Source organism: Phyllobacterium sp. 628 (assembly GCF_014189505.1).
In the GTDB taxonomy this organism is placed as follows: Bacteria; Pseudomonadota; Alphaproteobacteria; order Rhizobiales; family Rhizobiaceae; genus Phyllobacterium.
In genome coordinates this window covers 1,782,860-1,840,530 of sequence record NZ_CP050301.1, presented here as the reverse complement: position 1 = coordinate 1,840,530, position 57,671 = coordinate 1,782,860, and the positions used below count along the sequence as shown (strand labels likewise).

The 57,671-nt window shown below is 57.2% G+C and carries 50 protein-coding genes, 1 tRNA gene, 1 pseudogene and 1 riboswitch (2 of these 53 running past the window's edge); of the genes and pseudogenes, 19 read left to right on the top strand and 33 right to left on the bottom strand.

Annotated elements, in window-relative coordinates; all coding sequences use genetic code 11:
* From HB779_RS10570 to HB779_RS10560, 3 genes are all read left to right on the top strand, one after another.
* Window positions 1-282: the end of a TetR/AcrR family transcriptional regulator gene (locus HB779_RS10570; protein WP_188345652.1), read on the top strand. 318 nt of this gene lie to the left of the window's left edge; 282 of the gene's 600 nt are visible here — the last part of the coding sequence; its start codon lies off the left edge, out of view; it ends in the stop codon at window positions 280-282.
* Window positions 283-423: 141 nt separating this feature from the next.
* On the top strand, window positions 424-1,068 hold the full coding sequence (locus HB779_RS10565) for an FMN-binding negative transcriptional regulator (RefSeq protein WP_188345651.1): 645 nt from the start codon (window positions 424-426) through the stop codon (window positions 1,066-1,068).
* A 60-nt stretch (window positions 1,069-1,128) separates the two neighbouring features.
* A complete protein-coding gene (locus HB779_RS10560; protein ID WP_188345650.1) occupies window positions 1,129-1,755 on the top strand; it encodes a hypothetical protein in 627 nt (208 codons plus the stop codon).
* Between the two features lie 62 nt (window positions 1,756-1,817).
* On the opposite strand, the gene HB779_RS10555 is transcribed toward HB779_RS10560, so the two are convergent.
* From HB779_RS10555 to HB779_RS10510, 10 genes are all read right to left on the bottom strand, one after another.
* The gene (locus tag HB779_RS10555) at window positions 1,818-2,921 is read right to left on the bottom strand and encodes a diguanylate cyclase (protein WP_188345649.1); all 1,104 of its coding nucleotides are present in this window, start codon (window positions 2,919-2,921) and stop codon (window positions 1,818-1,820) included.
* A gap of 471 nt (window positions 2,922-3,392) precedes the next feature.
* Entirely contained in the window at window positions 3,393-4,178 is a 786-nt protein-coding gene (locus HB779_RS10550) for an ABC transporter ATP-binding protein (RefSeq protein ID WP_244642523.1), read from the bottom strand.
* Window positions 4,175-4,981 (bottom strand): ABC transporter ATP-binding protein, encoded by an 807-nt coding sequence (locus tag HB779_RS10545; RefSeq protein ID WP_188345648.1) that lies wholly within the window; start codon window positions 4,979-4,981, stop codon window positions 4,175-4,177. Before HB779_RS10545 ends, HB779_RS10550 begins: the two co-directional genes overlap by 4 nt.
* Entirely contained in the window at window positions 4,978-5,793 is an 816-nt protein-coding gene (locus tag HB779_RS10540) for an ABC transporter permease (protein WP_188345647.1), read from the bottom strand. The genes HB779_RS10545 and HB779_RS10540 overlap by 4 nt, the downstream gene beginning before the upstream one ends.
* Window positions 5,790-6,746: an ABC transporter permease gene (locus tag HB779_RS10535; protein WP_244642522.1), complete on the bottom strand. Its 957-nt coding sequence runs from the start codon at window positions 6,744-6,746 to the stop codon at window positions 5,790-5,792. Before HB779_RS10535 ends, HB779_RS10540 begins: the two co-directional genes overlap by 4 nt.
* 395 nt (window positions 6,747-7,141) lie before the next feature.
* Window positions 7,142-8,758, bottom strand: coding sequence for an ABC transporter substrate-binding protein (locus HB779_RS10530; RefSeq protein ID WP_188345645.1), 1,617 nt, complete (start codon window positions 8,756-8,758; stop codon window positions 7,142-7,144).
* Window positions 8,759-8,772: 14 nt separating this feature from the next.
* Complete coding sequence (gene ppaT, locus HB779_RS10525) at window positions 8,773-9,894, bottom strand: pyridoxamine--pyruvate transaminase (RefSeq protein ID WP_244642521.1); 1,122 nt, start codon at window positions 9,892-9,894, stop codon at window positions 8,773-8,775.
* 333 nt (window positions 9,895-10,227) lie between these two features.
* Window positions 10,228-11,106 (bottom strand): transglutaminase family protein, encoded by an 879-nt coding sequence (locus HB779_RS10520; RefSeq protein ID WP_188345644.1) that lies wholly within the window; start codon window positions 11,104-11,106, stop codon window positions 10,228-10,230.
* Window positions 11,107-11,119: 13 nt separating this feature from the next.
* Entirely contained in the window at window positions 11,120-13,516 is a 2,397-nt protein-coding gene (locus tag HB779_RS10515) for a circularly permuted type 2 ATP-grasp protein (protein WP_188345643.1), read from the bottom strand.
* 197 nt (window positions 13,517-13,713) lie between these two features.
* On the bottom strand, window positions 13,714-17,046 hold the full coding sequence (locus HB779_RS10510) for a DUF2126 domain-containing protein (protein WP_188345642.1): 3,333 nt from the start codon (window positions 17,044-17,046) through the stop codon (window positions 13,714-13,716).
* A gap of 153 nt (window positions 17,047-17,199) precedes the next feature.
* Window positions 17,200-17,413: riboswitch (cobalamin riboswitch) on the top strand.
* Between the two features lie 105 nt (window positions 17,414-17,518).
* On the opposite strand from HB779_RS10510, the gene HB779_RS10505 reads away from it, so the two are divergent.
* The 4 genes from HB779_RS10505 to HB779_RS10490 all read left to right on the top strand — a co-directional run bounded on the left by HB779_RS10505 (window position 17,519) and on the right by HB779_RS10490 (window position 20,788).
* Complete coding sequence (locus tag HB779_RS10505; protein ID WP_188345641.1) at window positions 17,519-17,884, top strand: DUF1636 domain-containing protein; 366 nt, start codon at window positions 17,519-17,521, stop codon at window positions 17,882-17,884.
* A 127-nt stretch (window positions 17,885-18,011) separates the two neighbouring features.
* Entirely contained in the window at window positions 18,012-18,821 is an 810-nt protein-coding gene (locus tag HB779_RS10500; RefSeq protein ID WP_188345640.1) for an ABC transporter ATP-binding protein, read from the top strand.
* Entirely contained in the window at window positions 18,821-19,768 is a 948-nt protein-coding gene (locus HB779_RS10495; protein ID WP_188345639.1) for an ABC transporter substrate-binding protein, read from the top strand. Before HB779_RS10500 ends, HB779_RS10495 begins: the two co-directional genes overlap by 1 nt.
* A complete protein-coding gene (locus HB779_RS10490; RefSeq protein ID WP_244642520.1) occupies window positions 19,769-20,788 on the top strand; it encodes an iron ABC transporter permease in 1,020 nt (339 codons plus the stop codon).
* 195 nt (window positions 20,789-20,983) lie between these two features.
* Here the strand turns inward: HB779_RS10490 and cysQ are convergent, their stop codons facing one another.
* The 3 genes from cysQ to cysD all read right to left on the bottom strand — a co-directional run bounded on the left by cysQ (window position 20,984) and on the right by cysD (window position 24,892).
* A complete protein-coding gene (cysQ, locus tag HB779_RS10485; protein WP_188345638.1) occupies window positions 20,984-21,805 on the bottom strand; it encodes a 3'(2'),5'-bisphosphate nucleotidase CysQ in 822 nt (273 codons plus the stop codon).
* Window positions 21,806-22,049: 244 nt separating this feature from the next.
* Window positions 22,050-23,987 carry a sulfate adenylyltransferase subunit CysN gene (gene cysN, locus HB779_RS10480; RefSeq protein WP_305848992.1) on the bottom strand — a complete coding sequence of 646 codons (1,938 nt, stop codon included), beginning with the start codon at window positions 23,985-23,987 and terminating at the stop codon, window positions 22,050-22,052.
* On the bottom strand, window positions 23,987-24,892 hold the full coding sequence (gene cysD / locus HB779_RS10475) for a sulfate adenylyltransferase subunit CysD (RefSeq protein WP_188345637.1): 906 nt from the start codon (window positions 24,890-24,892) through the stop codon (window positions 23,987-23,989). The genes cysN and cysD overlap by 1 nt, the downstream gene beginning before the upstream one ends.
* On the opposite strand from cysD, the gene HB779_RS10470 reads away from it, so the two are divergent.
* From HB779_RS10470 to HB779_RS10445, 6 genes are all read left to right on the top strand, one after another.
* Complete coding sequence (locus HB779_RS10470) at window positions 24,891-25,103, top strand: hypothetical protein (protein WP_188345636.1); 213 nt, start codon at window positions 24,891-24,893, stop codon at window positions 25,101-25,103. The two genes, cysD and HB779_RS10470, sit on opposite strands and share 2 nt — an antisense overlap.
* A gap of 231 nt (window positions 25,104-25,334) precedes the next feature.
* Entirely contained in the window at window positions 25,335-26,132 is a 798-nt protein-coding gene (locus HB779_RS10465) for a hypothetical protein (protein ID WP_188345635.1), read from the top strand.
* A gap of 576 nt (window positions 26,133-26,708) precedes the next feature.
* Window positions 26,709-27,644, top strand: coding sequence for a sugar ABC transporter substrate-binding protein (locus HB779_RS10460; protein WP_188345634.1), 936 nt, complete (start codon window positions 26,709-26,711; stop codon window positions 27,642-27,644).
* Between the two features lie 93 nt (window positions 27,645-27,737).
* Complete coding sequence (locus tag HB779_RS10455; protein WP_188345633.1) at window positions 27,738-29,264, top strand: sugar ABC transporter ATP-binding protein; 1,527 nt, start codon at window positions 27,738-27,740, stop codon at window positions 29,262-29,264.
* Window positions 29,251-30,252 (top strand): ABC transporter permease, encoded by a 1,002-nt coding sequence (locus HB779_RS10450; protein ID WP_188345632.1) that lies wholly within the window; start codon window positions 29,251-29,253, stop codon window positions 30,250-30,252. The genes HB779_RS10455 and HB779_RS10450 overlap by 14 nt, the downstream gene beginning before the upstream one ends.
* 21 nt (window positions 30,253-30,273) lie before the next feature.
* Window positions 30,274-31,245: a LacI family DNA-binding transcriptional regulator gene (locus tag HB779_RS10445; RefSeq protein ID WP_188345631.1), complete on the top strand. Its 972-nt coding sequence runs from the start codon at window positions 30,274-30,276 to the stop codon at window positions 31,243-31,245.
* A 72-nt stretch (window positions 31,246-31,317) separates the two neighbouring features.
* Here the strand turns inward: HB779_RS10445 and HB779_RS10440 are convergent, their stop codons facing one another.
* The 10 genes from HB779_RS10440 to HB779_RS10395 all read right to left on the bottom strand — a co-directional run bounded on the left by HB779_RS10440 (window position 31,318) and on the right by HB779_RS10395 (window position 39,933).
* On the bottom strand, window positions 31,318-31,887 hold the full coding sequence (locus HB779_RS10440; protein ID WP_188345630.1) for a hypothetical protein: 570 nt from the start codon (window positions 31,885-31,887) through the stop codon (window positions 31,318-31,320).
* Window positions 31,888-31,981: 94 nt separating this feature from the next.
* A complete protein-coding gene (locus tag HB779_RS10435) occupies window positions 31,982-32,419 on the bottom strand; it encodes a VOC family protein (RefSeq protein ID WP_188345629.1) in 438 nt (145 codons plus the stop codon).
* A gap of 377 nt (window positions 32,420-32,796) precedes the next feature.
* Window positions 32,797-33,249 carry an RbsD/FucU family protein gene (locus tag HB779_RS10430; protein WP_188345628.1) on the bottom strand — a complete coding sequence of 151 codons (453 nt, stop codon included), beginning with the start codon at window positions 33,247-33,249 and terminating at the stop codon, window positions 32,797-32,799.
* 29 nt (window positions 33,250-33,278) lie between these two features.
* Window positions 33,279-34,208: a ribokinase gene (gene rbsK / locus HB779_RS10425; RefSeq protein WP_188345627.1), complete on the bottom strand. Its 930-nt coding sequence runs from the start codon at window positions 34,206-34,208 to the stop codon at window positions 33,279-33,281.
* A 73-nt stretch (window positions 34,209-34,281) separates the two neighbouring features.
* Complete coding sequence (locus HB779_RS10420) at window positions 34,282-35,277, bottom strand: ABC transporter permease (protein ID WP_188345626.1); 996 nt, start codon at window positions 35,275-35,277, stop codon at window positions 34,282-34,284.
* A 17-nt stretch (window positions 35,278-35,294) separates the two neighbouring features.
* Window positions 35,295-36,272 carry an ABC transporter permease gene (locus HB779_RS10415; RefSeq protein WP_188345625.1) on the bottom strand — a complete coding sequence of 326 codons (978 nt, stop codon included), beginning with the start codon at window positions 36,270-36,272 and terminating at the stop codon, window positions 35,295-35,297.
* Window positions 36,269-37,768 (bottom strand): sugar ABC transporter ATP-binding protein, encoded by a 1,500-nt coding sequence (locus tag HB779_RS10410; RefSeq protein WP_188345624.1) that lies wholly within the window; start codon window positions 37,766-37,768, stop codon window positions 36,269-36,271. The genes HB779_RS10415 and HB779_RS10410 overlap by 4 nt, the downstream gene beginning before the upstream one ends.
* Before the next feature lie 222 nt (window positions 37,769-37,990).
* The gene (locus HB779_RS10405) at window positions 37,991-39,034 is read right to left on the bottom strand and encodes an autoinducer 2 ABC transporter substrate-binding protein (protein WP_188345623.1); all 1,044 of its coding nucleotides are present in this window, start codon (window positions 39,032-39,034) and stop codon (window positions 37,991-37,993) included.
* Window positions 39,035-39,498: 464 nt separating this feature from the next.
* On the bottom strand, window positions 39,499-39,675 hold the full coding sequence (locus HB779_RS10400) for a YegP family protein (RefSeq protein ID WP_188345622.1): 177 nt from the start codon (window positions 39,673-39,675) through the stop codon (window positions 39,499-39,501).
* A gap of 183 nt (window positions 39,676-39,858) precedes the next feature.
* Window positions 39,859-39,933, bottom strand: a tRNA-Gln gene (locus HB779_RS10395).
* A gap of 163 nt (window positions 39,934-40,096) precedes the next feature.
* Here HB779_RS10395 and HB779_RS10390 point away from each other — a divergent pair.
* The gene (locus HB779_RS10390) at window positions 40,097-41,098 is read left to right on the top strand and encodes a glycoside hydrolase (RefSeq protein ID WP_244642519.1); all 1,002 of its coding nucleotides are present in this window, start codon (window positions 40,097-40,099) and stop codon (window positions 41,096-41,098) included.
* Here HB779_RS10390 and HB779_RS10385 read toward each other — a convergent pair.
* Window positions 41,095-42,018: a glycosyltransferase gene (locus HB779_RS10385; protein ID WP_188345621.1), complete on the bottom strand. Its 924-nt coding sequence runs from the start codon at window positions 42,016-42,018 to the stop codon at window positions 41,095-41,097. The two genes, HB779_RS10390 and HB779_RS10385, sit on opposite strands and share 4 nt — an antisense overlap.
* Window positions 42,019-42,114: 96 nt before the next feature.
* A complete protein-coding gene (locus tag HB779_RS10380) occupies window positions 42,115-43,983 on the bottom strand; it encodes a nucleoside-diphosphate sugar epimerase/dehydratase (RefSeq protein WP_188345620.1) in 1,869 nt (622 codons plus the stop codon).
* A 244-nt stretch (window positions 43,984-44,227) separates the two neighbouring features.
* On the opposite strand from HB779_RS10380, the gene HB779_RS10375 reads away from it, so the two are divergent.
* On the top strand, window positions 44,228-45,400 hold the full coding sequence (locus tag HB779_RS10375; protein ID WP_188345619.1) for a DUF2793 domain-containing protein: 1,173 nt from the start codon (window positions 44,228-44,230) through the stop codon (window positions 45,398-45,400).
* A 28-nt stretch (window positions 45,401-45,428) separates the two neighbouring features.
* Here HB779_RS10375 and HB779_RS10370 read toward each other — a convergent pair whose 3' ends face one another.
* Window positions 45,429-45,860 (bottom strand): helix-turn-helix domain-containing protein, encoded by a 432-nt coding sequence (locus HB779_RS10370; protein ID WP_188345618.1) that lies wholly within the window; start codon window positions 45,858-45,860, stop codon window positions 45,429-45,431.
* Between the two features lie 89 nt (window positions 45,861-45,949).
* Between HB779_RS10370 and HB779_RS10365 the strand changes: the two genes are divergently transcribed.
* From HB779_RS10365 to HB779_RS10355, 3 genes are all read left to right on the top strand, one after another.
* The gene (locus tag HB779_RS10365; RefSeq protein ID WP_188345617.1) at window positions 45,950-46,765 is read left to right on the top strand and encodes an oxidoreductase; all 816 of its coding nucleotides are present in this window, start codon (window positions 45,950-45,952) and stop codon (window positions 46,763-46,765) included.
* Between the two features lie 59 nt (window positions 46,766-46,824).
* Window positions 46,825-47,826 (top strand): NADP-dependent oxidoreductase, encoded by a 1,002-nt coding sequence (locus HB779_RS10360; RefSeq protein WP_188345616.1) that lies wholly within the window; start codon window positions 46,825-46,827, stop codon window positions 47,824-47,826.
* A 107-nt stretch (window positions 47,827-47,933) separates the two neighbouring features.
* Window positions 47,934-48,137, top strand: a complete 204-nt coding sequence (locus HB779_RS10355) for a hypothetical protein (RefSeq protein ID WP_188345615.1) — start codon at window positions 47,934-47,936, stop codon at window positions 48,135-48,137.
* Between the two features lie 13 nt (window positions 48,138-48,150).
* On the opposite strand, the gene HB779_RS10350 is transcribed toward HB779_RS10355, so the two are convergent.
* The gene (locus tag HB779_RS10350; RefSeq protein WP_244642518.1) at window positions 48,151-49,371 is read right to left on the bottom strand and encodes a cytochrome-c peroxidase; all 1,221 of its coding nucleotides are present in this window, start codon (window positions 49,369-49,371) and stop codon (window positions 48,151-48,153) included.
* 177 nt (window positions 49,372-49,548) lie between these two features.
* On the opposite strand from HB779_RS10350, the pseudogene HB779_RS10345 reads away from it, so the two are divergent.
* Window positions 49,549-51,092 (top strand): annotated as a pseudogene (locus HB779_RS10345) (acid phosphatase).
* A gap of 209 nt (window positions 51,093-51,301) precedes the next feature.
* Here HB779_RS10345 and uraH read toward each other — a convergent pair.
* From uraH to puuE, 6 genes are all read right to left on the bottom strand, one after another.
* Entirely contained in the window at window positions 51,302-51,658 is a 357-nt protein-coding gene (gene uraH, locus HB779_RS10340; RefSeq protein ID WP_188345613.1) for a hydroxyisourate hydrolase, read from the bottom strand.
* A 10-nt stretch (window positions 51,659-51,668) separates the two neighbouring features.
* Entirely contained in the window at window positions 51,669-52,172 is a 504-nt protein-coding gene (uraD, locus tag HB779_RS10335) for a 2-oxo-4-hydroxy-4-carboxy-5-ureidoimidazoline decarboxylase (protein WP_188345612.1), read from the bottom strand.
* Window positions 52,159-54,504, bottom strand: coding sequence for a xanthine dehydrogenase molybdopterin binding subunit (gene xdhB / locus HB779_RS10330; RefSeq protein ID WP_188345611.1), 2,346 nt, complete (start codon window positions 54,502-54,504; stop codon window positions 52,159-52,161). Before xdhB ends, uraD begins: the two co-directional genes overlap by 14 nt.
* A 185-nt stretch (window positions 54,505-54,689) precedes the next feature.
* Complete coding sequence (xdhA, locus tag HB779_RS10325) at window positions 54,690-56,105, bottom strand: xanthine dehydrogenase small subunit (protein ID WP_188345610.1); 1,416 nt, start codon at window positions 56,103-56,105, stop codon at window positions 54,690-54,692.
* A 387-nt stretch (window positions 56,106-56,492) separates the two neighbouring features.
* The gene (locus HB779_RS10320) at window positions 56,493-56,993 is read right to left on the bottom strand and encodes an ureidoglycolate lyase (protein ID WP_188345609.1); all 501 of its coding nucleotides are present in this window, start codon (window positions 56,991-56,993) and stop codon (window positions 56,493-56,495) included.
* Window positions 56,990-57,671, bottom strand: the 3' portion of a protein-coding gene (gene puuE / locus HB779_RS10315) for an allantoinase PuuE (protein WP_188345608.1). 236 nt of this gene lie beyond the right edge of the window; only the last 682 of its 918 coding nucleotides appear in the window; its start codon lies off the right edge, out of view; its stop codon occupies window positions 56,990-56,992. Before puuE ends, HB779_RS10320 begins: the two co-directional genes overlap by 4 nt.

Here is a 57,671-nt window from a genome sequence, read left to right as displayed (position 1 = left end):
GGTTGTGCCGTACCACCGCTGATTGCCGAGATCGGACGGCACTCCCTCGAAACGCGTGCGCGTTTAACGGAGATCATTGAAGGCATCACCGGATTGATCGCCGCCGAACTTCCCGGCAACCTGTCAGAAAATACTGCCCGAGACCGCGCCTATGCGATATTCGGGGGCATGATCGGCACCCTGCAATTGGCGCGCATGGTGCCGGATCAGGAAACATCCAATCGCATTCTTGAATCCGGCCGCCAGGCTGCACTCGCCCTGGCCAACCAGCCAGCGGTGTGAACACGTGGATCCGGCCGCCGGATAGACGTTCGTAAGCCTGCAACTTGGTGTTGCGAAGGTGCACCGATCCATTATCATCCGGCAATGATCACGAGCAGCACGAAATTCGCCGCTCAAGCAAAGCTACAGTCGGAGAAACCCATGTACAGACCGCCAGCATTTCGGGAAGACCGTCTCGACGTCATGCATGATCTGATCCGCAAGCACCCGCTCGCTATGCTGGTAACGAATGGTGAACAGGGTCTGATGGCGAACCTTATTCCGTTCGAGATCGATGCCGAAGCCTCCACTCATGGCACTTTGCGCGCGCATTTGGCCAAAGCCAATGAGCAGGTTGCCGCTTTGCAGGCCGGCGCCGAAGCTCTCATTATTTTTCAGGGTCCAAACACCTATGTGACGCCATCGTGGTACGCGACCAAACGCGAACACGGCAAGGTCGTGCCGACCTGGAATTATGTGGTCGTTCAGGCGTGGGGAGTACCGCAAATTCACGATGACCCGGAATGGTTGCGCCGCCAGATCGACAGCCTCACCCGCAAGCAGGAAAGCAACCGTGACCAGCCGTGGGCGGTGGAAGATGCGCCGGAGCCATTCATTGCCGGGCAGGTGAAGGGAATTATCGGCGTTGAAATCCCGATCACCCGCATTGAAGGCAAATGGAAGGTCAGTCAGAACAGGTCAGAAGCGGACAGATCGGGCGTTGCCGGAGGGCTTCGCAGCGAAGGTCCGGAAGCGGAAGCCATGGCGCAGATTGTCGATGAACGCGGAAACGCAGCGGGCCGGTGATCCGCCCCTCGCCTTATGCAGAAGCCTGACATCTCGCATAAGCCCAAACAGGAGATGACTATGCGCGCAACCTTACTGGTTCAATGCGTCTGCTTTTCTGCCCTGCTGATCCAGCCAACATGGGCGGAGAACAGCAAGGGCTATCAATTGACCATCGATGGAAAACAGGTTGGCATTGATGTTGGCGATACCTTGACCGTCACCACCAGCGACGGCAAGGACATCAAGGTAACACTCGATCGCTCGAAGTTTGTCACTGCATCCAGTGAGTTTGTGTCGTTCGATCACGCTGGCAATCTCAGCGTTGTCAAATCCGATCTTGGTGGAGGCATCAGCCAGTATTTGCTGAACACCGCGTTAGGCACCATGGTCATTGTGCAGGAATACAAGGGAATGGATCCAAGTTCCTTGTCGCATCTGATGATACAACAACTGACAAAAGAATCGAAACAGGCCGGAGCAAAAGTCGAGGAGATTCCAACCGAACGGCAGATCGATTCCGGCAAAAAGCTGAAAGGTTTGAAAGCCACCGTCAACAGCAAGTACGACACGATCAATATCGAGGCTGTTACCTATGGCAATCCGGATCAGGGTATCATCGTCGTGACCCAAATCGATCAGGAGAATGAAACGACCGACGGTCCGATGATCGATACATTCTGGAAAAGTTTAAACATCAATTTCTGACGCCGGTCTTCACGCGCGCCATCCCGACGCGTCGACGCCCGGGGTCAGAACTGCAACCGCGCTTAAGCCGCCATTGTCGCCAGTTCAATACGGTTCCGGCCAAGCCGCTTGGCGCGGTAAAGCGCAACATCCGCCTCCTCGATCAATTCTGTGATCGACTGATGGTGCGGACCGAAGGTAGCGACACCCGCGCTGACCGTTACGTGGGTTTGTCCCCGCCCCAGATCGAAGAACGTTTCATTGACACGCCGGCGGATTGCTTCAGCCATTGCCATGGCTTCGCCGGAGGGAGCCGCTGGCATCAGAATAGTGATCTCCTCACCGCCATAACGCGCCACCAGATCGGATTTCCGCACCAGCGAGCGGATAATTGTTGAAATCTCGATGAGCACGAGGTCGCCGTTCGAATGCCCCCAATGATCATTGATGCTCTTGAATGAATCGATATCGATCATGACAAGCGAAAACAGCTCGCCGCCCGTGGAGGCAGCCTTGCGAAATGTCCGGCGCGCAACGCGGTCAAACAGGCGGCGGTTGGCCAGATTGGTCAGCGGATCGGTATGGGCGTCCACCTCCAGCACTTTGACCTGATCAAACCGCATGAGTTCGCGCTGCAAAAACAGTGATATCAGCACAATACCCGTGACGCTCAAGGTCAGCATCGGCAGAGCAATGCGCTGGAAAATCGGCAAGGCCTGTTCGAATGGCAGGATGAAGATGCTGAGTCCGTAAAGGGGAACAGTCAGGCCAAGAATGAGAAAGTGTTTCCAAGTGTAGGTTTTGGGCTGGTAGGCAAACCGGAAAATGAAACTGATCAGGCAAATGATCATGATACCCGCTACACCGGCATAGACACCGTTACCGCCAATAATTATCCGCGCAATGATCGTTAAGGTTGTAGCCACCGCCAAAGCGATAAACCCGCCGAAGGGCGCGCTGAGGGCAAGCAGGATGGAACGCGCATCAATAATAATGCCTGCATCGACCAAAACCGGATCAAGCATCGAGAGAATTGTCGAGCAGCCAAACAGCAGCCCCACCATGCAACCACGCGTCAATGGTTGGCTGAAGCCGCGAATAATAGAGCCGTAGCCCATACTGATCAGTGCGACCAGCCCGAGGCGGTGGACGAGATCCGAGACGATGGGGAAATATTCAGCGTACAATTATCAACCTCAACTCCGGTCCGTATGACCCTAACCTGATCGGGCTAATTTCATACGAAGGACATTTCTAAAAATTGAATAAATGGCATGCGATTGCGCGGCTTCTACCACAGGTTGCATTGTCTGGCGACCTCCCAATCGTCTTTTTAAGAATTGAATTTCGCCTGAAGCCTATTCGGGACCTGTGCTGGAATAAACTACGGCAAGTTTGGTATGCCACTTCAAATCCGGTCACTTTTTAAAACGAACGTCCTGTCAGATGGATTGGACCGCGCCTGGCATGATTCCAATTCTGGAAAAGGATCAGGACATGCTGGCACATTCGGCAGATATCATTGACCTGCGCGCATACCGGAATACGAAGCGATGACGACCAACGGCAACGTTTCCTCCGTGCTCACAAACACCGCGTTCACGAAAGCAGAAATTGCCCATTTTTACGATATTTCAGCCACCCTCAGGTGGATACGTTCAGGCCCAGACCTTCAATTTAGGAACGGCTTCAATCAGAATTTTCGTGGCTTCCGCCTGCGGCGCGGCAAGAACGGTTTCGGTGAGCCCCCTTTCGACGATATGCCCCTCGTCCAGCACGATCATATGATCTGCGATGGCACGAACCACCGCCAGATCATGCGATATGAAGAGATAGGCAACGCCGGTTTCTTCCTGCAAATCCAGCAACAAGTTGAGGATTTGCGCCCGTATCGAAACATCCAGCGCCGAAACCGGCTCATCCAGGACGATCAGATCAGGCTTCGTAGCGATTGCGCGGGCAATGGCGACACGCTGACGCTGACCGCCGGAAAGTTCCAGCGGATATCGCTGCATCAGTTCAGCATTCAGGCCAACCCGTTCGAGCATGGCGGCGATAGCGGCATCATACTCTTCTTTCGGCACCAAGCCATGCAACCGCAGCGGGTCTTCCAGTATGCGCCTTACATTGGCACGCGGGTTGAACGCCGCCAGCGGATCCTGAAACACCATCTGGAATTTGGGCCGCAAGAGCCGCAACGCCTCGCCGCGCGACGCTGTCAGATCATGACCGGACAGCCGAATTGATCCGCGATCCGGCGTACTCAGCCGCATGACCAGCCGGGCCAATGTGGTTTTTCCTGATCCCGACGCGCCGACCAGCGCCAGCGTTTCACCGCGCGCCAACGTGAGATTGATATCCCGCAAACCACCGGTTGACCGGTCGCCAAAGCGTTTGGCAACATCCCTGATCTCAAGAACCGGTGGCATGACTGTTTCGCTCATGGCAGGTTCAAACTGTCGGGGTTGATTTCGGCAAGCCGTTTTCTGCGCGGCGTATCCAGCGACAGATGGGTTCCGATCAGCGCCTTGGTATAGGGATGCTGCGGCTTACCCAGAACCTCCGCCGCGGGGCCTGCCTCGACAAACTCGCCCCGGTAGAGAACAGCAATCTGGTCGGCGCGCTCGGATGCCAGCGCAATGTCATGGGTGACAAACAGAAGGCTCAGTCCATCTTCACGCACCAGTTCATCCAGCAGGTTGACGATATGCCTCTGCACCACCGTATCGAGCGCACTGGTCAGTTCATCGGCGATGATCAGTGATGGATTGCCGGCCAGCGCCAATGCCAGCGCGATGCGCTGACGCTGACCGCCGGAAAACTCGTGCGGATAGCTGTTGAGCCGCGACAGCGCTTTGGGAATGTGCACCCGGTCGAGCAGATTGGCCGCCCGTACGCGTGCTGCGATCCAGCTCGTATCCTCATGGGCACGGATGACTTCGGCAATCTGATCACCAATCTTCATGACCGGATCAAGGCTGCCACCCGGATCCTGAAACACCACGCCGATATCCTTGCCAAGTCGCAACCCCGACGGTGCCGACGGGAAGGCAATCGTTCCGCTCTGCCGCGCCTGCCGGGGTAACAGCCCGGCAATTGCCATAGCAAGCGTCGACTTGCCCGAGCCGCTTTCACCAATCAGTGCGAGCCGCTCGCCACGCACAAGCTCCAGTGAGACGTTTTTCAGCGCAAGTGTCCCACCATAGGAAACACTTAGACCATCGACACGCAAGAAGGGCTGGCTCATGGGCGCAACCTCCCGTTGCGGGAGAGTCCGCGCCCGACCAGATGCACGCTGAGCACCGTGATAACAAGCGCGAGTCCCGGTACAATGGACAGATAGGGCGCGGCGCGCAGGACCGTACGTCCCTCCGCAATCATGCTGCCCCAAGTCACCCGATTAGGGTCACCGAAGCCGAGAAACGACAGCGCCGCCTCGATGAGGATTGCCGCCGCCACCGAAATCGCTGCCAGCGACGCCGCCGGGCCAAAAGCATTGGGCAGGATTTCCCGGAAGGCAATTTCCAGCGGACGCATACCGAGTGTGCGTGCCGCAGCCACAAAATCGCGCTCACGCAGCGATAGCACCTCGGCGCGGGTTACGCGTGCCGCCTGTGTCCAGTTGCCAAGGCTGATGGCAAAGATCAGCGTGGGAACACTTGGACCCGTCACACTGATGGCAGCCAGAGCCAGCAGAAAACCGGGTACTGTCTGGAACGCTTCGGTGATCCGCATCAGCACCGCATCGGCAAAACCGCCCAGAAACCCCGCCAGCGTGCCAACGATACTGCCGACAACCAGCGCTGCTGCAGCCGAAAAGAATGCGACCAGCAGTGTGATGCGCGTCCCGTACAACAATTCCGACAGGACATCACGGCCAAGCCGATCCGTGCCAAGTATATGCAATTCAGTGGTGAAAGGCGGCGTCAGCGGTTCGCCAACGATTGCCAGCGGATCGCCCGGCACAATCCACGGCGCCAGCAACGCCATCAGGATAAGCACGGCCAGCAGCACAAGACCAATGCGCCCCTCCCAGCCAAGCTGGCGCCACGCCGTCATCGGATGGTCCTCACGCGCGGATCGAGCTTGCCATAGGCAAGATCAACCAGAAGATTGGCAATAATCACCGTGATGGCACTGCACAGGATGACGCCAAGCAATAGCGGCGTGTCACGGCGCGAGACAGCTTCTGCCGCCAGACGGCCAAATCCGGGAATGGCAAAGACGCTTTCGACCACGACGCTGCCGCCGAGCATGACAGCCGCTTGCAGCCCGAGCATGGTCACCACGGGTAGTACCGCATTGCGCGCCACATGCCGCCAAACAATACGGCCATGACTGAGGCCGCGCGCCTTCAGCCCCAACACGAAAGGATCGCGCCAGATTTCACTCATGCGATCGCGCATCAACCGCAGATAAAGCGCGAGATAGACCACGGCGAGCGAGGCCACAGGCAGGACGAGATGCGTGGCAATGTCTCCCAACCGTGCCAATCCGGTTTTGCCCGACGCAATGGTTTCAATGCCGCCCACCGGAAGCCAGCGCAGATTGACGGCGAAGACCACGATCAGCACCAGCCCCAGCCAGAAGCCCGGCACGGCATACAATGCCAGCGAACCGATCGACAGGAAGCGGTCGCGCAATGAACCGGGTCTGGCCCCGGCGATTACGCCAAGCAGAGAACCAAGAAAGAAAGCGAGCGCCGTGGCAATGCCCATCAACAGCAGGGTGACAGGCAGACGCTCCCAAATCACCGACAGAACCGGCCGCTGAAAGGCCGTGGACCAGCCGAAATCGCCATGCGCCAATGCGGATATATAGGCGACGAAGCGCTGAAGCGGCCCCTGATCCAGCCCCCAAGCCTGCCGCAACTGCGCAAGCTGGTCCGCATCCATCCCGCCCGTCCGCGCCACATAGGAATCGACCGCATCGCCGGACGCGGCTTCCAACAGCAAAAAGCTGCCAACCAGCACGACGCCAAGAACCGGAATCGCCCCCAGCAGGCGTTTCACGAAAAAAGATGCGAGAGGCGGCAAGAAAAGTGCTCCGAGAGGTCATGCAAATGAAAGGGGAGACTAGAGCGATTGGGCGGGGAAAACAAACGGGTTTGTTGTCATCGATGGGGAGACTGCAGAACCATTGTGCGTGGTTCGACGGGCTCACCATGAGGAAGTTGGTTTGGCAGCACCGCTAAATCGCAGCCTTTGCAGAATATGGTCCCCGCAATCCTCGCTCTCCCTCATGGTGAGCCCGTCGAACCACGCACACTGCCGCTGCACCTTTGCCTCGCACCTCTCTCTCCTTCATCCTCGGGCTGACCCGAGATAGAGGGCGGCGGTATGCGTGGCTCCCCACAAGGTGGAGGGTAAGCGGTGGTGCCACTTGCGATTTGCGAAATAAAACACCCCTACCCCTTCAGCCAGACATTGGCCCAGTTGGACACAGCCCAGCGCGGATTATCGGAAACATTCTGTACGGTATCGCGCGCCACCGTTATGAACGAGAACTCCGCCACGTTGATCAGCGGCAAATCCTCTGACGCGGTCTTCTGCAGCTGCTTATAGAGGCCCGCACGCTTGTCGCTATCAACGGTTGAAGCGGCCTCCTTGATCAGCTTGTCGACATCCGCATTGGCATAGCCATACTGGTTGGAGAACGGCACCCCAGCCGGCAGGCCGCTTTCAAACAGGATGGTCGTTGAAATCGCCGGATCGGAACGATAGACCGGTGTTGCCACGGTGATATCGAAATCATGTTCCGTATAGACGGCTTTCAGATGCGCCGGTGTGTCATTGCTGACGATCTGCGCATCGATCCCGACCTTGGCCAAAGCCTGGCGCAAATAGTCGCCAAACTGCTTGGTTTCATTGAAGAATGGCGCGGGCAAGAGTTTCAGCTTGAAGCGGTTGCCATCGGCACCGCGCTTGTAACCCGCTTCATCCAGCAGCGCCTCCGCCTTGGCCGGATCAAAAGCATAGGTGGTGACGTCGGGCTCATAAAACGTCTTGTCATAGGCAGGGACAGGCCCGGTCGATGGCTTGGCATAGCCGAGGAAAATCGTCTTGACGACAAAATCCCGATCGATGGCATGGGCTAGCGCCTGCCGCACTTTCACATCGGCAAGCTCCTTGCGCCGATGGTTGATCTCGACGATGAGCTGGTAGGTCAGGCCCTCATAACCATTGGCATAGACCTTAAGGCCCGACGATTTGGAGATGCGGGCAAGATCGGCCAGCGGCACCGCAGAAAAAGCGGCAAGCTGTATCTGCTCCGCTTCCAGCGCATTGCCCGCCGCTGCGCGGTCCGGCAATATCTGATAGACGATTTCGTCCAGCGTCGGCTGATCCTTTTCCCAATAGGCGTCATTGCGCTTCAACAGATAATATTCGCCCGGCTTGTGTTCGCCGAATTTGAAAGGCCCGGTGCCGACCAGTTTCTCATTGGCGGGATTTTTGGCGATATCCGTGCCTTCATAAAGATGTTTCGGCACCACCGATGTGACCACCGGCAACGCATTGAGGATCAACTGGAACGGCGTCGGCTGCGAGAATTTGAAAATCGCGGTGTGATCATCCGGCGTTTCGACGCTCTCCAAATTCTTGAAAACCACGCGCCCGAGATTTTGCAGCTTCTTCCACACTTCCAGCGCAGAAAACGCCACGTCCGCCGAGGTAAACGGTTTGCCGTCATGCCACGTCACGCCCTCGCGCAGCTTGAACGTCGCGGTCAGGCCGTCGGCCGAGCCTTCCCACGCGGTCGCAAGGCGCGGCGACAGCCCATCCTTGCCGTCATAGGACTGTTCGGCCAGCGGCTCGACGATTTTGCTGGCGACGAAGAACACGCCGTTCGAGGCGACAATGGCCGGGTTCAGATTGGCCGGTTCGCTGTCCCCGGCAACGGTCAGGCGTCCGCCTTTGACAGGTGTTGCACCCTGCGCCCAGCCCAAAACAGGCATGGCCGTCAGCGCAGCGGCGCTGGCGGTCAGGTTGAGAAAGGTGCGGCGATTCAACAGGATACGGGACATGTGGGGCGATCCTCTTAATTGTTGTTGGGGCCGAGCGGCCGGGACAGAATCTGACTTAAAGCTGTTATGGTGGCGCGAGCGAAGTCGGGATTTGCCGAAACGCCCATATGACCGACCCGCAGCAGCTTTCCCGCCGTATCGGCGCGGCCAAGTGACAGCAGAATACCATGCTCATTGCGCAGGCGGTCGCGCAGTTGCGTATCGCTGAAACCCTCGGGTATCTTGAACGCTGTGGCAGTCGGGGCACAATATTCGGGCTTTTTCGGCCAGAGCTTCAGACCAAGCTCAAGCAAACCGTTGCGCGCGATGGCTGCCGTTTGCGCATGGCGCGTCCAGACATGTTCCGGCCCCTCTGCGGCATACCGGTCCAAGGCTGCATCCAGCGCATAAATCTCGGCAATGGACGGCGTCACCGGAAACGGCGCGCCCGGTTCAGACGCACCCTTCCAGCCCAGCAGGCTGAGAAACGAGCCGCACGGTGCATCCGGATTGGCTTCGATTTTTACCCAAGCGCGCTCACTCACACTGATCAGGCTGAGACCCGGCGTACTGCCAAGGCATTTTGATGGAGAGGTGATGAAAATATCGACATGCGCATCCTGCGGATGAACATCCATACCGCCAAAGGACGAGACCGCGTCCACGATGAGATAGGCACCGTGCTCGGCTACAATCCTGCCGATCTCGTGCAAGGGATTAAGCGTGCCCGACGGTGTATCATGGTGGCACAGCGAAACGATTGTGATATCCGGGCGCTGACGTAGCGTATCGCGCACCGCCTGTGGATCAATGATGTCATTATAGGGCACGGCGAGTTCAATGACTTGCCTGCCGTAACGCGCCGCCCAGCCGGCAAAGCCTTTGCCATAGACGCCGGATACAAGATTGAGCACGACGTCATTCTTGCCGATCAGCGCCGCAGCCGCCGCCTCAATGCCCAGAATAGCCTCTCCCTGCATGATGACAGGCGCATTGTCCTGCCGTAGCGCCAGCCGGAGCTTTTCTATCACACCCGCATAGAAATTCTGGAACGCGGGTTCGTAGTCGTAGAGCACCGGTTTTCCCAGGGCTTCGAGCACTTCGGGATAGACGGGAACCGGGCCGGTCGTCAGCATCATCGGGGGAATGGGAAGCATGGATCGCACTTTGAAAATTCATCCCACTCACGGACGCAAATGGCTGACAAAACAGAGCATATTCTCGAGATCGGGAGAAACCAAGAAAAACTGTTTCAATAATCGTGCAAACATCGCCGCTTTATCTCCCCCCTTGTGGGGAGAAAGCGATTTCGGCATCTTAGCTCTTGCTAAGTGCCAGAAATCGCAAGAGAGGGGATAATTGGTTTTTGGCAAATCCCCTCTCTGGGATTTTCTAAGGATTTAGCAAAGAGGCTAAATCCAAGAAAATCCTTTCTCTCCCACAAGGGGAGAGATAACCGGCACCGAGGTGTCTACTTGATATTCCGCCCCTCACTCCAGCGGGATCACATCCACCAATTGCTTCGCCTTCTGGGAGCCGCTGGTCTTCAATACCCCGACAATGGGCGAGACATCGGCATAGTCCCGGCCGTAGCCCACGGTGATGTGGTCATTTCCAGCTATCATGGCATTGGTCGGGTCGAATTCCTGCCAGCCCGCCTCGCGGCCGCACCACGCCCGCACCCATGCATGCATGGCGTCCGCGCCCTCCAGTCGCTCCTTGCCGGGCGGAGGAATGGTGCGCAGGAAGCCGCTGACATAACCGGCGGGAATGCCGATGCCGCGCAAACCGGCGATCATGATGTGGCTGAAATCCTGACAGACACCGGCGCGCAGCTCAAAGGCTTCACGCGCCGTGGTGCGCACATTGGTGGCGTCGGCATCGTAAGCAAAATCGGCGTTGATCCGGTTGCAGAGTTCATTCACAGCCTCCATCACCGTGCGGGTACCGCCAAGGCTTTTTGCGGCATAAGCAGTGATGTCAGGATCGATGGAGGCATGGGCGCTCGAGGTCATGAAATGATGCGGCGTATCGGACGCAACAGACCAGACACTGCGGATTTCCTTGGTCAGTCCAGCCAGATCAGGCGAAACATCCAGCATATTTTGCGGTCGCGATACGTTGATGCGTGCCGTCATCGCCACATCTAGCGTTTCATGCGGATTGCGATAGACGATTGAGGTGACTGTATTGGCGAAAAAGTCCGTGAAATCAGACCGTTCGGCCGCTGTTGGGTCAAATGACAAGCTGGAAGCCACAACGCGCTGGATGCCTGGCAGGGTTTGCGGCATGACCCGGATATGATGGCGCCCACCCGCAGCGGAGCGCTCATAATCATAGTGGAGGTGCAGACGGATGTTATAGAGCATGTCCTATCCCCGCTCAGGCAAAATAGGTGTCGGAGATAATATCGGACAAGCCGCCGATTTCATTGGCGATTTCGTGCAGTTTATCCGGCGTCAATTCCTCCGCTTCCATAATGGCAAGCTGTGTGTGCAGGCGCAGCACATCTTTGGAAAAGGCTGGCATGTGGGCGCCCGCTTCCCGCAGCGGCAGCAGGTTGAACTCCGTTTTGAGCGCATCCAGCTGGAAAATGATCGAGCGCGGATTGAGAGGATCCAGCGCCAAAAGATCAAGCACGCTCAACCGGCCGGAATAGACGCTGTACTGACGCCGGTGCGTCATGACGCTGTCGCCGATTTCCAGCAACATTTCCAGTGCACCCTCGGCCGCCTCATGCCGCGACAGGGTGGCGAGAATGCGCGCCATCTGGATACCGCGCTCAACCCGGCGGCCAATTTCAAGGAAACGCCAGCCGGTGAAGCGATACATGTTTTCGTGCACCAGACCGGAAAAACCCGCCAGTTTGCGCAGGATGATCGTCATGGCGCGGGTGGCATCATCGCCCTGTGCCACCACATCCTGAAAACGATGAATGGTTTTTGAAAGATCGCGCAGCGCCAGCCAGCCATCCGGCGAAAACCGGTCACGGATACGGCCAGCGCTCAGCATCGCGCCATCGATGGACCGCTGCAACCCCTTGGGAATGGCAGTGTCGAGATCGATGCCAAGCGGCTTCAGGTAATCGCGCATCTCGGTCAGAAGCGGAAGTTCGGTATTCGCCGCTTCCGCATAACGCGCATGGCAGGCGCGCAGGATACGCGCTGTGGCTTCAGCCCGCTCGATATAACGCCCCATCCACATCAGATTTTCTGCCGAGCGGCTCGGCAACGTGCCGGGCACATTGCGCCTGAAGGCATCGTCTTCGCGCGGCAGCAGCGTATCCTTGCGCACCGGGCTTGAACTGGTAATCCACACATCCGCCGCCTGCCCGCCGCGCTGCATGGCAATAGCCGCCGTATCGAGCGTAAAACCGACGCGGGCAAAGCCGCCGGGCATAAAGCTCCAGCCGTCCTTGTGCCGTGCTGCAAAAACCCGCAACACGAAGGGGCGCGGCTCGAGCTTCCCTCCGACATAAACAGGCGTGGTGGAAAGCTTCACGGCTTCCTGCCCCACCAGGCCACGACCATCAGTCTGCAGCCGCTTCAGCAGCACCTGACGTGCCTCTTCATCCAATGCCGATCCAAGCACCGTCGTCTGGACATCCTCGAACGGCAGCCGCGTCGACAGCGCCGGGCCGACCATCATCTGGTCGAGCCGTTTGATAACCTGCTGCCGTTCCTTCTCCTGTCCGCACCACCATGTGGCAATGCTTGGCAGGGCGAGATCGCGGTTGTGCAGCGCCTTGGAAATCGCCGGCAGAAATGCCAGCAGCGCCCGGGTTTCGAGAATGCCGGAACCGAGCGCATTGACGAGGGACACCGAGCGCTGGCGCAAGGCGCTGACCATACCCGGCGTGCCGATCCATGAATCCGATTTGAGTTCCAGCGGGTCCATATAGGCCGCATCCATGCGCCGCCACAAAACGTCGATCGGCTTGAGACCGGAAACCGTGCGCACCATCAGCCTGCCCTTGCTGACGGTCAGATCATCACCTTCCAGCAGCATAATACCGAGATACCGGGCAATATAGGCGTGTTCGAAATAGGTTTCGTTGTTTGGCCCCGGCGTCAGGATAGCGGCGCGTCCAGCGGGATCATTGATCAGGCTTTGCAAGGAATCGCGGAAATCCTTGAAGAACCCGGCAAGGCGGTGAACATTCATTGCACCGGATATATCCGACAGGGCGCGGGTGGTGGCAACGCGGTTTTCCAGGGCAAAACCGGCACCCGATGGTGCCTGCGTGCGGTCGCCCAGCACCCACCATTGACCATTGGGAGCGCGGCCAAGTTCAAAAGCACAGAAATGCAGAAAATGCCCGCTGGCTGGTTTGATTCCGGTGACAGGGTGCAGAAATTCCGGATTGGAGGCGATCAGATCAGGCGGCAACAAGCCCTCGCGCACCAGCCTGTTATCACCATAGATGTCGGCGACAATATCTTCGAGAAGATCGGCGCGCTGGGTCAGACCGGCGGTGATCGCCCGCCAGTCGTCCTCATTGATCAGGATCGGAATATGAGCCAGCGGCCATTCCCGTTCCTGCGTGCCGGTGTCGTCATAGACGCGATAGAATACGCCCGCGTCGTGCAGATACTGGTTGGCGCGGGTAAAACGCGTGGCAAGCTTCTCCGGCCCGAGCGCATCGAGTGAATGCAACAGCTTTTCCCAGCCGGGGCGAACAGCGCCGGTGGGATCGATCATCTCATCCGCCACCCCTTGCAGCGGTTTATAGCTGGCAAGCAGACTGGAGAGCGGGTTCGATTTCACGCTCTGTGACATTGATTGCGATACCCCCCTCTGGGCTGTCGCCCATCTCCCCCACAAGGGGAGAGATCACATCGGCATCGAAAATTTTGCGCAACGCCCACCATCGCAAGGTGTGCAAAATGTCCATGAAGGCCGATCTCCCCCCTTGTGGGGGAGATGCCCGACAGGGCAGAGGGGGTGAAACCTCCAGTTCCATTAGTCCAACAATCTCAATGTCTTGGCCTTCTCAAATCCAGTGTCATCGGGAATTCACCTGATGGCTGCTCCTTGCGCAATTCATATCCCCCGGCCGTATGGCCGCGCGGCTCGAACCGTGTGAGCCGGCGCGCTTCCGCCTCGTTGGAATTGACCGGGAACGTATCATAGCTGCGCCCGCCGGGGTGTGCGACATGATAGACGCAACCGCCAATCGCGCGTCCTGACCACTGATCATAGATGTCGAACACCAGCGGCGTGTTGACCGGGATCATCGGATGCAGGCCGGAACGCGGCTGCCAGGCCTTGTAGCGCACGCCCGCAACGGCGGTGCCCTGCGTTTGCGTCATTCTCAGCGGCACCTCGCGGCCATTGCATGCCACACTGTAGCGGGCGGGATTGAAGCCCTCCACCTTGACCTGCAGCCGTTCAACCGAGGAATCGACGAACCGCACAGTGCCGCCAATGGCACCCTGCTCGCCCATGACATGCCAAGGTTCAAGTGCCTGGCGGATTTCCAGTTTGACGCCTTCGTTCTCGATCTCGCCGCAGAAGGGAAAGCGGAACTCCAGCTGTGCCTCGAACCATTCGGGGCGGAAATCAAAGCCGTTTTCGCGCAGGTCGGCCAGCACATCGAGGAAATCCTGCCAGACAAAGGCAGGCAGCATGAAGCGGTCATGCAGGGACGTGCCCCAGCGCACGAAACTGCCCTGTATCGGGTTGTTCCAGAAGCGTGCAATCAGCGCGCGGATCAGCAATTGCTGGGCAAGGCTCATGCGCGCATTCGGCGGCATCTCAAAGCCACGGAATTCGACGAGACCGAGCCGCCCTGTGGGACCATCGGGTGAAAACAGCTTGTCGATGCAGATTTCCGAACGATGGGTGTTGCCGGTGACATCCACCAGCAGGTTGCGGAACAGGCGGTCCACCAGCCACGGCAAAGGCGGTGTACCCTCACCCGGCCTCGGCACCTGCGCCAAGGCAATTTCCAGCTCGTACATGCTGTCATGTCGCGCCTCGTCGATGCGCGGCGCCTGACTGGTCGGGCCGATGAACAGGCCGGAGAACATATAGGATAGCGACGGATGGCGCTGCCAATGCAGCACCAAGCTCTTCAGCAGATCAGGACGCCGCAGGAATGGACTGTTGTTCGGCGTCTCGCCGCCAACCACCACGTGATTGCCACCACCAGTGCCGGTGTGGCGACCGTCGATCATGAACTTGTCAGCGCCGAGACGCGTCTGCCGCGCTTCCTCATAGATCGCCGTCGTTGTCTCCACGCATTCGCGCCAATTGGCGGCGGGATGAATATTCACCTCAATGACACCGGGATCGGGCGCAACGCGGATAACATTGATACGGTGATCCTGAGGCGGGCCGTATCCTTCAATATGGACCGGTAGACCAAGCTTATGCGCTGCGGCTTCCGCCGCCGCTACCAGTTCCAGATAGTCTTCCAGTGCTTCCACCGGCGGCATGAACACGCTGAGGCGGCCGTCACGCGGCTCTACGGAAATTGCGGTACGCACTGCGCCGCCAATTTCGCCGAGTTCCTGCTCCACCCGCTCCTGCTGGTTGCCTTCAGCAGCGGTGAAGGATGCCACGGCCAGGGTGTTTTCGTGCGGATGCGGTGCTGCACGCGGCGCCGGGTCTGGCAGGCTACCGCGATCCACCGATGGATCAACCGGAACGATATAGGGATATTCGGAAGGCGGAACATGCGGCAGTGCGCCGAGCGGCAGACGGTAACCGACCGGCGAATCGCCTGGCACGAGAAACAGCTTGCCGCGCCGCGTCTTCCATTTTTCGCTGCGCCAGCGCGGACCGGAGGCCTGGCTGTTCCAGCGTTGTACCGGCAGCACAAAACCGCTCGGCGCGTTCAGTCCGCGTTCGAAAACCCGGGCAATGCGACTGCGCTCTTCCGGGTCTTTCAGCTTGGAATTGGAAGGGTCGACATTGTCGGGCAGATTGCCTTCCTTGACGATCCACTCGGCCGGGTCCTCATAGGCCGGAGCGACCATATCCGCTTCAACGCCGAGTTCACCCGCCAAAGCAACGAGCAGTTTCCCGGCATCATCAGGTTTGATCTCGGCCTTGCTGTTTTCTGCTGCGATCAGATCGGGATTCACCCAGATCGGTTTGCCATCCTTGCGCCAGTAGAGCGAAAACGTCCATCGCGGCAGACTTTCGCCCGGATACCATTTGCCCTGCCCGTAATGCAGGAAACCGCCCGGTGCAAACCGGTCGCGCAGGCGACGAATGAGCTTGTCAGCCTTTTCGCGCTTCGTCGGGCCAACAGCGTCCGTATTCCATTCGCCGGATTCAAAATCATCGATCGACACGAAAGTTGGCTCGCCGCCCATGGTCAGCCGAACATCGCGCTCCTTTAGGATAGCATCGACCTGCTCGCCCAAAGCGTCCAGCGCAGTCCATGACTCGTCCGAGAATGGCTTGGTAATACGCGGATGCTCGGAAACGCGGGTTACCCGCATGTCGAAACCGAATTCGACATTGGCTGGCTCGGCCATGCCGGAAATCGGCGCGGCATTGCGGTAATGCGGCGTTGCCGCCAGCGGCACATGACTTTCGCCGGTCAGAAGGCCCGAGGTCGGATCAAGCCCGATCCAGCCTGCACCCGGCAGATAGACTTCGCACCACGCATGCAGATCGGTGAAATCATTATCCGTGCCCGCTGGTCCGTCGATGGCCACAAGGTCGGGTTTCAGCTGGATCAGGTAGCCGGAGACAAAGCGCGCAGCGAGGCCGAGATTGCGCAGCACCTGCACCAGCAGCCAGCTGGAATCGCGGCAGGAACCGGTACGCAAGTTCAGTGTGTCTTCGGCTTCCTGCACGCCGGTTTCCATGCGGATGACATAACCGATCTCGCGTTGGATACGCGCATTCAGATCAACAACGAAATTCACCGTGTTGGTAGGGCTGCGGTCGATAGTCGACAGGAAGTTCGATACCAGCGGCCCCATAGGCTCCGGCTTCATATAGATCGACAGGTCGTCGCGAATGTCTTCCGGATAATCGAAAGGCCAGGTTTCGCCGATGGGCTCAACGAAGAAGTCAAAGGGATTATAGACCGTCATGTCAGCGACGAGATCAACCTCGATCTTCAATTCCGTCACCGGTTCGGGGAAAACGAAACGGGCAAGGAAATTGCCGTAAGGATCCTGCTGCAGATTGACGAAATGGTTGGCTGGACTAACCTTCAGGGAATGGCTGAGAACTTTGGTTCTGGAATGGGGCGCTGGCTGGAGCCGGATGATTTGCGGCCCGAGCATGATGGGCCGGTCGTACTTATAATGCGTCAGGTGATAGACTGCTGCGTGAATTGCCATGTCGCCTCAAAAGTCTGATTTAAAAACCACGATTCCACAAATGCTCCCGACACTCTATCGAGTTGTCAGCCAATTGAAATGTTTCATTTGCCAAAAAATTTGGCAGCGTCAAAAAATGCCGCATAAACGTGCTTGCAACGGCACGCCTGCCCGCATAGCATCCGCGCCGATGGTTTCTCCGGCAAGACAACGCCGGAGATGAAAAGGGAACACGGTGAGGCGTACCCAAAAGGGACCGAGACCGTGGCTGCCCCCGCAACTGTAAGCGGTGAGCGATGCCTGACGAGCCACTGGTCGAAAGACCGGGAAGGCAAGGCAAAGCTGAGACCCGCGAGCCAGGAGACCTGCCATCGCAATTGAAATTCGAACCGGACGGGGTGCGCCGGGAGCGATGCGATGTTTTCCCGCGCATGGTTCGCGTTGATGCATTGTCTGCGTTCCCTGACCTTTGTCCGAGAAGCAATGGACAGGCATGATTGCGGCCCACCACCAGATTATTGTATGCACGCTTTGCAAAAGTGCCGACGGCCAGTCGCGCCCCGGCGAGGCGTTGGTCGAGCATCTGCGATCGGAATTGGACACCCACACCGGCCACCTTTCCTATGAGGTACGTGGCATCGGCTGCATGGCCGGATGCGGACATCCCTGCACGGTGGCATTTCGCGCTCCAGACAAGGCGCAATATCTTTTCGGCGATATCTGCCCTGATAAGAACTTCGCTGACCTCATCGACTTTGCCCTGATGTATCACCAGTTGGACGATGGCTGGTCAAAGGCTTCGCAGCGCCCGAATGGACTTTACAACAAGACCCTCGCGCGCATTCCGGCTCATCTATGACATATTCAGCATTGACTAATGTTATAACGTTACTATACGAAAACGCTGCGCCTTGCCCGGCGTTGTCCATCTCCTTGTTCCGGGAATTGTCACCATGTGCCTAGATTGCAGCCACGGAAATCTGTCGATGCATCACATGATCATGCATGCCGATGAGGTGAGTTATCGCACGTCCGGCCAGACACTTGTCGATGACGTGTCGCTTAGCATCGAGCGCGGCGCCCGTCTTGCCATTATCGGACCGAACGGTGCGGGAAAATCCACCCTGCTGCGCATGCTGGCCGGCTTGCTCCGCCCGTCCTCCGGCGACATTCATCTCAATGGCAGTAAACTTGGCGGCCTGACGCCGAGGGAACGCGCACGGCAATTTGCCTTTGTCGGCCAGACCGATACGCCTGACCAGCAATTGCTGGTGGAAGATTATGTTTCGCTTGGCCGTATTCCGCATCTCGGCAGCTTCACCCGGGCACGTGACCGCGAGATTGTCGCCGAAGCCCTGTTCCGCGCCCGCATCGCCCAGTTTGCCCGCCGCCCCATCGGCTCGCTTTCCGGCGGCGAAAGGCAGCGCGTGCAACTCGCCCGCGCGATTGCTCAACAACCGGAAGTTCTCTTTCTAGATGAACCCACCAATCATCTTGACCCCAAGGCGCGCAGCGAACTACTGGCCCTTGTCACCGGCCTCAACGTAACGACGATAGCCGTGCTGCATGACCTGCCGCTGGTTGCGCCTTTCGCCACCCATGTTGCCGTCATGCATGCAGCGCAACTGGTGGCCGCAGGCACGCCCGATGAAACGTTGACGCCGCGCATCGTCAGCGATGTCTTCGACCTTGATGTTCTGCGTTTGCGGCATCCCTCCCAGGACCGTGACCTCATGGTGTTCGAAGCACCGGAACCAATAAAAACAGCACACTCTGCCCAGCTACGGAGAATTTGATGAAAAGAACCCTGCTCGCGCTCGCATTGTCGGCGCTGTCCGCACCCGCATGGGCGTTTCCCGTCACTGTGGACAGTTGCGGCAAGCCCCTGACCTTTGATGCAGCGCCCAAGCGCGCGGTTGTGCAGGACATCAACATGAGCGAAATGGCCTTCGCCCTGCATCTTCAACCCTCCATGGTTGGCGTTTCCGGCATTACCGGCTGGTACAAGCTGGATGACGCCTTCAAGCAGCAGCAGGGATCCATTCCGGAACTTGCCCCCAAATATCCGACGCTCGAAAACCTCATCGCGGCTGAACCCGACTTCTTCTTTGCCGGATGGAACTACGGCATGAAGCCGGGCGGCGAAGTCACACCCGACACACTCGCGCCGCATGGCATCAAGACGCTGGAACTGACCGAGAGCTGCATTCATCTCGACAAGAACCGTCCTGCCGCCTCCATGGATCTGCTCTATGGCGACATGGAAAAGCTCGGCAAGATTTTCGGCAAGGAAGCAGAGGCAGACAAGCTCGTCAGCGGCTGGAAATCAGAGCTTGCCGACCTGAAGACAAAAATAGGCGACAAGAGCGGCACCCGCGTATTCCTCTACGATTCCGGTGAGGATAAGCCGTTTACCGCTGGCAAGTTCGCCATTCCGACGGCAATGATCACCGAAGCTGGCGGCACTAATATCATGGCTGACCTTGACACCAGCTGGGGCACTACATCGTGGGAAACCGTGGCGACGCGCAATCCGGAATTCCTCGTCCTGCTGGATTATCAGGATGATGCGGGCTACCAGAAATTGCTCGACTTCCTCAAATCCCATCCCGCGATGAAAGAGACCGATGCGGTCAAGAACAACCGCTTCGTCGCCCTGCGCTATGCGGAATTGACACCCGGCCCGGCCAATATCGAAGCGATTGAAAAAATGGCCAAGGCCATGCATCCGGAAGCGTTCTGAGTGCATCGGCATATCCGTCAGCATCTGACACTGATCACGGGGGTGACGGCCATTCTGGCCCTCGCCCTCGTATCCATTGCCTATGGTGCAACGGTTATTCCACTGGGCGACGTATTGCGCGCCCTCACCCATGCCGCCGGGCTTTCCGATACCCCCGTCAGTGGACCTGTCGGCAAGATCATTGTCGATCTGCGTCTGCCACGGGTCATCCTTGCCATCTGTGTTGGTGCAGGGCTCGGCATTATCGGCGCGCTGCTGCAGACCGTCACCCGCAACGATCTGGCTGATCCGTTCCTGTTCGGCCTTTCCAATGGCGCGGCGGCAGGCGCCGTTTCGGTCATCACCGTCATCGGCGATCGGTTCGGCATCTGGACTCTGCCGATTGCCGCGTTTTGCGGCGGTATGCTGGCGGCCATTGTGGTGCTGCTTCTCGTACGGCGCGTGCAGGGACAAGGGCCGGAACGGCTGATCCTCGCAGGCCTCGCCGTCTCCTTCCTGTTTGCGGCGCTGACCAATTATATGGTTTTCGCCGGCGACCAGCGCGCCGCTCATTCCGTGATGTTCTGGACGCTTGGCGGTCTTGGCCTTGCCCGCTGGGAAAACCTGCCTCTCGCCCTCGCCGGCCTCGCGGCAATCCTGATTTACGCGCTGTACAACCATCGCAAACTTGATGCGCTGCTGGCGGGCGAAAACACCGCCGAAAGCCTTGGCATCCGCGTCACGCGCATCCGCAACACGGTGTTTATCGTCTGCGCTTTTTCCACGGCGATTTTCGTCTCGGTCGCCGGGGTGATCGGCTTTGTCGGGTTGATGATCCCGCATATTGCCCGCCGTTTTTCCGGTCAGCTGCATGCGGGGCTGATCGTCACCTGCGCCCTGCTCGGAGCCATGCTGATCCTTTTGAGCGATCTGGCCGCAAGATTGCTCTTGGCACCGCAGGAACTGCCGATTGGCATTGTAACAAGCTCGGTGGGCGCATTTTTCGTGGTGACGATTTTGCTGCGAAAGCGCCCGGGGTAGGTGATAGTCAGATTGCATCAGCATCGTGCGTGGTTCGACTAGCTCACCATGAGGGAGATGGAGGACTGCAGGCAGCTATATTGGGAATACGATTGGCGGATAAACGCGTTCTGCGACACATCCGGTTAGCTTTGCAGCCAACCCTTTCCCTCATGGTGAGCTAGTCGAACCACGCACAATGGTATTGCCAGCAAATTACAATCGTCCACGCGCCACAAAATGGGGATTGGCGAAATCGGCATCGTCAGCTTGGTTGCGGCGGCCATAGGTGAGCGGCTTGCCATCCAACGTCAGCGTCATGCCTCCGGCAGCGCGCAAGACTGCATCGCCAGCAGCCGTATCCCATTCCATCGTCCGGCCAAAACGCGGATATATGTCTGCCTCGCCCCGCGCCAGCAGGCCGAATTTCAATGACGATCCGACAGACACGCAGTCGGCAATATTGAAATCTTCGAGATAGGCGTCGGTTTCGGGGGTACGGTGCGAGCGGCTGGCAACAGCAATGAGTTCATTCGGCGGCGTACGGCACGCTATTGCCTTGCGCGCGGTGACAGACCCGTCTTCGGCTATGCTGACTTCTTCCGCGCCACCGGGTCCGCCGATGAACAGCACACCGCGTACCGGCGCGTAGACCACGCCCAGAACCGGAATACCGTGCTCGATCAGCGCAATATTGACCGTGAAATCGCCGTTTCGGCTGACGAACTCGCGCGTTCCATCAAGCGGATCGACCAGATAAAACCGCGCACCAAGATCGCCGGGCACATGTCCACCGGAGATTTCCTCCTCGGCAACCACGGGAATATCAGGCGTTGTCCTGTGCAATGCAGCCAGAATGATTGCTTCGGCAGCGTGATCGGCTTCTGTCACCGGCGACTTGTCGTCTTTCAACTCAAAGTCGCAGCCCTCGGTATAGATACGCAGGATTTCCTGACCGGCAGCAATGGCCGTTATTTCGAATGTGTGAAGCAAGATTGCGTGATTGATGGGAGGGAGGGTAATTGAGGTGAGGGTCATACACCCCCCTCTGCCCTGTCGCTTTCCGGGGCGAGCCACGGGTCTCGCCCGTCCTTCGGACCCCCCACAAGGGGGAGATCACATTGACATCGGGATGATCGCTAACTTTGCAATTGTTCAGAACTGATCGAAACGGTTCTGACGGCTGATCTCCGCCATTGCGGGGGGTCCGAAGGACGGGCGAGACCCGTGGCTCGCCCCGGGAACCGACAGGACGGAGGGGGGTGAACGATACTCCCATCACCTAAATCGACCAGGAGCTTTGATCGTAGTTGAAAATGATGCCGTGATCAGTCAGCAGCTTTTCCACTTCCGATGCGAGCTCTTCGGTTGTCCGGCCGACCGTGCGCAGATGCAATTCCGGACTTTCCGGCGGCTCGTAGGGCGAATCGACGCCGGTGAAATTCTTGATCTCGCCGCGCAGAGCCTTCGCATAGAGGCCCTTCGGATCGCGCCGGGCGCATTCCTCAAATGGCGTATCGACAAACACTTCAAGAAACTCGCCATCGGCCAAGAGTTCGCGCACCATACGGCGCTCCGAACGGAAGGGCGAGATGAACGAGACAAGTACGATCAACCCGGCGTCGGCCATCAGCTTGGCGACCTCTCCCACTCGGCGGATATTCTCCACCCGGTCCTCTTCGGTAAAGCCAAGATCGCGGTTGAGGCCATGACGGACATTGTCGCCGTCGAGGATGTAAGTGTGCTTGCCGAGCGATGACAGTCGCTTTTCGACCAGATTGGCAATCGTCGATTTGCCCGAACCCGACAGGCCGGTGAACCACAGCACCGCCGGCTTCTGGTTCTTCTGATTGGCACGCGATTCCTTGCTTACATCCAGTGCCTGCCAGTGCACATTGGATGCGCGGCGCAGGCCGAAATCAATCATCCCGGCACCGACCGTGGCATTGGTAATGCGGTCGATAAGAATGAACGAGCCGGTCGAGCGGTTGGATTTATAGGGATCGAACGCAATCGGTTCCTGCGCCGAAATGTTGACCACGCCAACTTCATTCAGATCAAGCGATTTGGCCGCTTCCTGCCCGAAGGTGTTGATATCGATTCGATATTTCAGGTCCGTGATCGTGGCTGTCGCCTGATCGGTTTCCGTGCGCAGGATATAGGAGCGTCCAGGGATCAGGGCGTGTTCGGAAAACCAGACGAGATGCGCGGCGAACTGATCAGCGACTTCAGGGCGGGCACCGGGCGCAACCAGCATATTGCCGCGCGAGACCTCCACCTCGTCCTCCAGAACCAGCGTGACCGCCTGCCCCTCAACCGCACGGTCGAGATCGCCATCGAGCGTGACAACGCGTTTGACACGCGATGCCTTGCCGGACTTTGCAACAACCACTTCATCGCCGGGTGCCACAGTGCCGGAAGCGATGGTGCCGGAAAAACCGCGGAAGTCGAGATTGGGCCGGTTGACATATTGCACCGGAAACCGGAACGGACGATCCTGGTCCGCATCCGCCAGCGGTACGGTCTCAAGATGTTCCAGCAGTGCCGGTCCCTTATACCACGGCATATTGACGGATGCCGAAATCACATTGTCGCCGAAGCGCGCCGACAGCGGAATAGGCTGGATCGAGAGAAAGCCGAGTGAGCTGGCAAATTCCTGATAATCGGCAACGATCTTGTCAAAGATCGCCTGCGAATAATCGACAAGATCGATCTTGTTGACCGCCAGCACGATGTTGCGGATGCCAAGCAGCGAGGCAATAAAACTGTGGCGGCGTGTCTGCCGCAAAATACCCTGCCGCGCATCAACGAGCACGATGGCGAGATCAGCCGTGGAAGCGCCGGTCGCCATGTTGCGGGTATATTGCTCATGGCCCGGTGTATCAGCCACGATGAATTTACGCTTCGGTGTCGAGAAGAAACGGTAGGCAACATCGATGGTGATGCCCTGCTCGCGCTCGGCTTCGAGCCCGTCTACCAACAGTGCAAAGTCGATATCCTCGCCATTGGTACCGTGCTTGCGGCTGTCATTTTGGAGCGCGGCCAGCTGGTCTTCGAAGATCAGCTTGGTATCATAGAGCAAACGGCCAATCAGCGTGGATTTGCCATCGTCAACGGAGCCGCAGGTCAGAAAGCGCAGCAGCGACTTCTTTTCCTGTTCGGCCATATAGGCGCGGATTTCTTCGGCGGCGGAAGCCTCGATCGGGGCAATCGTATTCATCAGAAATAGCCCTCGCGCTTCTTCTTCTCCATCGACCCGGCCTCGTCCTTGTCGATCATGCGTCCCTGCCGTTCCGAGGTGCGGGCGATCAGCATTTCGCTGACGATTTCCGGCAGCGTTACTGCATCGGATTCAATTGCGCCGGTCAGCGGATAGCAGCCCAGCGTGCGAAACCGCACCAGCTTTTCCTCCAGCACTTCGCCCGGCAGCAATTGCATGCGCTCGTCATCGCGCATGATCAGCATGCCATCGCGTTCCACCACCGGCCGTTTTGCCGCATAATAGAGTGGCACAATCGGAATGTTCTCCTGCAGAATATACTGCCAGACATCAAGTTCGGTCCAATTGGAAATCGGGAACACGCGGATGGATTCGCCCTTGGCGACACGCGTATTGTAGATTTTCCACATTTCCGGGCGCTGGTTCTTCGGGTCCCAGGAATGCTGGGCGTTGCGGAAGGAGAAAATGCGCTCCTTGGCGCGTGATTTTTCCTCGTCGCGCCGTGCGCCGCCAAAGGCAGCGTCGAAGCCGTATTTGTCGAGCGCCTGCCGCAGGGCGACGGTCTTCATGATGTGGGTGTGGGTGTTGGAGCCATGCACGAACGGGCTGATGCCCTGATCGATGCCTTCCTGATTGCTGTGGAGCAGCAGATCGAAACCAAGGCGTTTAGCCTCTGAATCACGAAATGCGATCATCTCCTTGAATTTCCACGTGGTATCCACGTGCAGAAAAGGAAACGGTGGTTTGGCCGGATAGAACGCCTTCATCGCCAGATGCAGCATGACGGACGAATCCTTGCCGATGGAATACAGCATCACCGGCTTGGAAAATGTCGCGGCAACCTCGCGGAAAATATGGATTGCTTCGGCTTCAAGACGCTGCAGATGCGTCAGGCTCTTGGTCATGAAAATCACTATCCACTGCGTTGCTGAAAACTTGGCCAATTCCGGCAGGATGCCTTCCCGAATTATGCCTGTCTACCGCAACAAATATCGATCCAATTTTTCGGCTTCTTACGATGTGCCGATATGCGCCGCAACCATAGTGGAACGCCTTGCGGGAAGAAAAGGATGGTTTCACAAGGCAGACCAAAATCACGCCAATTTATTGCTGTGAACGCCAGATTATAAGAACATCATTCCAGCGAAGTGGAAAGCGGGAGTCTGACTTTTTTAAAAAACCCGAACCGTGGAAAATTGATCCAGCCGGAACGCCCGATTCAAACAGGATGCGGCCATGGCGCTCCATGAGGCCTACGACTTTAGTCTAATATTCTCATTGACCATGCGGGGGAACGCGCCTACATGCGTGCCCAATTCAAAGATTTCATTTCTCGGAAAGAATTTCATGGACATTTGTACCTTCTGGTACGGCCCCCGCTTGAGGGAGGTTGACCGCGTCTGCCTTGCGTCAATGGTCATGACCGGACAGCGCGTCAAACTCTATGCCTTCGAGGAAATTGAAAATCTGCCGAAATCCATCGAGTTGCATGATGCCTCGACCATCTTGGGCAAAGAGTATTTCCAGCGCATCGATCCTGATTTCCCCGATATCAAGGGCAAAGGCCGGGTCATTGGTCAGTTCAGCGACCTGTTCCGCGTGACTTTGATGAAAAAGCAGCAGGGCCTCTGGCTCGACACCGACATGTACATGATGAAGCAATTTCATCCGGCCACTGACAAGCCTTACCTTGCACGGGAAAACTATTTCCGCCTTGGCGTGTCGGCCATGTACCTGCCGCCGGACAATCCGGTGATCAAGGAATTCGACGATTACATGCAAGGGACAGAAATCGTTCCGCCATGGCTCGGCTTCCGTCGCCGGGTGCTACGCCCGGCGTGGTTCCGCATGACCGGCCAGAAAGTCACCCCTGCCACCATTGGCATCACAACCTTTGCCAATGACGGAATTTCGCGGCTGGCGAAGAAGTACAGCTTCTTCAACGACGGGGCGCCAAAAGAGAATTTTTACTACTGGACCGCACGCGATGCGCTACGGATTTTCGATCCTGCCTATGGATTGGAACCGTTGAACCATCCGGATTTCATCGGCTTCCACATCCACAAGAAAGCGCCGACAAACCTGCCGCCCGTCGAGGGCAGTTTTTATCACTGGGCGGTCAATCGCGTCGCAGATTATTTGTAAGGTTCTATTTCTTTGGTGCATGAGCGTCGCCCGTGGTTCGACAAGCTCACCATGAGGGAGATAGGTGGTCTGCATAATGACCGCACTTCATGCTCAAACGGCACACCGCTTTACCCTCCCCCAATGTGGGGAGGGTCGGACCGCAGGTCCGGGGTGGGGGGATAAAAAAATAAGCACAAGAACGCTTACGTTTGACACATTCAATTGCTCGATCATTACCCCCACCCCGCTGCTATGCAGCGACCCTCCCCACAAGTGGGAGGGTGGGAGTCACATTCTGCAAAGCTGCAGCTTGGCACCTTGCAATCAAACCCTCTCCCTCATGGTGAGCTTGTCGAACCACGCACGATGGTGATGCCAATTAAATCCGGCAGCACACCCACACGGCTTCTTCTGAATCGTAATGATCTCATCACTCTCTCCCAATATGAAACGTTTCATGTTGACAATCCCCTCATCTTGAGGCTCCTATTAGCCAGAGACGCGATTGTTGTGCCTGCACAATGAAACGTTTCATCGCCGTGTTGGAGGACGTGGCGAACCAAGAACGTCCTTTGTTATTCTGGGAGGAATACAATGAAATTCGCTAAACTGATTGCCGCCAGCATTCTGGCCGGCACACTTGCCTTGCCTGCAGCCAGCTTTGCCGCTGACAAGCCCGTTGTCGGCCTCGTGATGAAATCGCTCGCCAACGAATTCTTCAAGAACATGCTCGAAGGCGCCAAGGCGCACGAAGCCAAGCGCGGCGATTACACGCTCAAGGCCGTCGGCATGCAATCCGAGACCGATGTCGAGACGCAAATCAACGCTATCGACAGCTTTATCACGCAGAAGGTCAGCGCCATCGTTGTGGCTCCGTCGGATTCCCGTGCTCTCGTGCCGCCGATCAAACGCGCCATCGATGCCGGTATCACTGTCGTCAATTTCGACGTGGCGCTGGATGATAAGGCCAAGCAGGAAGCAGGTCTGAAGCTGGCCTTCGTTGGCCCTGATAACCGCGAAGGCGCCAAGATGGCCGGTGATGCGCTGGCCAAGAAGCTCGGCGCAGGCGCCAAGGTCGTGATCATCGAAGGCAATCCGGGTGCTGACAATGCTACGCAGCGCAAGCTTGGCTTCGACGATGCGGTTGCTGCGGGCAAGCTCAAGCTCCTCGACTCCCGCACCGCTCATTGGGAAACCGAAGAAGCCAACACCGTCTTCACCAACATGCTGACCGCTCATCCGGACATTCAGGGTGTAATGGCCGCCAATGATTCCATGGTGCTCGGCGTGGTCAAGGCCATCGAAGCGGCGGGGAAGACCGGCAAGATCGAAGTCGTCGGCTTCGACAATATCCCGGCAGTCCAGCCACTGCTCAAGGAAAAGAAGCTGCTCGCTACCGTTGACCAGTTCGGCCAGCAGATGGCAGCCGATGCCATCGACAAGGCGCTGGGCGTCGTCGCTGGCGGCAAGCCGCTTGAAGGCTGGGTCAAGACTGACATCAAGCTCGTTACGTCAGACGACGTGAAGTAAACCAGACAGCGGCTGTGCCATAGGGTGCAGCCGCCAACCGGGTTGATGATCATGGAAAACCTTGAAATATCAGGCTCTCCGGTGGCACCTATTATGGACAGTACTGCCGTGCTTGAACTCTCCGGCGTCAAGAAACGCTTTGGCGGCGTTGTCGCGCTGAATGGTGTCAGCTTCTCGCTGCGTCCCGGCGAAGTGCATGCACTTGTCGGTGAAAACGGCGCAGGCAAATCCACGCTGATCAAGATTCTCTGCGGCATTATCCAGCGCGATGCGGGGTCCATATCGCTTGGCGGCTCGCCCTATGATCCGCACGTCCCGGGCGATGCCAAAAAGGCCGGTATTCAGGTGGTACATCAGGAATTCAACCTCCTGCCCTATCTCTCCGTTGCCGAAAACATTTGTTTTGAAGACATGCCGCGCAAGGGCTTTGGTCTTGTTGACTACAGCACGCTTTATGACAAGGCACGCAAGGCGCTCGACGCCATTGGCCTCAGGGATGTCGATGTGCGCCGTCCTGTGGAATCCCTCGGTGTAGCGCACCGTCAGCTCGTGGAAATCGCCCGCGCCCTGATGGGTGAAAGCCGCATCCTCATTCTGGATGAACCCACTGCCACGCTCACCGCGCGCGAAACCGAGCGGCTGTTCGAGATCATTGCCGGGTTGAAAGCCAAGGGCGTTGCAGTTGTGTTCGTCTCGCATCACCTCAATGAAGTCTTTGCCATCTGCGACCGGGTGACGGTGTTACGCAATGGCGAATCGGTCATGTCAGCCGATATTGCCGCGACGACGCCCGATCAGCTGGTGACCAACATGGTGGGCCGCCAGCTTGCGGCCGCCATGGCTGCTTCGCGTGATGTGGACAAGGCAGGCCGCACCGCCCTTTCCCTGCGCAATTTGCGCCATCCCGCCTCTCCCCATGCGGAGGGCGTTTCGTTCGATCTGCACTATGGCGAAATCCTTGGGATTGCCGGTCTGGTCGGTTCCGGGCGCACCGAGCTGCTGCGCTCGATCTTTGCCGCTGATCTGCCTGTCTCCGGCACACTCGAACGCGACGGCCAGCCGCGCCGCTATCAAACCCCGAAACAGGCCATTCGCGACGGCATCGGGTTTGTCACCGAAGACCGCAAGGAAGAAGGCCTGATCCTCGACATGCCGATTGCAGCCAATGTCACGCTGGCGAGCCTGCGAAAAGTCTCGCGTTTCGGCCTGCTCAACAAGCGCGAGGAAATAAGGCTGGCGCGCGCGCTCGGCGGCGAGATCCGGCTCAAATACGGCAATACAGGCGATGCAGTTTCCACCCTGTCAGGCGGCAATCAGCAAAAGGTCGTGCTGGCAAAATGGCTGGCGAACAATCCGAAAATCCTGCTCCTTGACGAACCGACACGTGGTGTTGATGTCGGCGCCAAAGCAGAAATCTATGCGCTGCTGCGCGGCCTGTCGGAAAAGGGTCTGGCCTTGCTTATCGTTTCGTCGGAACTGCCCGAACTCATCACCCTTTGCGACCGGATTCTCGTCATGTCGAAACACCGCATCGCCGGTGAAGTGGCGCGCGAGGATTTCTCGGAAGAGCGCATTTTGAACTTTGCCTACAAGGATGAACGCAACCATGGACACCCCTGAATTGACTGCGGCGCCCGCAGGCAGCACCGCCTTTGCCACGACCACCAAAACCGTGCTGCGTGAAGCCGGTATCGGCATTGCGCTTATCGTGCTTATCGCCGCATTTTCCTTCACGCCCTACTTCCTGACAGCCAGCAACATCACCAATATCCTGACGCAGGTCACCATAAATCTGGTGCTCTCCATCGGCATGACCTTTGTCATCCTCATCGGCGGCATTGATCTATCCGTGGGTTCTGTTCTTGCGTTCTGTGCCGTGGTCGCGGGCACCGTGATGAACCTGCCGGGCCTTGATCCGGCTGCAGCCGTTGCCCTTGCTACCATCAGCGCCATTCTCGCCGGTATGCTGTTTGGCGTGCTCAACGGCCTGATCAGCGCTTGGTGGGCCATTCCCTCGTTCATCGTTACGCTCGGTACGCTCAACATTGCGCGCGGAGCTGCTCTGCAGGTCACCAATGCCTCGACCATCTATTCGTTTCCACCTGCCTTCAACGCATTCGGCTCGCAGACGATCTACGGTGTGCCGGTATTGTTTCTGATTGCCCTCGTGCTGGTTGCCATTGGTTGGTTTGTCCTCACCAAGACCGTCTTCGGACGGGTGCTTTACGGCATCGGCAACAATGAAGAAGCCGCCCGTCTCGCCGGACACAATGTCTTCTTCTACAAGGTCGCCGCCTTCACCATTTGCGGCGTGCTCGTCGGCATCGGCGCGATCATCTATATGGCGCGTCTCAACATTGCCAGCCCGATCATCGGCATCGGTTTCGAGCTTAACGCCATCGCCGCCGTCATCATCGGCGGCACCAGCCTCAGCGGCGGACGCGGCAGCGTTGTCGGCACTTTGCTTGGCGCCTGCATCATCGGTGTGCTGGCCAATGGCCTCATCCTGCTCGGCCTTAGCGATTTCATGCGCCAGATGATCACAGGTTTTGTGATTATTCTTGCGGTTATCCTTGACAAATATCGTGAAAGGCTGACGAAAGCGTAAGGGAAAACGGGGCGTGTACCGATGGTCAATATCAAGGACGTAGCTGCACGGGCCAATGTTTCCGTGGGTACCGTCTCGCGGGTGCTGGCCAAGAATGAGACCGTCGGCAAGGAATTGCGCGAACTGGTGGAAGCCACGATCCGCGAGCTGAATTTCCGGCCAAACGGCGTAGCGCGTGGCTTGCGCCGCAGCCGTACCGACATGATCGGGCTGGTCATCCCCGATATCACCAATCCGTTCTTTGCCGAGCTTGCCAAACATGTCGAGGCCATTGCCTCACGCTCCGGCCTGTCGGTGCTGTTATCGATCACCAATGACGACCCCAAAATCGAGCTGGCCCAGATCGAAAGCCTGCTGAAAAGTTATCCTACCGGCCTCATTGTCGTGCCCACGCAGTTCGGCGCATCGAAAGGCTGGACCAGTGAAGTGGCGACCGTTGCCGTTGACCGGCGCTTTACCGGCTTTCCGCTGATCTCGGTTGATCATTACAAGGGCGCGGGTCTTGCTGCACAGCATCTGCTGGAGCTTGGTCACACGCGCATCGCTTATATTGCCGGGTCGGCGGATGCGCCTGTCTCCCGCGAGCGGCGCAGCGGTTTTCTCGATGCACTGATATCAGCGGGTGTCGAGGCGGAGATCGTTGAGGGGCACTTCGATTATGTCTCGGGCGAAACGCTAGGGCGGCTTTTGCTTGATCGTCCCGCACATCAGCGCCCGACAGCCATTGCCACGGCCAGCGACCAGCAGGCCATTGGTCTTCTGCGCGCCGCAAGCGATCTTGATCTCAAGGTCCCGGACGATGTGTCGATTATCGGCTTCGATGATATTCCGCTGGCCAACCTGGTGACACCGCGCCTCACCACCATCCGTCAGCCCATGGAGCAGATCGCTGCACGGGCGGTTGCGGCTGTGATTGGCACCGGTAACACGCCTTTGCAGGATGAGTATCTTGAGGCAACGCTGGTGGTGCGTGGTTCGACAAGCTCACCCTAAAATAATAGTGCGTTCTTTTGCGTGGAGCGCCAGGATCAAAGGCTTACAAAACCACCGGCTATCCAAGCGAAATCACTGCGTGCGGTAGCCTTCGACAAACATTCCGAAATCATTGCCGGTACCGACCACCTCAATCTTTTGGCCCGGGCGCAACACTGCATAATCTTCCGCCGTAACGGCGCAGAAGCTTTGATTGAATTCCTGAATTGAAAAAGGAAAATCGCAGGTCATCTTGCCATGCCGCTCTTTATTGCTCACCGTTGCAGGGTAGGTATGAGGATGGCGATCCGCCAAGGTCAGCATGATCGGCAGCGTAAAAAGCATGAAGCCCATCAGCAATCCTCCCACTGCCAGTCCAGTTCCGAAAGCAGCGGCTTTTGGCTGGCCGATCGACAGGTTCCAGCGTCTGACCAGATACAGAAAAACCAGTATAGCCACAATGCCGGCAACAGCGCTTCCAACAATAGCTGGAACGAGGTATTTCCCCATCCAGATGGGAGAGGCAACAAAGATATCACCGGAATATTTCAGATAGAGAAGCGGCCCGCCACCGAGCATCGCGATAATAAAAATCGGAAGAAATTTCAGCTGCTGTTTTATTGGCATGGCCCCCACCGCTTTACCGTCAACATCCTTCACCATTTATCAGATATGGCCTTTAGAACAAGCTGGATGCGTATCTCAAGGCACGCCGATGGTGCGTGGTTCGCCGGTGCAACGCGGTCACTTATTGAGCTCAACCGAGTTCCTGCGCCAGTCCAATGAGAAGCCCTTCAGGTCCGCGGATGTAGCAGAGCTTGTACACGTCTTTGTACTGAACCACTTCACCGACGAGCTCCGCATTGTGCCTGCTGAGCCGTTCAAGCGTATTGTCGATATCATCCACGGTGAACATGGCGCGCAGATAGCCTAAAGCATTGACGGGGGCGTTGCGATGATCTGCGATGACAGTCGGCCTCAAGAAGCGGGAGAGTTCGAGCCGGTTGTGACCATCCGGCGTGCGCATCATGGCAATCTCAACGTGTTGATCGCCCAGTCCAGTGACACGTCCGGCCCATTCTCCTTCGATCGTCGCCTGGCCTTCAAGGTCAAGGCCGAGTTCGCGAAAGAAACCGATCGCCCCTTCGAGGTCTTCGACGACAATTCCGACGTTGTCCATCCGCTTGAGCGCCATGTTTCCGATCTCCGAGGTATCAACCCAGTCTACAGAAGCTAGCCCAGTCTAACAACAAATGCTTGAAATCGCGCGCAGTTTCAAACGGTCTCCTCGCTTGACATGGGCATTGTGCGTGGTTCGACAAGCTCACTATAGCAATCTAAAGTGCTGATTATCTCCCCCCTTGTGGGGGAGAAAGCGATTTCAGCATCTTAGCCCTTGCTAAGTGCTAGAAATCGCCAGAGAGGGGATTTGAGATCAAATAACTATTCCCCCTCACTTGGATTTTCTAAGGATTTAGCAAAGAGGCTAAATCCAAGAAAATCCTTTCTCTCCCGCAAGGGGAGAGATAAACGGCATCAGCTCAGCGATCTCGAATGCCGTCATTAGGCACATCAAGCATCCGGCGGTATTACACCCTTGGTCAAAATAAAGCACCCGTAGAAGCGGCGCTCGCCGGTGGCGATGACGCAATAGGCGTTCTTGGCGTGCTCATAGAAAGCCATGCGGTCGATGGAGACCATTGGCCAGTGCTTGCCCTCAGCCGCATCGATTTCCGCCTGCATTTCCTTCTGCACATCCGGAATTTCATCGGGGCTGCCGACGATTTCCATGCGCGCAGCCGCATCGACAATGAACGAATCCAGCGGCATAAGCGAAAGAATGGCGCGGGCGGCGCGGGGTGCTGTCACCGCATCAATGCGCAGCAGTCGGCCAAGACGGGTTTGCCGGGCAATCGAATCGCCCGGAAAATTCGTGTCGCAGATGACCAGACGGTCACCATGCCCCATGGCCTTCAACGCATAGAGTATATCGGCATTCAGCAGCGGATCGAGATTTTTGAGCACGGTCATTTCCTCGTTTTTGGAACGGTCTGTTACGCTTTCAGCGACGCGGTGAAGGCGGCAAATTCTTCAGATGTCGCATAGGACTTCTGTGTGCCTGGCCGGGTGATCGAATCCGCCGCATAAAGCGCGGCCTTCTTCAAGGAAGGTTCAAGCTCTTTGGTTTCGACATAGAAACGGGCGAAGCTGCCGATAAAGGCATCGCCCGCACCTGTCGTATCCTTCGGCCTGACCTTGAGCGGTTCAATCATGGTCGATGCATCAGCCGTAATCAGGCGAGCACCGCGCGAGCCAAGCGTTACAATAACGGTGCGAATGCCCTTGGCAATTAACGAATGCGCCGCCCTTTCGATCTGTTCATCCGTGCCGGTCGGCATGCCGGTCAAAAGCGCAAGTTCGGTCTCGTTGGGCACAACGAACGTGACTTTTTCCAGCTTGGTCGGATCAAGCTCCGGCGCAGCAGGCGCCGGGTTCAGGATCGTTTCGATGCCATGCTTGTCAGCGAAAGCGGCGGTGTAATAGACAGTCTCCAGCGGCACTTCGAGCTGCATGAGGATAAGGTCACATGTTTTCAGATCCTCCGCCGCCGCATCGATATCGGCAGGCTTCAGATCGTTGTTCGCACCCTTGATAATCAGGATCGAATTCTCGCCGCTCTCATCAACAAAGATTGGTGCAACACCGCTCGACTGCCCAACCACAGTGCCGACATGGCTGATATCGATGCCATTGCTTTTCAGATTGTCGATGGTGCTCTGACCGAACACGTCATCACCCACTTTGGTGACCATCATCACATCGGCGCCAAGCCGCGCGGCGGCGACGGCCTGATTGGCGCCCTTGCCGCCAAAACCCATGGCGAATGCGGGGGCTTCCAGTGTTTCGCCGGGCGCTGGCATGCGGATGATCGATGTGACGAGATCGGTCATGTTGCTGCCAACGACTGCAATGCGACGAGCCATATGTGTATTCCTTGTCTTCTTCGTACTGTTCAAAAATGCTCTATATCAATGATACGGCGAAAGAAACCTGCCGTTACCGGTCTGTGTTGCGGAAGGCATTGAGGGCAATGACCAAAAGCAGGAAACCACCCCAGATGAAATCAATCAGATGATTGGAAAAGCGCAGGATCTGGAAACCCGATGAAAGCAGCATCAGCGCGATCAGGGCAATGGAAACGCCGAGCACCCTGCCCTTGCCACCCGCCGGATTGGTCCCGCCCAGCACCGCAATCAGGATCGCCTGCAACAGGTAGGATGCGCCGTAGTCGGACTTTGCCGCGTTCGTACGACCGGACAGGATGATACCAGCAATAGCGGCCAGAAAGCCCGTCATCATGTAGGAGTAGAAGATCATCCGGTCCTTGCGCAAACCGGCGAAAACCGCTGCACGCGGATTGGTGCCGATCAGCATCAGATTGACGCCCAGTGTGGTGCGGGTGAGCAGGATGGCAACAGCACCGGCTACGACGACAAACAGAATGAAAGGTGTCGCCACGCCAAGGATCTTGCCATTACCGATGAAGTTCCAGGCATCGGGAAAGCCGACAATGGCCGGACCGCCGGTCAAAACCACGGCCAGCCCGGTGAAGATTTGCCCGGTACCGAGCGTAGCCAGAATGGGCGTGATCCGCAGCTTGGAGATGAGAAAGCCGTTGAGAACCCCGGCCAGAAGCCCGATGCCGAGCGCCATCAGAATACCAAGACCGGTATAAAGCAGCAGCATGCCGGTGGACTGGCTGGTGCCGACAATCACCGAATGGAAGAAGACACCGGCCAGAATACCGGCGAGATTGGCGATGCCGACCACGGAAAGATCGATACCGCCGGTCAGCATGGCGATCATCATCGCAATGGCGAGAATGCCAAGCTCCGGCATGATGTAGGTGATGGACTCGAAATTGTAGTAACGCAGGAACTTGTCCGGGTTCAGATACGACATCAGTGCAAAGACCAGCACGGTGATGACGAGGAGCTGCAGGATGTTACGATCCTGTCCGAGAATGCGTTTGGCGAATGAGCTGTTTTGCATGATGGCGATCCTTGCTCTCACACCAGTTTCTTGCGGTCGCGCCAGGCGGTAAGCGCTGTCGCAACGATGATAATGAGGCCGACGACAACGCGCTGCCACGTCGTATCGACCTTCATGATGATCAGGCTGTTCTTGACCATGACGAGCATGAACACGCCAAGCAGCGTGCCGATGACACTGCCGCGTCCGCCAAAAATCGAGGCACCGCCAAGAACCACAGCCGCAATGACATCAAGCTCCAGACCGGCAAAATCGCGCGGGTTGGCGAGCCAGATCATCGAGCCATGCAGCAGCCCGGCAAAGCCAGCCAGCGCACCGGCAAAGCAGTAGACAAAGATCAGCGTTTTGCGGGTATTGAAGCCGACGCGGCTGGCCGCTTCAGGCGCGCCGCCGAGAGCAAATATACTGCGGCCAATGATCGTATAGCGCAGGAAAAGATGGGTGACGAGCGCCAGCCCGATATAGATCAGGATCATCGCCGTCAGGCCGAAATTGGTCCCGGTTGCCGAGGTTGAACTGACCAGATCGGTCTTGGCAAAATTGATCAACTGCTGGGGCATCTTGTCGATATTGATAACGCTGGTGCCGACCAGACCGAGCAGCAGACCGCGCACCACGCTGCCGGTGCCAAGCGTGACAATCAGCGGGATCATGCGAAATGTGTGGATGAAAAACGCGTTGAACGCGCCGAGAACCAGCCCGATCAGCGTCGCTGCAATGAAGGGCAGTACGACGCCGTCATAGCCGTAATAGACCATGACCTTGATGGTCAGATACATGGCTGCCGCAGCAAAGGCGGTGAACGACACATCGATACCGCCCGAGATCATCACCACCAGAACGCCGAGCGCCATGATGCCGATGATGACATTGCTCCTCAGCAGTCCGAACAGATTGTCGAGCGACCAGAAGGCCGGGTTGATCAATCCAATGATGATCATGGCAGCAAAAAGGATGCACGCGATGATAAATTCTGATCGACGAAACAGAGTCATTTCAAGGCCTTCAGCCGGTCGTTTAGAGTGTCTTCATCCAAAACATCAGGCCCGATTTCATCAACGAAACGGCCGCGATGCATGACGATCACGCGGTTACAATTCTGCACAAGCTCCGGCACATCATCGGAAATCATCAGCACGGCGAGGCCGTTTTCCGTGGCAAGCTCGCGGATCTTGCGATGGATCTGCGCCTTGGAGCCGACATCAACGCCGACGGTCGGGCCGTTGAGAATAAGCACGCGCGCGCCCGTCAAAAGCCAGCGCGCCAGCACCACGCGCTGCTGGTTGCCGCCGGAGAGATGGTTGACCGGCGTCTGCGGTCCAGGTGCTGCAATCTGCATCGCACCGAACATCGACGTCGTTGCTGCAGCGGTCTTCTTGCGGTCAATGAACAGGCCGCGCACGAAATTGTCGAGCGACGTCGCCAGCATGTTGCGCTCGATCGACTGGGTCAGGAACAACCCTTCCGTCAGGCGGTCTTCGGGCACATAAGCCAGCCCGCAAGCGATCGCTTCCTGCACATTGCGGGGGTGTACATCCTTGCCCTCAACCTTGACCGTGCCGGTGAATTTCGGATGCATGCCAAACAATGCCAGCGCGAGTTCCGTGCGCCCCGAACCGATGAGGCCGGAAAGGCCAACAATCTCACATGCATGCAGAGTCAGGTTGATGTCTTCGAGAGCATTGGCAATGCTCAGGTTGCGCACATCGAGACGGGGCAATGTATCGCCCTCTCCCGGTTGCCAGCGATAGGCCTGATCGGTCAGATCATGACCGGTCATGGCGCGGGTAATAGCCGGTTCGTCGAAATCGCTGATCGGGCCTTCCGCAACCTTCTTGCCGTTGCGCAGCACTGTCAGACGTTCGCTGATCTCCAGCATCTCGCGCATTTTGTGGCTGACGAACAGCACCGCGATGCCCTGTGCCTGAATATCCCTGACAATGCGGAACAGTGCATCGACCTCGTGCCGCGTCAGCGCCGTGGTCGGCTCGTCCATGATGATCAGCCGGGCATCCGCCATCACAGCACGGGCAATCGCTACGATCTGCTTGCCGGATGTGGGCAACGTCTCGACATCGACATCTAGGTCCATGGTCACGCCAAGCCGCGCCAGCGCTTTTTCGGCGAGTTCACGCACCCGTCGCCAGCTGACCGTGCGTTTGCCTTCCAGAAGCAGTGTGTTCAGCGCCAGATTTTCCGCAACCGTCAGATTTCCGAACAGGGAAAAATCCTGATAGATGACCTGAATGCCATGCTGCACCGATTGCGCAGGCGTCATTCCGGCAACCTTATTGCCATCGATCAGGATTTCACCATCGGTCGGCTGGTAGACACCGGCCATGATCTTGATGATGGTCGATTTGCCAGAGCCGTTCTCGCCCGCCAGACAGTGGATTTCACCCGGCTTGATCGACAGCGAGACCGAATCCAGCGCCACGAGGCCGCCAAAGCGCTTGCCGATATTTTTCAGCTCTAAAAGGTTTTCACTCATGGTTTGCTCTCAAATGTCCACGCCAGTTATCTCTCCCCTTGTGGGAGAGAACGGATTTTCTTGGATTTAGCCTCTTTGCTAAATCCTTAGAAAATCCAAGAGAGGGGATTTGCCATAAACCAATTATCCCCTCTCTTGCGATTTCTAGCACTTAGCCAAGCGGCTAAGATGCTGAAATCGCTTTCTCCCCCACTAGGGGGAGATAGGCTTTGGCGCTATTCCTTAGAAATTATAATCGCCCATATTCGCGGCGGTCACACCAACCCAGCCTGCACCATAGAGCAGGTTTGGCTTGGATGCGTCGGGAACGAGCAGGCTGTTATAACCGGGCAGACCGAGGTCGAGACCGGCCTTGATCAGGTCGTTCTTCTTGTCCAGCGCCAGAACGGCAAGCTCGTTCATGGCATAGCCAGCAACGGCAGGATCCCAGAACTGGATATACTGGATGTCGCCATTCTTGAGATACTGGCCGGCCACCGAAACGAGACCGGTGCCTGCGAAGAAGACCTTGCCCTTCAGGCCGCCTTCAGCGATCAGACGGCCCGCACCGGCCGATGTCGGCATGGGCGCACCCAGAATGCCTTTGACATCCGGATAGGTGGTCATGGCTTCTTTGAGCTTGGTGTAGTCCTGATTGGCGTCGTCATAGGTTTCCAGACGTTCGGTCGCCAGTGACATTTCCGGGAAATTCTTCTTCTGGTATTCGATGGCGCCATCGATCCAGTCCATCTGCGACTTCGAGGTCAGGCTGCCGACAGTGGCGAGATACTTGCCCTTGCCGCCCATATCCTTGGCCAGCACTTCCATCAGCTTGGCGCCATAGGCCTTGTTGTCGAAGGCTTCGAGCTCGTAATCGACATTGACGATGTTGGATGCTTCATGGGCAATAACAACGATACCGCGTTCGCGCGCCTTCTTTAGGACAGGCTCGACCGCTTCCACCGAGAACGGCACGATGCAGATGGCATCGACACCCTGCGCGATCAAATTTTCGACGATCTGCACCTGTGCGGCCGCATCGGCCTGACTTGGACCAACCATCCAGGCATCCGCGCCGGTTTCCGACTTGAACTGTTCAACGCCGGTACGCATACGGTCGAACCAGGCGATACCATCAACCTTGACAACCGTGGCAATCGAATAGGTCTTGCCGCTGGCGGAGGTCACATATTCCTTTTTGACCTTGGATGTATCCACCGCACTGTCAGCCAGAGCCGGTACAACCATCGCCGCAGCGATAGCGAGTGATACGAGCAGTTTTTTCACAGGCTTATCCTCCCTTGGTTTTTGCCTTTTATTTCCCGGACTGCACACAAGCGTCAGCCCTGAAATACCTTATGCATCACGGGAAATAGTTTCGGCTGTACTCATGCATCAGGACTGGCCGGCATCCTTGGATGCCAGCCGCCGTGCCATAGGTTTGCTTGCCGAACAACTCGCACTTCGGGTCCTCCCGAACCTTCAGTAAATGCGCTTCTCCCTGCGATCCATGTCTTCATGAAACGTTTCATTTAACATCTCGAATGCAAGGAGACTTGTCAATACGCATGGCAGACAAATGAACAAATGTTCGCAAGAATATTGAATTGTCTTAGAAATTTATTGCGGCAAAGATCACGATGAAGCGCGATGACAGGGTGTAACCCGGAATCAATGACCCTTGGGCCAAGGGGCAGATCATGTAAGAAACTTAGCCCGCCGGTGAAAATCGGCGGGCCGTTTATGCCAGCTTAGCTGTTGTCCTCAACAGGCGCATCAGGACCATTTTTCTTGATGGAATCGATGGCGTTCTGCGCGCTGGTCTTGCTTGTGTAACCTTCAGTCGAAAACATTATTTCGCTGTTATATTTGAAGCGAACGCGGAACTCGCCAGCTTTGTCTTTATAAATTTCGAATTTATGGGCCATGTGTTTTCCCTCCGTTGTAAAAAATGAATCATACAACTTTAGCGTGCCAGTTGCATCGCGCGTTGACAAGCCGGAGATGACCCGACTTTAAAGCCTGCAAACAGAAAAAAAACACTGCAACCAAGCGGTTATACTGGCGCACGATGGAAGGGGATGAATTCTTTGGAGTATGTCCGTGACAGTTGGCTGGGGCGCCTGGATTCGAACCAGGGGATGGCGGTACCAAAAACCGCTGCCTTACCACTTGGCTACGCCCCAAAATATCAATGCTTTCGCATGACAGCGCGGCCTTATAACCTCTGCTTTTGGCATACGCAATCTCAATGATTGGGCAGTTTGTCGCTCTACACAATTGTTTCGGCATTATTTTCATGACAAGGGTTGATCGATTGCCATCCATCTCAAGTGAGGACGCGCTTCCTTGTCGCCCATCATCCTGATCATTGTTATCGCAGCCATATCAAGCGCCGTGCTACTGGCTATCCTGATCCGCATCCTGCCCGGCCATTTCCTCGCTGCAGGGATCAATGAGCGCTCCAATCACACGCAACCGGCACGACAGCTCGGCGGCCTTGCCATTGTCCCTGTGGTGATTGTCCTCTTGTGGATTTTTGGTGCACAGACTGGCCTCGACCAGCGGTTTCTTATCACCACATCCATCGGCGGGTTGATTCTGTGGGTCACCGGCATGCTGGATGACCGCCACCACCTGCCGGAAAGCATTCGGATCACCACGCAGATCGCCGCAGCGTGCCTTTGCATCTATGGTCTTGGACCGGATTTCCGTTTGCTTCCCTCAATCCTGCCCGAGCTTGTCGAAAAGGGTTTGCTGGTTCTGGCGCTGGTCTATTTCATCAACCTGACCAACTTCATGGACGGCCTCGACCTGATGGTGGTATCGGGCCTCGGCATCCCCTTGGCTTTTCTCGCAGGCTTTGCCATATTTGGTCTGGCGAGCCTCGCTACGGGCAGCATTGCAGCAGCGATTGCCGGTGGTCTCGCCGGGTTTGCCCTGTTCAACCGGCCCAAGGCCATAATCTTTCTTGGTGATTCCGGCAGTCTGCCGCTCGGCATGTTCAGCGGTATCGCCTTCTTCATGACAGCGCGCGACATGTCGATTGCTGCCGGGCTCATTCTGCCGCTGTTTTTTATTGCCGATGCCACCACAACCCTGATCAAGCGCCTGCGCGAAGGTGACAATATTTTCGCAGCTCACTCCAAACACGCCTATCAGGTGGCAAAGCGTTCCGGCTGGAGTGTCTGGCGGGTAGTCGCGAGCGTGGCTGTGTTGAATATTGTTCTTGGCGCCTGTGCTTTGGCTTCCAGCACGGCAAACACCCAGCTGCGTATTTCCGGCGTTGTCGTGGCCGTTGCGGCGGTGGCTTTCCTCCTGTTGCGGTTCCGTAAAAGCCTCGCGCGCTAAAGACGGCCAAACATCGCCGCGAGATAGAGTCCGACCTGCCCTAGTACTGTCTGCCGGTACACGCCGGACTGATGCAGGGCGAGGATGCGGCGGATGAAATTGTCGGACCGGACCTTCCAGTAAAGATCACAAATCTTGCGGGCGTCGCCGGTCAGCAATTCTGTGTTGCGCACCAGACCCTGAATGTTGCGGTCGGCCTGATCGGCAAAACGCGCAGGCAGCATGGCGCGTGCAGCGGCGAGTTGTCCCTGCCAGCCGTCACGCTGATTTGGCTGGCGCTCGCGGACCAGGGGTTGCGGATCGAAATGCACCACGCCGCCCGCTCCGGTCACAATCAGATAAAGCCACCAGTCATGGCTGGAAAACTCGACGTTGCGGCAGGATTCCGCCAGAAGCTGCTGGGCTGTGCGGTTGAACAACATGGTATTGCCGCTGGCGATGTTCTGTACCAGCGCATTACGGAACTCCGCGGGCCGTTGATATAGCGGTGATGACCCGGCAACAGCGCCGTTCTGCGCTATTTTCAGTTTGCGCGAGCAGAAAACCGAGGCGACGGCAAAAGCATTGTGCTCTATCCACTGGATGGACGTTGCCAGCTTTTCCGGCTCCCAGATGTCGTCCTGATTGGCAAAGGCAAAATATTCTGCCCGCAGTTCCGGATGCGATATCAGCGCGCGAAAATTTTCCGCCCTGCCCGCGCCCGGTCCCTGCAACAGTACCACGCGACCTTTGGTCCAGCGTTTTGCCCATTGCTGCAGAATTGCAATTGTTGCGTCGGTCGAACCGTCATCCGATACCCACAAATCGATATCGGGATAGGTTTGCCCCGCTATCGATGCCAATTGCTCCTCGAGGAAAGCAGCGCCATTGAGCGTTGCCATGAGCACAGCAAGCGTTCCAGATGATGGTGCCCGTTTCAACAGCCCGTATCCCGCCCTGTGTTTATCGTGCTGTGCTGTTTCTGCCGGTCAATATGGCCAAGAATAGGGTCAACGTATCGAAACCGGTCGCAACCCCTATGAACTGGCCTGATCAAACAACAAGGCGCGGACGGCGTCTGCATCCTGTCTGACGATGAGTTCGCGCAGTTCAGCCACCGCTGACGGCAAATGCTCGACCGACGCAGTGCGGCGTTTTGCCCGCAGGATTTTCGTATGGCTCGTCGCGGAAACACCGGTCGGATCGTAGAAAAGCTCCTCGTGCAGCTTTTCGCCATCGCGAATGCCAATCGTTACCACTTCGATGTCGCCATCGGGATTCTTGGCGTCCTTCACCGACAGTCCAGCCAGCAGGATCATGTTTTCAGCCAGATCGCGGATACGCACCGCCTCACCCATTTCCAGCAGCAGGATATCGCCGCCTTCAGACAACGCTCCCGCCTGAATGATCAATTCGGCTGCCTCACGCACGGACATGAAATAACGTGTCATCTCGTCATGGGTAACCGTCAGCGGACCGCCATGCGCGATCTGCTCGCGGAACAGCGGCACAACCGAGCCACTGGAACCAATGACATTGCCAAAGCGCACACAGGTAAAGATCTGGCCCGTGCCGCGCTTGTTGGCCTCGTCGCCATGATAGCGCACGATCAGTTCGGCCCAGCGTTTGGTCGCACCCATGATGTTGGACGGGCGGACAGCTTTGTCCGACGAAATCAGCACAAAATTGCGCACGCCCGCTTCACGCGCCACTGCCGCCAGCACATCGGTGCCAATGACATTGTTGCGCGCGCCTTCAACGACGTTTTCCTCGACCAGCGGCACGTGCTTGTAGGCAGCGCAGTGGTAGACGTTCTCGACCTTATGCTCCTCCATCACACGCCTCAGCAGGATCTCATCGCTGATTGAGCCCAGTACCGGCACGATCAGGCAATCTCCGATAGCAGCCAGTTCCCGATGCAGCTGATAGATGCTGTGTTCGTTCACGTCGAAGAGTACGAGCTTGGCCGGTGCGAGCTTCACGATGGTGCGGCAGAGTTCCGAGCCGATCGAGCCGCCAGCACCGGTGACCAGAACAACGCGGTTTTCCACTGTCTTGTCGAGAAGAATGGGGTCGGCAGGCACAGGCGAACGGCCAAGCAAATCGTCGATATCAATATCGCGCAGATTGCTGACGATATATTTGCCCGCTGTCAGGTCTGAAATCGCCGGAAGAATGCGCACCTTCACATTCAGCGATTTCAGCTGGCCGATCAGACGGCGCCGCTTGTCGCCGCTCAGCGACGAGATGGTGACGATCAGCTCATTGATACCAAAATTATCAATGAGGCTTTCAATCTGCGCGGTGGGATAGACGCGGATACCAAGAATATCCATGCCATGCAGGCTGTGGTCATCATCGACAAATCCGGCAACGAAAACCTCGTTCTGGCTGCGCAGTGCGTTGGCGAGCTGCCGTCCGGCATCGCCCGCTCCAAAAATCAGGCATTGGCGCGACAGCAGTTTTTCCCGCAAGGGGCTCCACAGCAGCCACTTGGCGGCAAACCGGCTGCCGCAGATCAGCGCGATGGCCAATACCCAATACAGGAACGGCACGGCGCGCGGCACACCGTCAGCGCCAGTCATTTGCGTCAGGAACGCCACAGCAACCCAGATCAGCACCGCGTAGGTCACAGCCTGGATCATCGTCCAGATGGCCTTGTCAGGCAGATAGCGGATGACGGCGCGGTAAAGGCCAAAGCGAATGAACAGCGGCGATGCGATCAACGGCGCGGCAATGATCAGCATTGCCTGCTCGGTGTTGGGCATAAACAGTGTATTGAATCTCAGCACATAGCTGAACCATGCCGCAAACGTCAGCACCACCATGTCGAATGTGACAAGGAGCATCTGTTTGTAACGACGCGGCATCATCGCGATGCGTTGCCGAAAATTTTCCAATTTCATTGATCCTCGGTGTTCATGAAAATGCCTTGGTCTGGCAATGTGTCTTGGCGTTCAATTTGCGGCATTTGTTTGATCGTCGTGCTCAGCCATTGTACCCCGAATGGCTTAAAGACCAGTAACATAGGGTTACATAAATGCAATGATCCTTCAGCGGTCAATTGACATCCTTCACTTATGTCAACTTATCCAACATAGACTGCGCGGGTTTATCCTTGGCTTGTTCAAGAGAAAGGATAGAACAACAATGGACCAGACACCGAACCTCAAACTCCCCTACATCGCGCCATCCCAGGCGCAAAAACACGTCACGCACAATGAGGCGATCCGCGTGCTCGACACAATCGTGCATCTTTTCGTCATCAGTCGGGAGGTGCCTGAACCGCCGCTGGAAGCGGATGAGGGAGAGCGGTACATCATCCCATCGAATGCTACCGGCGCATGGGCCAGCAATCCCAAATACATTGCCGAATGGCAGGATGGCGGCTGGACTTTCTTTCAACCGCAGCATGGCTGGCTGGCATGGATTGTCGAAGAAGCATGTTTTGCGGTTTTCGACGGTCTCTTCTGGATTGATATCAGCGTGGGAGCAAATCCGATCGCTCATGTCGGCATCAACACCCTTGCTGACGATACCAACCGGCTGAGCCTGAAAAGCCCGGCTTCGCTGTTTGACCATGAAGACGGCGGACATCAGTTGAAAATCAACAAGTTAGATGACCAGCATCTGGCCTCAATCCTGTTTCAGAGCGGCTATTCAGGCCGTGCCGAGATTGGCACTATCTGGAACAGCAACTTCTCGATCAAGACCAGCGTCGACGGCAATCAATGGCACGATGTGATGGTGGCCAACAATGGCGCTGGCACTGTCCAGTTCCCGGGCGGCGTTGTTCACACCAGAACCGGGCGAAAACTGTCCGGTTTGATGTTTTTGTCCGACATGGAGAACGCGATTCTCGCACCGGCCGCAGAAACGGCGAGGGTCGCTTCCGTCTCCGGCGACCTCCTCACTCTTGGCCCAGACATTGCTGCGAATATGTTTGCATCGGATATGCGGGGTGTTGCCATGGTGCGCATCTGGAACATTGGCAAATCCCCGGCTCAATCAGCCTGGGCCAAATGGGATACGGCCGCCAACCAGTTGCAGGTGAGCAATCCGGACGATATCCGGCAGTGGACAGCGGGTGACGCTATTCAAACTTTGGACCCCAAAAATCAGCGCATTTTCGTGGATATCTCACCACTCATGCAAAAATATTTCGGCAGCGCTTTCCCGCAGGACGGGGTGTTGTTGAAGGTGGATACCACCGGTGATTTGACATTCGCCTGCACCGAACCATCGCCGGCTTCATCAAGCAATCTCGTGGTGTTTGGCGCTGATGAAAAACGCCGTTTCCGCGTGGTGGGCGTTTACGGATAAGGCGCCAATTCATCAGTTGCGCAGCGTCTCATTCGGGCATGACGATCCGGATGGGGCGCGTCCCGACCGGAGCGCCGGTGCCCCGATCAATGGTGACGGCGTCGATTTCCGTTCCAGTCTCGGCATCAAAGAACTTGGTCACCTTACCACCATTGCGGTGTTTGCGGCCCCACGCACCGATTGCAAACAGCACCGGCAGAAAGTCGCGCCCGGCTTCCGTCAGCAGATATTCGTCCCGCGGCGGCCGGTCTGAATAACGGCGTTTCTCAAGCATTCCCTCATCGGTCAAGGCGGAAAGCCGGGCCGTCAGCATCGTTGGCGCGATGCCAAGACTCTTACGGAATTCATCAAAACGCGTGAGACCCGCATGGGCATCGCGCATGATCAGCATGCTCCATGCGTCCCCTACGAGGGCAAGGCTTCGGGCGATAAGACATGGCTGGTCTGAAAGATTCTTCATGTTGATATCTTTTTGATAGTGACTTACTACTAATTTGATAGTAACTTATTTTTCTCCGATATTCCATCATAAAATGAAAGCAGAACGCAATGAGCAAGACAGACATCCGCGTCGCCCTGGTTACGGGCGCTTCCTCCGGCATTGGGCTGGTAACGGCACAAGCGTTGCGGCGCGATGGCTACCGCGTGTTCGGAACCAGCCGAAAGCCTATGCCCAATACCCCCGACGGCATCACAATGCTGATCTGCGATGTAACCGACGACGTATCGGTGCAAGCGGCTGTTGATGAGGTTCTCAGCCGTACCGGACAGATTGATCTCCTCGTCAATAATGCCGGGATCGGGCTGCTCGGCGGTGCCGAAGAATCATCAGTTGCTCAAGCCAAGACAGTGTTCGACGTAAATGTGTTCGGTGTCCTGCGGATGACAAATGCTGTCTTGCCCATCATGAGACGCCAGCGCAGCGGCCGAATTGTCAACCTGAGTTCCATCCTCGGCCTCATTCCCAGCCCTTATAATGCCCTCTACGCATCCACCAAACACGCGATCGAGGGTTATTCGGAATCGCTTGACCACGAAGTTCGAACACAGGGTATCCGCGTGGTGCTGGTCGAACCCGGTGTGACCCATACGTCGTTCGAAGAGAACCTGACCCGGCCAGACCAGCCGCTTGCCGTCTATGATACTATTCGTGCGAACGCGGAAAAGCTGATGCGCGACCTCATCGAGAAGGGCGACGCACCTGAAATAGTCGCCGCAACGGTCGTAAGAGCCGCCAATGCTCCGTCACCTAAAAGACGCTATACTGCAGGCAAAGTAGCCGGACAGGTTCGTTTTATGCGGCGGTTTTTGCCGGAAGCCTTTGTAGACAAAAACCTGCGGAAGTTCAGCCAGCTTCCCAACTGAAGATTGACTCCCGCAGTACGTGAGTTCGCTCGTTGAGCACAGAAACGAAAGCTCGTCTTATGAAATCATTCCTGATCGATCGCTACGCGAAAGGTGGCACCCTGCGGTTCACGGAAATCCCCGAACCAGAACTGCGGGACAATGATGTGATGGTGGAGATTCACGCCGCCAGTGTGAATGTCCTGGATACGAAAATCAGGGATGGCGAATTCAAGCTTATCCTGCCCTACCGCCTACCCCTGGTTCTCGGTAATGATGTTGCAGGCATTGTGATCCGGGTTGGGGCCAATGTGCGGCAGTTCAAACCCGGCGATGCGGTCTATGCACGTCCAGCTCAGGACCGTATCGGGACATTTGCTGAATATATCGCCGTTGATGAGGCCGATGTCGCGATCAAGCCGAACAATCTGACCATGGCGGAGGCCGCGTCCATTCCGCTTGTCGCCCTGACCGCGTGGCAGGTGCTTGTCGAGCGGGCCAACGTCCAGAAAGGGAAGAAAGTTTTGATCCATGCCGGCTCGGGCGGCGTGGGCACGATCGCGATCCAGCTTGCCAAGCATCTCGGAGTACACGTGGCGACGACCACGAGCACAGCTAATATCGATCTTGTCAAAAGCCTCGGCGCGGACGTCGTGATCGACTATAAGAAGGACAATTTCGAAGAAGTCCTGCAGGATTATGACGTCGTGTTGAACAGTCTCGGACCGGATACGCTGGAGAAATCCCTTCGCGTGCTGAGGGCGGGCGGCAAGTTGATCTCGATTTCCGGGCCGCCCGACCGGGATTTCGCCAAGCAGAATGGTTCCGGCTGGCTGTTTCAACAGATCATGCGCCTGTTGAGTTTCAGCATCAGACGAAAATCGAAACGCCGAGGCGTCAGCTATTCCTTCCTGTTCATGACGGCCAATGGCGGGCAGCTTGGTAAGATTACGTCCCTGATTGAAGCTGGCACCATACGCCCGGTGGTGGATCGGCTCTTCCCGTTCGAAAAAACCAATGAGGCGCTCGCTTACGTCGAGACGGGCCGCGCGAAAGGAAAGGTAGTCATCACTGTGAAATGAAACTGGCCGCCAATCGACGCCAATGGCGTCCGCGGCCCGCAGCCATATTGACAGCTTTTCATTTCAAATAGCTAATGCGGGCAGGCCCTCTGAGATAGGTGACATCAATGGATATCGAAAACGCGATTGCACAAGTCTCCGCAGCAGGCATTGAGCTGACGGATCGCCGCCGCAATGATGGCGATGATGCCTGGGTTCTGCGTTTTGCCAACGGAACCATCCTTACCGTGTCTGATGGCGGCGACGTTACAACGCAGGGCAAGAATGTTGAAGCCGTAGCGCAGATTTTGGACCTGCCCGGTCAGTCCTGACAGGCGCAGAAAGTTATCGCTGCAGGCGGTAGCCATCAGTGAGCGTACCAAGGAACACAACGATATCATCGATCTCGGTACCATTCAGTGCCGGAGCATCACCCGCATGCCGGTCAAACGGCGGATCCACGTTGACATTGGCCTTGGCATATTGCGGCAGGTCATCATACTTATTGATACTGCCGTCCGGGTTGCGCGAGTACCAGCGATCCGGATTGGTATCGCGTTCAGCGTAAAACTCCACGGCCTGACGCAGCGACCGGAATACCCCGTTGTGAAAAAACACTTTTCGTAAAGCAACATTGCGCAGTGTCGGGGTACGAAACAGGCCGCAATAATCCTGACGCCCGGTAAAATCAGTGCGAAGCGGCCCGCACAACCCGAGATCGAAATAGCCGGCATCACGGTTGGCGGGAATGGCTGGATTGCGCGGCACACCAAGCGCGATCAAACCGAAATCGGTAAATTGCGGCGGCGTCCCGTCATTGCTGCGCTGGCTGATATGACATGAAGCGCAATTGCCTTTCTTGGCATCGTTGAAAAGCTCCAGTCCGCGCGCCTCCTGCGGTGTCAGCGTCACCTTGCCGGCGAGGTAGGCATCATACTTGCTCGAATAGGGATAGAAGGTTTTGTAATCCTGCTCGAATATCTCAAGCGCCTTGGTGGCAACAGCAACACTGGCTTCCGCATCTGGCGCCTCTGTTGCGCCGGATAGTGCAGCGATCCTCTTGCTGTACCCCGCCGCGACAAGGCGCTGCGCCACAGCCGCTTCGTCCGGATTGGCCATCTCGAACGGCGACAACAGCGGAATTTTCGCCTGATCCCTTCCCCGATCCGCACGCCCATCCCATGTCAGTCCGCCGGTCGGGCCATTGTCGATACTCTCGTCCGAATCGTCTTCCGAATCGAAAAAATGTTCGGTGAAGGCCGGGACTGCTTGCAGATATTTCAAGGTCGGGACGGCACGCAGCCCCGGCTGATGCAGATCATTGCCACCGGGCTGGACGGCCAGATCATTGGCGGGACCGAAACCATGGTCGGGATCGTGACAGGATGCACATGACATCTTGCCCGAACCAGACAATCGCTTGTCGAAGAAAAGAGCCCGTCCAAGGTCGCGCATTGCCTCGACCTGATGCCGGATATCCGCACGCGTCAGTTCACTTTTTTGCGAGATTTGCTTTGTCTCGGGCGGGTGGGAAGCAGAAACAGCAGCGCGCACAACGGACAGCATAGTCAGTGTGCACAGAACACACAAAACCATATACCAACAGGCTATTGCGCGACGGCCTTGTTCCATGGTTTCCTTTGGGGATCGAATGATCTGGCCATCGCAGGATAGCCGTGGTTTTGCCCAGAAAGCAATGCCGATACACCGGAGGTTACCAGAATGCGGTCTATCCTTTCCAGCATGATCACCACGACGGCAACACTGGCTTTAGCGGGCGGTTTTACGGCTCCGGTTTATGCAGCAGGGTTGAACGATACACCGTCCGATAATCTGAAGCAGATCCAAACCGTGGTGGTGATTTATGCGGAAAATCGCAGCTTCGACAATCTTTACGGTCACTTTCCCGGCGCCGATGGTCTGCAGGCGACTGCAACCGCAAGCCCGGTTCAGCTTGACCGTGACGGCAGTCCGCTGAAAGAACTGCCACCCGTCTGGAATGGCCTGACCGCCAAAGGCATTACCCCACCCGTTACCGAAGCCGAAACGGAACATTTGCCCAACCAGCCCTATTACGTTGATGATGCCAAGGGGTTTAACCTGCCGATCACCACAATCACCCGTGACCTGTGGCATCGCTATTACCAGAACCAAATGCAAATCGACGGGGGAAGAACGACAAGTTCGCCGCCTATGCCGATTCCGGCGCGATGGTGATGGGTATGTGGGATGGTTCCAAAATGGCCATGTGGAAGGTCGCCCAGCAATATACATTGGCTGACAACTTTTTCATGGGTGCCTTCGGCGGTTCGTTCTTCAATCATCAATGGCTGGTTTGCGCCTGTGCGCCGTTTTATCCCGATGCGGACAAGAACCCGGCCAAGCCAACGATAGCCGCCGTTGATCCGGATGGAACCAGCTTGACGAGGGCCGCCAATTCGCCGAAATCGGCAATCGACGGGCCGCCGAAATTTGTCAGCGACGGCAATCTCACCCCGGATTTCTACGCCGTCAACACCATGCAACCGCCCTATCAGCCCAGTGCCAACGCGCCTGCTGCCGGTGCCGATCCAATGAGCGCCGACCCGGCACAGCCCACCACGTTGCCGCCGCAGACCGAGCCGACAATCGGCGATCTGTTAAGTTTGAAACGGATCGATTGGGCCTGGTATGGCGGCGCCTGGCAGGATGTGCTTGACCATGGCAACAAAACGCCTGCTCCCAATTTTCAGTATCATCATCAGCCGCTGAACTATTATGCGAGCTTCGCACCCGGTACACCGGCCCGCGCCGAACATTTGCGCGATGGCGGATTGGCTGGCGCGGAATTCATCAAGGCCATCGACGCGGGAAAGCTACCGCAGGTTGCGTTCTACAAGCCTCAAGGCGATCTTAACGAGCATTCGGGTTATGCCGATATTCAATCGGGCGATAACCACATTGTCGATCTCATCCATCATCTTGAGAAAAGCCCGCAATGGCCGCACATGCTTGTTGTGGTCACCTATGATGAAAATGGCGGCATCTGGGATCACGTCGCACCACCGAAAGCCGACCGCTGGGGTCCGGGCAGCCGTATCCCCGCGATCATCGTGTCACCGTTTGCCCGTCCCGGTTTTGTCGATCACACGCCCATGGATACGACATCCATTCTCCGCTTCATCACGCGGCGGTTTGAACTGCCGACGCTGCACGGCATTACCGTGCGGGATCAGGCCGTCGCGTCCTATCATGAACAACCGCTGGGAGACCTTACCAGCGCGCTTGATCTGACATCACATCTTTAGATTGGGTGCTGGATGAAATACAGGCGGTACGCGCTGGCATGAACACTGTGCGTGGTTCGCCCTTCGACAAGCTCAGGAAGCTCACCATGAGGGAGAGTGAGGGTTGCAGATAACAATCCTCTGCACCGCCATTGGCTTTGCAATCGACAATCTCCCTCATGGTGAGCTTGTCGAACCACGCACAATATTATTGCAACAATTGATAGCGCCTAACTCCCCCGATACGTCGAGTAGGACCATGGCGTCACCAGCAGCGGCACATGATAATTCCCGTCCACATCCGCGATTCCAAACCGGATCGGCACGACGCCCAGAAATGCCGGTTCCACCAGTTCCACACCCTTTGCCCTGAAATATTCCTCGACAAAAAAGCTGATCTCGTAGCACGCGGCGACCATGGCATCGGGCGACAATAGCAGTTCGTCCGTTCGTCCATCAGCATTGGTCACCAGCGTTTTCAACAAATGCCGCGTCTCATCCGCATCGATCCGATGCAGCGTTAGCTTCATGCCGGAAGCCGGGCGGCCCGTGGCGGTATCAAGCACATGTGTGGAGAGTTTTCCCATGGGGTCGCTTTCAAACAATCAGATCATCAAGCCGGAAACGCGCAATCAAAGCGATCTGGCGCAGTGCTTCGCCCACCTCTTCCCCGGCATTGTTCTGCAGTCGGGTCCTGAATGCGGTAAGAATGGACTGTTTGTCATGACCGCGCACCGCGAGAATGAACGGAAAGCCGAAGCGCCCCTGATAGCCATCATTCAAACGGTGAAACTCGGTGAATTCGCTATCAGTCAAACGATCAAGCCCGGCGCCCTTCTGCTCACTGGTAGAATGCGCGGTCAGGCTGCCCTGCCGCGCCGCCTTGCCCGCAAGATCGGGATGAGCACGGATGAGGCCAAGCTGCGCCACCTGCCCGGCCTTTTCCACCGCACCCACCATGGCCGCATGCAGCAGTTCGACACTGGCAAAGGGGCGCAACGGCACGACGGCTTCCGGCACCCAGGGTGAATGTTCGAAAATACCGCCAAGCGCTTTGACAAAGGCTTCCGGGGTGGCTTCGTTCAGTTCATCGAGTGTCATCGAGACCTTTCTTCATGCGTTCTTTCACTGCATTGAGCGACCGCAGCACATTTTCCGGTGTTGCGGGCGCATCGAGTTGCGGCGCGAAGCTTCCGTTGCCAATGGAGGCAATCGCATCGCGAATGGCGAGCCAGACGGAAACGCCCAGCATCAGTGGCGGCTCGCCAATGGCCTTGGAGCGGAAAACCGTCTCCTCGCGGTTGGGCGCATTGTCGAGAATCCGCACATTGAATTCCGGCGGTACATCACGCGAACCGGGAATCTTGTAGGTGGAGGGGCCCACGGTGCGCAGCCGCCCCGCCTTGTCCCACCACAATTCCTCACAGGTCAGCCAGCCCATGCCCTGTACGAAAGCACCTTCGATCTGGCCGAGATCAATGGCTGGATTGAGCGGCGAACCGACATCCTGCAGGATATCGGCGCGCAGACAGCGTGTTTCGCCCGTCAGCGTATCGACGGCGACTTCCGCCACGGCAGCGCCGTAGGTGAAGTAGAAGAAGGGCCTGCCCTTCATCGCCTTACCGTCCCAATGAATTTTCGGCGTCGCATAATGCCCGGCTTCAGAGAGCTGCACCCGTTTCAGCCATGCCATCTTGGCGAGTTCGCCGAATGATATGGATTCGTTATCCGCGTGAACCCGGCCCTCGCGGTAGACGATATGCTCTTCCTCGACACTGAAATGTTCGGCCGCAACCGTGGTCATCCGAGCCTTGATCGCCGTCGCCGCCTTGAAAGCCGCCATGCCGTTCAGATCGGAACCGGTGGAGGCTGCCGTGGCGCTGGTGTTCGGCACTTTTCCGGTGGCCGTCGAGGATATACGAACCATGTCAAGCTCAACCTGGAACACTTCGGCCACGACCTGCGCCACTTTGACGAACAGGCCCTGCCCCATTTCCGTGCCGCCATGGTTGAGAAAAATCGAACCATCGAGATAGACATGCACCAGCGCACCGGCCTGATTGAGCGATGTCAGGTTGAAGGAAATGCCGAACTTCACCGGCATCATTGCCAAACCGCGGCGGATCACCGGATTGCCCGCATTGTACGCGTCGATTTCGGCTCGGCGCCGCTGCCAGTCGGCGGACGACAAGACCGCTTCAGTCACCTCGACAAGCCGGTTGTCGTCAACCGGCTGACCATAAGGCGTCACTTCGCCCGTATCCTCGCCATAATAATTGAGAGCCCGGACGCTATTTGGCTCCAGCTTCAATTCGCGCGCGATGGTATCAATGATGTTTTCAATGGTCAGGATGCCCTGCGGTCCGCCAAATCCGCGAAATGCCGTATTCGAAACCGTGTTGGTCTTGCAGGCATGGCCGGTAAAGCGTGCATGCGGAATGTGATAGGCATTGTCCGTGTGGGTCAGCGTGCGGGTGATCACCGGGCCGGTCAGGTCAGGCAGGTTGCCGGCCCGCGCCAGATATTCGACATCAAGCCCGAGAATGCGGCCGCGCCCGTCCACGCCGACCTTCCAGTGGGCGACATAGTCATGCCGTTTGCCGGTCCCAGCCATGTCATCACGGCGTTTCAGCCGCATCTTGCACGGCTTGCCGGTTTTGGCAGCCACCAGCGCCGCTGCTCCGGCAATGATCGTCGCCTGACTTTCCTTGCCGCCGAACCCGCCGCCCATGCGCCGCACCTGACATTCCACCGCATTGGCATGCAGCCCGAGGATCAGCGCCACATGGTGCTGCACCTCGGTCGGGTGCTGTGTCGAGGAATGCACCAGCATCTCACCGTTTTCGCCGGGAATAGCATAGGCGATCTGCGTTTCCAGATAAAAATGGTCCTGTCCGCCCATATGCAATGTGCCTGACAAGACATGCGGTGCACTGGCCAGTGCAGTTGCCGCATCGCCGTCGACCACTTCTTGCGGCGGCAGGACATAGTTCTTGCGCCGGTGCGCCTCCTCGATATCGAGAACTGGTTCGAGCGGCTCGATATCGAGCTTCACCTGTTTGGCGGCACGATAGGCCGTTTCGAAATCCCGCGCTGCCACGACCGCGATAACGCGCCCTTCATGGTCGACAATATCCTCGGCAAACAGGGTTTCACCGTTGAGAATGGGGCCGACTTCATTGTGTCCCGGCACATCCTTGGCCCACCACACCCCGGCAACGCCTGGCATCGCCAGCGCGGGCGCAGCGTCGATGGACTTCAGCCTGCCGTGCGCCACGGGCGACAGCACAAAAACCGCATGCAGCGTACCCGGCAATTCCGGCATATCGTCGATATAGTTGGCATCGCCAGCCACATGCCGCGCAGCGGAATCATGCGCAATGCCCTTGCCGACGATACTGCGTTGGACGATTTGTGGGGTATTGTTTGTCATTTACCCCCCTCTGCCCTATCGGGCATCTCCCCCCACAAGGGGGGAGATCACATCGACATCAGCATGACCGCTTATATTGCAATGCCTTAGAACTACTCGAAATAGTATTGAAGGCTGATCTCCCCCCTTGTGGGGGAGATGCCCGACAGGGCAGAGGGGGGTACGAAAATGGCGAAAACTATAAATCACAGCGCCATCACCTCCACCGTCTCACCGGCCACATCGCGCCAGAACCGTTCAACCAGATTGCCAGCCACCTGCAACCGGTAATCGGAAGTGCCGCGCCAGTCGCTGAGCGGCTTGAACGAAGCGGTGATGGCTGCAGCGCAGGCCTCAACCGCCTTGGCATCGAACTGGCTGCCGACAAGCGCATGCTCCGCTTCCACAGCCCGGCGCGGTATGGCCGCCATACCACCAAACGCGATGCGGGCGCTGCGCACCTGTCCGTCCTCACGGGTGATGGAGAATGCACCGCATACGGTAGAAATATCCTGATCATAACGCTTGGAAATCTTGTAAACGCGAAATTCCTGCTCCGGCTTCGGCTTGGGGATAGAGACTGAGGCAATCACCTCATCGGCGCGCAACTCCGTCTTCCGGTAGTCGAGGAAGAAGTCTTCCAGCGCCACGAACCGCCTGCCATTGAGCGAGGCAAGTTCAACGTCGGCACCCAGCGCAATCAGCGCAGGCGGACCGTCACCAATCGGGCTAGCCGTACCGATATTACCGCCGATGGTGCCCATGGAGCGAATTTGTGTCGAGCCGAACCGCCGGATCAGCGTGGCGAAAGACGGATAAAACTCTGCTACCCGCGCCAGCACCTCTTCCCATGTCACCGCAGCACCAAAGCTCAAGTGATTATCAGATTCGCCGATGGCCCGCAGTTCGGCCACATGGGCCAGCGAAATCACCTCATCCCAATCGGAGTGATAATCTGCCAGCGCAACGCCAAGGTCGGTGCCTCCGCCGAGAAGCAGCGCATCGGGCCTGTCCTTGCGCAATTGCACGAGCTCAGCCAGCGTTGACGGCTGATGATATATCGAACCACCTGACGAAAGCGTGGTTTGCGGCTTCATCTCGGCAAAGGCGGCGATGTGCGGTCCGGCAATTGCCGCTCCGCCCGCACCGACCACCTTGCGTGCCGCCTCGACAATCGGACGGTAGCCTGTACAGCGGCAGAGATTGCCGGCCAGCGCATCGTGAATGGCGTGGTCATCCGCTGCAGCATTGTTTGCGGCAAGGCCAGCCAGCGAAATCACAATGCCGGGTGTGCAGAAGCCGCATTGCGACGAGCCGTTTTCGGCCATCGCTACCTGCACCGGATGCAGGGTTTCGGTCTTCAGCCCCTCGACAGTGATGAGCGAACGCCCATCGATCTGGCCCATGGCGAGAATACAGCTGTTGGCAGCGTGATAATGCACCGAATCACCTGCAGGATCGCCAATGAGCACCGAACAGGCACCGCAATCACCCTCGGCACAGCCTTCCTTGGTTCCGGTCAGGCGCGGCGCATTGCGCAGCCAATCAAGCACCGTCATATCCGGCCGGACAGATGCTTCGTGTTTTTGACCATTCAGAAAAAATTTGATCGCATGTGACATGGTTCACAGCTTCAACCGGCAGAGGTAAGGCGTCAAGTGGCATACAACAGGGTGGGGTGATTGCATTGATATATGCGTGGCTCTCTCTTCTAAAGGTCCTTCTGCTCACCCCCCTATGCACCTCTCTCCGTCATCCTCGGGCTTGACCCGAGGACCCAAGGCTAAGAGGCACTGAAGAGTGCGCTGGGTGCGGTGTATTCCAGCAGGCGATAGCCTTTAAAGAAGTGCGGCTCCATCAGCCCTACTAACTGGATTGCATCGAATTCGTGCAGCCATTTATGCTCCTTTGCCGTGGGTCCTCGGGTCAAGCCCGAGGATGACGGAGAGGGGAACGGTTTAAGGAGCTAAATTCTTCGAAGGCGAACCACGCACAACAGCCTCTGCAGTTCAAACCGCCTCGATCCTGTACACCACACAGTCAAAGAAAAACTCTTCCAGATTATCCCCCGCCCCGCCGCGATCCACTACAAGAAAGTCCGAGACGTCTTCGAGTGAAATCAGCGGGAGGTGCCAGACATTGCGGCCGTAATTGACGCCCTGATGTCCCCAAGCCAGAAATGCCACAGGCATTCCCGGCCGCCCGGCATCATCTTCCGCCACCACAACCAGAAATGGCCGGTTCTGCAGCGGCACAAAGGCCTGACTGCCGAGCGGATGCCGCTCCAGCATCACGATATCGACAGGCGGCGCAAAAGCCTGCCCGCGAAAAATATTGATCAGAACCCGCGCGTCCTCACCAGTCACATCCACATTGGCAAGGTCATGAAACCGCCGAGTGGTGCCATTGTTGATCAGACGTACTTCCGCGCCTTCGGTTTCAATCACATCGCCAAAAGGTCGGAACGCCGCTTTGGTCAGCGGCTGGACGACAAGCGGAATGATTGTCATGCCGCTGCGTCCGGGTGATGATGCTCATGCCAGTGGCGGGCAATGTCGATCCGCCGTGTTATCCATGCGCCGTCATGACCCTGCACATAATCGAGGAACCGCTCCAGTGCTGCCGCGCGGCCCGGGCGTCCCACCAGACGGCAATGCAGCCCGATGGACATCATCTTGGCGGCACCTTCCTCGCCCTCACGGTAAAGCACGTCGAACGTGTCTTTCAGATAGGTGAAGAACTGGTCGCCGGAATTGAATCCCTGCGGCGTGGCAAACCGCATATCATTGGCATCCAGCGTGTAGGGCACGATCAGATGCGGCGCTTTGGGCCCCTTGATCCAATAGGGCAGCTCGTCCGCATAGCTGTCGGAGGAATAGACGAAACCGCCCTCTTCCATCACGATCTTCAATGTGTTGTCCGATGGCTTGCCCTGATAAAGGCCGAGCGGGCGCGATCCTGTGATTTCCGTGTGCAGCCGCACCGCCTCGTGAATATGCTGGCGCTCAAGTTCTTCCGGGAAATCCTTGTATTCCAGCCAGCGCAGGCCATGGCTGGCGATTTCCCAATCTGCTTCCCGCATGGCCGCTACCGCTTCGGGATTGCGCGCCATGGCCAGCGTCACGCCATAGACCGTTACCGGCAGATTGCGCCGTGTGAACAGGCGCCACAGCCGCCAGAACCCGGCG

Coding starts and splice junctions, on each gene's coding strand:
- HB779_RS10515 (WP_188345643.1), bottom strand. CDS start 13,516: ATGTCACAGAGCGTGAAATCGAACCCGCTCTCCAGTCTGCTTGCCAGC.
- HB779_RS10505 (WP_188345641.1), top strand. CDS start 17,519: ATGATTGCGGCCCACCACCAGATTATTGTATGCACGCTTTGCAAAAGT.
- cysQ (WP_188345638.1), bottom strand. CDS start 21,805: ATGACCCTCACCTCAATTACCCTCCCTCCCATCAATCACGCAATCTTG.
- HB779_RS10500 (WP_188345640.1), top strand. CDS start 18,012: ATGCATCACATGATCATGCATGCCGATGAGGTGAGTTATCGCACGTCC.
- HB779_RS10415 (WP_188345625.1), bottom strand. CDS start 36,272: ATGACTCTGTTTCGTCGATCAGAATTTATCATCGCGTGCATCCTTTTT.
- HB779_RS10545 (WP_188345648.1), bottom strand. CDS start 4,981: ATGAGCCAGCCCTTCTTGCGTGTCGATGGTCTAAGTGTTTCCTATGGT.
- HB779_RS10355 (WP_188345615.1), top strand. CDS start 47,934: ATGGATATCGAAAACGCGATTGCACAAGTCTCCGCAGCAGGCATTGAG.
- HB779_RS10445 (WP_188345631.1), top strand. CDS start 30,274: ATGGTCAATATCAAGGACGTAGCTGCACGGGCCAATGTTTCCGTGGGT.
- uraD (WP_188345612.1), bottom strand. CDS start 52,172: ATGACACTCGATGAACTGAACGAAGCCACCCCGGAAGCCTTTGTCAAA.
- xdhA (WP_188345610.1), bottom strand. CDS start 56,105: ATGTCACATGCGATCAAATTTTTTCTGAATGGTCAAAAACACGAAGCA.
- rbsK (WP_188345627.1), bottom strand. CDS start 34,208: ATGGCTCGTCGCATTGCAGTCGTTGGCAGCAACATGACCGATCTCGTC.
- HB779_RS10560 (WP_188345650.1), top strand. CDS start 1,129: ATGCGCGCAACCTTACTGGTTCAATGCGTCTGCTTTTCTGCCCTGCTG.
- HB779_RS10350 (WP_244642518.1), bottom strand. CDS start 49,371: ATGCTGTCCGTTGTGCGCGCTGCTGTTTCTGCTTCCCACCCGCCCGAG.
- HB779_RS10550 (WP_244642523.1), bottom strand. CDS start 4,178: ATGAGCGAAACAGTCATGCCACCGGTTCTTGAGATCAGGGATGTTGCC.
- HB779_RS10470 (WP_188345636.1), top strand. CDS start 24,891: ATGAAAATCACTATCCACTGCGTTGCTGAAAACTTGGCCAATTCCGGC.
- HB779_RS10320 (WP_188345609.1), bottom strand. CDS start 56,993: ATGACAATCATTCCGCTTGTCGTCCAGCCGCTGACCAAAGCGGCGTTC.
- HB779_RS10495 (WP_188345639.1), top strand. CDS start 18,821: ATGAAAAGAACCCTGCTCGCGCTCGCATTGTCGGCGCTGTCCGCACCC.
- cysD (WP_188345637.1), bottom strand. CDS start 24,892: ATGACCAAGAGCCTGACGCATCTGCAGCGTCTTGAAGCCGAAGCAATC.
- HB779_RS10370 (WP_188345618.1), bottom strand. CDS start 45,860: ATGAAGAATCTTTCAGACCAGCCATGTCTTATCGCCCGAAGCCTTGCC.
- uraH (WP_188345613.1), bottom strand. CDS start 51,658: ATGGGAAAACTCTCCACACATGTGCTTGATACCGCCACGGGCCGCCCG.
- HB779_RS10510 (WP_188345642.1), bottom strand. CDS start 17,046: ATGGCAATTCACGCAGCAGTCTATCACCTGACGCATTATAAGTACGAC.
- HB779_RS10520 (WP_188345644.1), bottom strand. CDS start 11,106: ATGCTCTATAACATCCGTCTGCACCTCCACTATGATTATGAGCGCTCC.
- HB779_RS10400 (WP_188345622.1), bottom strand. CDS start 39,675: ATGGCCCATAAATTCGAAATTTATAAAGACAAAGCTGGCGAGTTCCGC.
- HB779_RS10565 (WP_188345651.1), top strand. CDS start 424: ATGTACAGACCGCCAGCATTTCGGGAAGACCGTCTCGACGTCATGCAT.
- cysN (WP_305848992.1), bottom strand. CDS start 23,987: ATGAATACGATTGCCCCGATCGAGGCTTCCGCCGCCGAAGAAATCCGC.
- HB779_RS10530 (WP_188345645.1), bottom strand. CDS start 8,758: ATGTCCCGTATCCTGTTGAATCGCCGCACCTTTCTCAACCTGACCGCC.
- HB779_RS10420 (WP_188345626.1), bottom strand. CDS start 35,277: ATGCAAAACAGCTCATTCGCCAAACGCATTCTCGGACAGGATCGTAAC.
- HB779_RS10465 (WP_188345635.1), top strand. CDS start 25,335: ATGGACATTTGTACCTTCTGGTACGGCCCCCGCTTGAGGGAGGTTGAC.
- HB779_RS10360 (WP_188345616.1), top strand. CDS start 46,825: ATGAAATCATTCCTGATCGATCGCTACGCGAAAGGTGGCACCCTGCGG.
- xdhB (WP_188345611.1), bottom strand. CDS start 54,504: ATGACAAACAATACCCCACAAATCGTCCAACGCAGTATCGTCGGCAAG.
- HB779_RS10435 (WP_188345629.1), bottom strand. CDS start 32,419: ATGGCGCTCAAGCGGATGGACAACGTCGGAATTGTCGTCGAAGACCTC.
- HB779_RS10450 (WP_188345632.1), top strand. CDS start 29,251: ATGGACACCCCTGAATTGACTGCGGCGCCCGCAGGCAGCACCGCCTTT.
- HB779_RS10380 (WP_188345620.1), bottom strand. CDS start 43,983: ATGAAATTGGAAAATTTTCGGCAACGCATCGCGATGATGCCGCGTCGT.
- HB779_RS10375 (WP_188345619.1), top strand. CDS start 44,228: ATGGACCAGACACCGAACCTCAAACTCCCCTACATCGCGCCATCCCAG.
- HB779_RS10440 (WP_188345630.1), bottom strand. CDS start 31,887: ATGGTGAAGGATGTTGACGGTAAAGCGGTGGGGGCCATGCCAATAAAA.
- HB779_RS10455 (WP_188345633.1), top strand. CDS start 27,738: ATGGACAGTACTGCCGTGCTTGAACTCTCCGGCGTCAAGAAACGCTTT.
- ppaT (WP_244642521.1), bottom strand. CDS start 9,894: ATGCTTCCCATTCCCCCGATGATGCTGACGACCGGCCCGGTTCCCGTC.
- HB779_RS10365 (WP_188345617.1), top strand. CDS start 45,950: ATGAGCAAGACAGACATCCGCGTCGCCCTGGTTACGGGCGCTTCCTCC.
- HB779_RS10460 (WP_188345634.1), top strand. CDS start 26,709: ATGAAATTCGCTAAACTGATTGCCGCCAGCATTCTGGCCGGCACACTT.
- HB779_RS10410 (WP_188345624.1), bottom strand. CDS start 37,768: ATGAGTGAAAACCTTTTAGAGCTGAAAAATATCGGCAAGCGCTTTGGC.
- HB779_RS10540 (WP_188345647.1), bottom strand. CDS start 5,793: ATGACGGCGTGGCGCCAGCTTGGCTGGGAGGGGCGCATTGGTCTTGTG.